At 63.1% G+C, this 45,497-nt stretch carries 43 protein-coding genes and 2 pseudogenes; 23 read left to right on the top strand and 22 right to left on the bottom strand.

Features of this window, described 5'->3' with window-relative positions:
• A pseudogene (locus tag CP49_RS46490) lies at positions 1-816 on the top strand (caspase family protein); the annotation flags it as partial.
• A 61-nt stretch (positions 817-877) separates the two neighbouring features.
• On the opposite strand, the gene CP49_RS36530 reads toward CP49_RS46490, so the two are convergent.
• Together CP49_RS36530 and CP49_RS36525 are read right to left on the bottom strand one after the other, a co-directional pair.
• Positions 878-1,558, bottom strand: a complete 681-nt coding sequence (locus CP49_RS36530; protein WP_057854948.1) for a DUF1345 domain-containing protein — start codon at positions 1,556-1,558, stop codon at positions 878-880.
• Positions 1,559-1,578: 20 nt separating this feature from the next.
• Entirely contained in the window at positions 1,579-2,499 is a 921-nt protein-coding gene (locus CP49_RS36525; RefSeq protein ID WP_057854947.1) for a polyprenyl synthetase family protein, read from the bottom strand.
• Between the two features lie 185 nt (positions 2,500-2,684).
• On the opposite strand from CP49_RS36525, the gene mtgA reads away from it, so the two are divergent.
• The 3 genes from mtgA (at position 2,685) to CP49_RS36510 (ending at position 4,609) form a co-directional block, all read left to right on the top strand.
• Entirely contained in the window at positions 2,685-3,356 is a 672-nt protein-coding gene (gene mtgA, locus CP49_RS36520) for a monofunctional biosynthetic peptidoglycan transglycosylase (protein WP_057854946.1), read from the top strand.
• A 153-nt stretch (positions 3,357-3,509) separates the two neighbouring features.
• Positions 3,510-3,692 (top strand): 50S ribosomal protein L32, encoded by a 183-nt coding sequence (rpmF, locus tag CP49_RS36515; protein WP_028347701.1) that lies wholly within the window; start codon positions 3,510-3,512, stop codon positions 3,690-3,692.
• A 134-nt stretch (positions 3,693-3,826) separates the two neighbouring features.
• The gene (locus CP49_RS36510) at positions 3,827-4,609 is read left to right on the top strand and encodes a hypothetical protein (protein ID WP_057854945.1); all 783 of its coding nucleotides are present in this window, start codon (positions 3,827-3,829) and stop codon (positions 4,607-4,609) included.
• 1 nt (position 4,610) lies between these two features.
• Here the strand turns inward: CP49_RS36510 and CP49_RS36505 are convergent, their stop codons facing one another.
• Positions 4,611-4,895 (bottom strand): hypothetical protein, encoded by a 285-nt coding sequence (locus CP49_RS36505; RefSeq protein WP_057854944.1) that lies wholly within the window; start codon positions 4,893-4,895, stop codon positions 4,611-4,613.
• 239 nt (positions 4,896-5,134) lie between these two features.
• Here CP49_RS36505 and CP49_RS36500 point away from each other — a divergent pair, with 239 nt between their 5' ends.
• Positions 5,135-6,826 (top strand): putative bifunctional diguanylate cyclase/phosphodiesterase, encoded by a 1,692-nt coding sequence (locus CP49_RS36500; RefSeq protein ID WP_057854943.1) that lies wholly within the window; start codon positions 5,135-5,137, stop codon positions 6,824-6,826.
• Between the two features lie 164 nt (positions 6,827-6,990).
• On the opposite strand, the gene phaR is transcribed toward CP49_RS36500, so the two are convergent.
• Positions 6,991-7,590, bottom strand: coding sequence for a polyhydroxyalkanoate synthesis repressor PhaR (phaR, locus tag CP49_RS36495; RefSeq protein ID WP_057854942.1), 600 nt, complete (start codon positions 7,588-7,590; stop codon positions 6,991-6,993).
• 318 nt (positions 7,591-7,908) lie between these two features.
• On the opposite strand from phaR, the gene CP49_RS36490 reads away from it, so the two are divergent.
• The 3 genes from CP49_RS36490 (at position 7,909) to yddG (ending at position 11,065) form a co-directional block, all read left to right on the top strand.
• Positions 7,909-9,087, top strand: a complete 1,179-nt coding sequence (locus CP49_RS36490) for an acetyl-CoA C-acetyltransferase (protein WP_057854941.1) — start codon at positions 7,909-7,911, stop codon at positions 9,085-9,087.
• Between the two features lie 206 nt (positions 9,088-9,293).
• On the top strand, positions 9,294-10,019 hold the full coding sequence (phbB, locus tag CP49_RS36485; RefSeq protein ID WP_057854953.1) for an acetoacetyl-CoA reductase: 726 nt from the start codon (positions 9,294-9,296) through the stop codon (positions 10,017-10,019).
• A 173-nt stretch (positions 10,020-10,192) separates the two neighbouring features.
• On the top strand, positions 10,193-11,065 hold the full coding sequence (gene yddG / locus CP49_RS36480; RefSeq protein WP_057854940.1) for an aromatic amino acid exporter YddG: 873 nt from the start codon (positions 10,193-10,195) through the stop codon (positions 11,063-11,065).
• A gap of 76 nt (positions 11,066-11,141) precedes the next feature.
• Here the strand turns inward: yddG and CP49_RS36475 are convergent, their stop codons facing one another.
• Positions 11,142-11,576 (bottom strand): cupin domain-containing protein, encoded by a 435-nt coding sequence (locus CP49_RS36475; RefSeq protein ID WP_057854939.1) that lies wholly within the window; start codon positions 11,574-11,576, stop codon positions 11,142-11,144.
• The gene (gene gloB, locus CP49_RS36470) at positions 11,576-12,343 is read right to left on the bottom strand and encodes a hydroxyacylglutathione hydrolase (protein ID WP_057854938.1); all 768 of its coding nucleotides are present in this window, start codon (positions 12,341-12,343) and stop codon (positions 11,576-11,578) included. Before gloB ends, CP49_RS36475 begins: the two co-directional genes overlap by 1 nt.
• 120 nt (positions 12,344-12,463) lie before the next feature.
• Between gloB and CP49_RS36465 the strand changes: the two genes are divergently transcribed.
• Positions 12,464-13,210, top strand: a complete 747-nt coding sequence (locus CP49_RS36465; protein WP_156438858.1) for a methyltransferase domain-containing protein — start codon at positions 12,464-12,466, stop codon at positions 13,208-13,210.
• 146 nt (positions 13,211-13,356) lie between these two features.
• Here CP49_RS36465 and CP49_RS36460 read toward each other — a convergent pair whose 3' ends face one another.
• The 5 genes from CP49_RS36460 to CP49_RS36440 form a co-directional block, all read right to left on the bottom strand.
• Entirely contained in the window at positions 13,357-14,106 is a 750-nt protein-coding gene (locus tag CP49_RS36460; protein ID WP_057854937.1) for a DUF4167 domain-containing protein, read from the bottom strand.
• A gap of 487 nt (positions 14,107-14,593) precedes the next feature.
• Positions 14,594-15,478, bottom strand: coding sequence for a peptide chain release factor N(5)-glutamine methyltransferase (prmC, locus tag CP49_RS36455; protein ID WP_057854936.1), 885 nt, complete (start codon positions 15,476-15,478; stop codon positions 14,594-14,596).
• 202 nt (positions 15,479-15,680) lie between these two features.
• Positions 15,681-16,760 carry a peptide chain release factor 1 gene (gene prfA, locus CP49_RS36450; RefSeq protein ID WP_057854935.1) on the bottom strand — a complete coding sequence of 360 codons (1,080 nt, stop codon included), beginning with the start codon at positions 16,758-16,760 and terminating at the stop codon, positions 15,681-15,683.
• A gap of 55 nt (positions 16,761-16,815) precedes the next feature.
• Positions 16,816-19,083 carry a phosphoenolpyruvate--protein phosphotransferase gene (ptsP, locus tag CP49_RS36445; protein WP_057854951.1) on the bottom strand — a complete coding sequence of 756 codons (2,268 nt, stop codon included), beginning with the start codon at positions 19,081-19,083 and terminating at the stop codon, positions 16,816-16,818.
• 326 nt (positions 19,084-19,409) lie between these two features.
• Positions 19,410-20,663: an aspartate kinase gene (locus CP49_RS36440; RefSeq protein ID WP_057854934.1), complete on the bottom strand. Its 1,254-nt coding sequence runs from the start codon at positions 20,661-20,663 to the stop codon at positions 19,410-19,412.
• Positions 20,664-20,836: 173 nt separating this feature from the next.
• Here CP49_RS36440 and CP49_RS36435 point away from each other — a divergent pair, with 173 nt between their 5' ends.
• From CP49_RS36435 to CP49_RS36425, 3 genes are all read left to right on the top strand, one after another.
• Positions 20,837-21,316 carry a PH domain-containing protein gene (locus CP49_RS36435; protein ID WP_057854933.1) on the top strand — a complete coding sequence of 160 codons (480 nt, stop codon included), beginning with the start codon at positions 20,837-20,839 and terminating at the stop codon, positions 21,314-21,316.
• A 3-nt stretch (positions 21,317-21,319) separates the two neighbouring features.
• Positions 21,320-22,087, top strand: coding sequence for a bifunctional 2-polyprenyl-6-hydroxyphenol methylase/3-demethylubiquinol 3-O-methyltransferase UbiG (ubiG, locus tag CP49_RS36430; protein WP_057854932.1), 768 nt, complete (start codon positions 21,320-21,322; stop codon positions 22,085-22,087).
• A 252-nt stretch (positions 22,088-22,339) separates the two neighbouring features.
• Positions 22,340-23,239 carry a DMT family transporter gene (locus tag CP49_RS36425; RefSeq protein ID WP_057854931.1) on the top strand — a complete coding sequence of 300 codons (900 nt, stop codon included), beginning with the start codon at positions 22,340-22,342 and terminating at the stop codon, positions 23,237-23,239.
• A 334-nt stretch (positions 23,240-23,573) separates the two neighbouring features.
• Here the strand turns inward: CP49_RS36425 and CP49_RS36420 are convergent, their stop codons facing one another.
• Genes CP49_RS36420 through CP49_RS36405 form a run of 4 tightly spaced genes read right to left on the bottom strand, consistent with a single transcriptional unit; the run spans position 23,574 to position 26,042 of the window.
• Positions 23,574-24,044, bottom strand: a complete 471-nt coding sequence (locus CP49_RS36420) for a DUF1178 family protein (RefSeq protein ID WP_057854930.1) — start codon at positions 24,042-24,044, stop codon at positions 23,574-23,576.
• Positions 24,041-24,919 (bottom strand): carbon-nitrogen hydrolase family protein, encoded by an 879-nt coding sequence (locus tag CP49_RS36415; RefSeq protein WP_057854929.1) that lies wholly within the window; start codon positions 24,917-24,919, stop codon positions 24,041-24,043. Before CP49_RS36415 ends, CP49_RS36420 begins: the two co-directional genes overlap by 4 nt.
• Positions 24,916-25,188 (bottom strand): glutaredoxin 3, encoded by a 273-nt coding sequence (gene grxC / locus CP49_RS36410; RefSeq protein ID WP_057854928.1) that lies wholly within the window; start codon positions 25,186-25,188, stop codon positions 24,916-24,918. Before grxC ends, CP49_RS36415 begins: the two co-directional genes overlap by 4 nt.
• Before the next feature lie 44 nt (positions 25,189-25,232).
• Positions 25,233-26,042 carry a ComF family protein gene (locus tag CP49_RS36405; RefSeq protein ID WP_057854927.1) on the bottom strand — a complete coding sequence of 270 codons (810 nt, stop codon included), beginning with the start codon at positions 26,040-26,042 and terminating at the stop codon, positions 25,233-25,235.
• A gap of 78 nt (positions 26,043-26,120) precedes the next feature.
• Between CP49_RS36405 and CP49_RS36400 the strand changes: the two genes are divergently transcribed.
• Positions 26,121-26,966 carry a methyltransferase domain-containing protein gene (locus tag CP49_RS36400; RefSeq protein ID WP_057854926.1) on the top strand — a complete coding sequence of 282 codons (846 nt, stop codon included), beginning with the start codon at positions 26,121-26,123 and terminating at the stop codon, positions 26,964-26,966.
• A gap of 169 nt (positions 26,967-27,135) precedes the next feature.
• Here CP49_RS36400 and CP49_RS36395 read toward each other — a convergent pair whose 3' ends face one another.
• Positions 27,136-27,819, bottom strand: a complete 684-nt coding sequence (locus CP49_RS36395) for a hypothetical protein (RefSeq protein WP_057854925.1) — start codon at positions 27,817-27,819, stop codon at positions 27,136-27,138.
• 333 nt (positions 27,820-28,152) lie between these two features.
• Here CP49_RS36395 and CP49_RS43910 point away from each other — a divergent pair.
• Positions 28,153-28,263, top strand: a pseudogene (locus tag CP49_RS43910) (IS5/IS1182 family transposase); the annotation flags it as partial.
• A gap of 242 nt (positions 28,264-28,505) precedes the next feature.
• Positions 28,506-29,303: a helix-turn-helix transcriptional regulator gene (locus CP49_RS36390; protein ID WP_057854924.1), complete on the top strand. Its 798-nt coding sequence runs from the start codon at positions 28,506-28,508 to the stop codon at positions 29,301-29,303.
• Positions 29,304-29,451: 148 nt separating this feature from the next.
• Here CP49_RS36390 and CP49_RS36385 read toward each other — a convergent pair whose 3' ends face one another.
• The 5 genes from CP49_RS36385 to CP49_RS36365 form a co-directional block, all read right to left on the bottom strand.
• Positions 29,452-29,940, bottom strand: a complete 489-nt coding sequence (locus tag CP49_RS36385; protein WP_338060450.1) for a DUF6647 family protein — start codon at positions 29,938-29,940, stop codon at positions 29,452-29,454.
• Between the two features lie 201 nt (positions 29,941-30,141).
• Positions 30,142-30,534 (bottom strand): hypothetical protein, encoded by a 393-nt coding sequence (locus tag CP49_RS36380; RefSeq protein WP_057854922.1) that lies wholly within the window; start codon positions 30,532-30,534, stop codon positions 30,142-30,144.
• Positions 30,535-31,381: 847 nt separating this feature from the next.
• Positions 31,382-31,792, bottom strand: coding sequence for a (deoxy)nucleoside triphosphate pyrophosphohydrolase (locus CP49_RS36375; RefSeq protein ID WP_057854921.1), 411 nt, complete (start codon positions 31,790-31,792; stop codon positions 31,382-31,384).
• A gap of 15 nt (positions 31,793-31,807) precedes the next feature.
• Positions 31,808-33,049 (bottom strand): bifunctional glutamate N-acetyltransferase/amino-acid acetyltransferase ArgJ, encoded by a 1,242-nt coding sequence (gene argJ / locus CP49_RS36370; RefSeq protein ID WP_057854920.1) that lies wholly within the window; start codon positions 33,047-33,049, stop codon positions 31,808-31,810.
• 162 nt (positions 33,050-33,211) lie between these two features.
• Complete coding sequence (locus CP49_RS36365) at positions 33,212-34,132, bottom strand: peptidylprolyl isomerase (RefSeq protein WP_057854919.1); 921 nt, start codon at positions 34,130-34,132, stop codon at positions 33,212-33,214.
• Between the two features lie 349 nt (positions 34,133-34,481).
• Here CP49_RS36365 and secA point away from each other — a divergent pair, with 349 nt between their 5' ends.
• The gene (gene secA, locus CP49_RS36360; RefSeq protein WP_057854918.1) at positions 34,482-37,319 is read left to right on the top strand and encodes a preprotein translocase subunit SecA; all 2,838 of its coding nucleotides are present in this window, start codon (positions 34,482-34,484) and stop codon (positions 37,317-37,319) included.
• Positions 37,320-37,409: 90 nt separating this feature from the next.
• On the opposite strand, the gene CP49_RS36355 is transcribed toward secA, so the two are convergent.
• Entirely contained in the window at positions 37,410-37,853 is a 444-nt protein-coding gene (locus tag CP49_RS36355) for a MarR family winged helix-turn-helix transcriptional regulator (protein WP_057854950.1), read from the bottom strand.
• Between the two features lie 178 nt (positions 37,854-38,031).
• On the opposite strand from CP49_RS36355, the gene CP49_RS36350 reads away from it, so the two are divergent.
• From CP49_RS36350 to CP49_RS36320, 7 genes are all read left to right on the top strand, one after another.
• Positions 38,032-39,216 (top strand): substrate-binding domain-containing protein, encoded by a 1,185-nt coding sequence (locus tag CP49_RS36350; RefSeq protein ID WP_057854917.1) that lies wholly within the window; start codon positions 38,032-38,034, stop codon positions 39,214-39,216.
• A gap of 148 nt (positions 39,217-39,364) precedes the next feature.
• Complete coding sequence (locus CP49_RS36345) at positions 39,365-40,879, top strand: amidase (protein ID WP_057854949.1); 1,515 nt, start codon at positions 39,365-39,367, stop codon at positions 40,877-40,879.
• A 36-nt stretch (positions 40,880-40,915) separates the two neighbouring features.
• Complete coding sequence (locus CP49_RS36340; RefSeq protein WP_057854916.1) at positions 40,916-41,773, top strand: branched-chain amino acid ABC transporter permease; 858 nt, start codon at positions 40,916-40,918, stop codon at positions 41,771-41,773.
• Between the two features lie 4 nt (positions 41,774-41,777).
• Positions 41,778-42,998: a substrate-binding protein gene (locus CP49_RS36335; RefSeq protein WP_057854915.1), complete on the top strand. Its 1,221-nt coding sequence runs from the start codon at positions 41,778-41,780 to the stop codon at positions 42,996-42,998.
• A gap of 64 nt (positions 42,999-43,062) precedes the next feature.
• A complete protein-coding gene (locus tag CP49_RS36330) occupies positions 43,063-44,103 on the top strand; it encodes a branched-chain amino acid ABC transporter permease (RefSeq protein ID WP_245311055.1) in 1,041 nt (346 codons plus the stop codon).
• Positions 44,090-44,824 carry an ABC transporter ATP-binding protein gene (locus tag CP49_RS36325; RefSeq protein ID WP_057854913.1) on the top strand — a complete coding sequence of 245 codons (735 nt, stop codon included), beginning with the start codon at positions 44,090-44,092 and terminating at the stop codon, positions 44,822-44,824. Before CP49_RS36330 ends, CP49_RS36325 begins: the two co-directional genes overlap by 14 nt.
• The coding region (locus tag CP49_RS36320) for a branched-chain amino acid ABC transporter ATP-binding protein (protein ID WP_057854912.1) at positions 44,817-45,497 on the top strand (681 nt) is incomplete at its 3' end. The genes CP49_RS36325 and CP49_RS36320, both read left to right, overlap by 8 nt.

Genomic DNA, 45,497 nt, shown 5'->3' with positions numbered 1-45,497 from the left:
GAGGAAGCGCGCGTCGCCGCGACCGAGAAAGCGCGGCTGGCCGAGCAGGAGCGGGCACGGCTCGCCGCCGAGGGCGCCCAGAAGTCGCAGCAGGCAAAGGCCGAAGCGGAAGCCAAAGCCGCCGAGCAGGCGCGCATCGCGGCTGAAAAGGCCAAGCAGGTGGCGCAGGACCAAGCGGCCGCGGCCGAGCAGAAGCGCGTCGCCGCCGAAAGCGCCGCCGGCGACAAGGCGTCCGTTCCGGCACCCGCTGACAAGGACAAACCGGTCAACCTTGCGGCCCTCACCGCGGGACCGCCCCAAGCCGAAATCACCAAGTCGGTGCAGGCCGAATTGCGCCGGGTCGGCTGTCTGACTGGCAACGCCGATGGCAACTGGAATAGCGCCTCGCAGCGGTCGCTGACGTTGTTCAACCGTTATGCCGGAACCAAGCTCGACACCAAGGTCGCCAGCGTCGATACGCTCGATACGATCAAGCTGAAGTCATCGCGGGTGTGCCCGCTGGTCTGCGAACACGGCTTCAAGGCCGAGGGCGAGCGCTGCACCAAGGTCACCTGTGCGGAGGGCTCGTTCCTCAACGACGACAACGAATGCGAGAAGCGTAGCGCCAGGAAGCCGGTCGCCAAGCGCGGGAAGCCCGAACCGCGGCAGGCGCTGGAAGCCAGGCCGTATCAGGTGCCGCGGGGCAGGCAGGCCACCGCCGGGCGTTATCAGGGACGGGATCCGAGCATCGGCGCCAATGGCCGCCCGCTCACCGGCCTCGAACGCCAGCAAGGCTGCAATAGCTACCAGGCCATCATGTCGGGCGTGTGCCCGTAACGGCGGCCGGCATCAGATCAAGTCCACATTGGCGCCGCGACAGCGGGGTCAATGTGGCTTTTCAAATCGCGCTCGCCGCGATGTTCACCATCAATGCCAGCAGCGCGGTGTTGAACACGAACGAGACGATGCCGTGCACGGTCGCGGTGCGGCGGATGATCCTGTCGGTGATGCCGACGTCGGAAACCTGCGCGGTCATGCCGATCACGAACGAGAAGTAGACGAAGTCCCAATAGTCCGCATCCTCGTGCGCGCCGCCGCTCGGAAACTGCAGGCCACCGGCGTTGCTGCCGCGGTAGAAATCATGCGCGTAGTGCAGCGCAAAGGCGGTATGCACCAGCGCCCATGACAACACGATCGTCACCGTCGCCAGGATCAGCCCGGCCGGATTGCCTTTCGAAGCGCCGAGCTCGAGCACGATCGCGCCAAGGCTCGCGAGGGCGCCGAATGCGGTCAACAACAGAATCAGGAAGCGCCCGTCATCCTGCAACACTGCGCTGCGGCGGATATGGGCGACGTCGCAGCGCAGCATCATGATGTAGGCAAGTGCGAGATACAGTGCGGCGAAGACGTTCCAGCCGACGACTAGCCGCGTTGGCAGCCGCAGCGTGCCGGGCAGCAGCCAGTACGCGATGACGCCTACCGCGAGCGCGATGAAGGTTCGCGGCCTGCCGTAGACCACGCGGACCGGCAGCGGCAGGTTCCGGAACCGAACAAGGTGCTCTTCGAATTCCTTGCTCATCCGCCGCCTTTAAATGCTCGCTAGCTCTTGCGCTCCGCGACGAAGCGCGCGGCTGCCCGCAATACGTCGCCCTTTGTTCCGAAGATCGAAAGCGCTGAATCGGCGCGCGCCAGCAGGTCGCGCACGCGCTGCTTGGCGCCCTCGATGCCGAGCTGGGTGACGAAGGTGGTCTTGCCGAGCGCTGCATCCTGCCCGGTTTGCTTGCCCAGCGCCGCCGCGTCGCCTTCGACGTCGAGCAGGTCGTCGGCGATCTGGAACGCCTCGCCGAGCGCGCGGCCGTAATCGTCGAGCGCCTGGTACTCCTTCTGCGTGGACTGGCCGAGGATCGCGCCGGCGATACAGCCATAGCGGAGCAGCGCGCCGGTCTTCATCTGCTGCAGCCGCGCCACGTCGACCGGTTCGCGGTCGCCGAACCGTCCCTCGCCGGCAAGGTCGAGGATCTGGCCGCCGACCATGCCGCCAATGCCGGAGGCGCGGGCCAGGGCGCGCGTCAAGAGCAGGCGCACATTAGCGTCCTTGTGGATCTCGTCGCGGGTGACGATGTCGAACGCCAGCGTCAACAGCCCGTCGCCGGCGAGGATCGCGGTGGCGTCGTCGGTCTCCTTGTGCAGCGTGGGCCGGCCACGACGGAGGTCGCTGTTGTCCATCGCCGGCAGATCGTCATGGATCAGGGAATAGCAATGGATGCATTCCAGCGCCGCGCCGACCAGCAGGGCAGCTTCGCGCGGAACTCCGAACACCGCCGAACTTTCGGCCACCAGAAAGGGCCGCAGCCGCTTTCCGCCGCCGAGGCTGGAATAGCGCATCGCGTCCATCAGCCGTTTCGGCCGCGCGATCTCTTCGGGCAGCAGCGTATCGGACAACAGTTTCGCCAGCAGGGCTTCGGTGTCCTCCGCGGTCTGGTCCAGTCGTTTGGCGAAATCGGCAGTGGCGGTCGTCATTAAGAATAGCTCCAGATCAATTTGGCCGGACAATGTTTGATGGCGGGCGCTTCGTCAATTCCATGACGAGGATCACACCGCCTTAAAATGGGCTGGAAAAACCACGAAATATCATGGAGATGTCACTTGGATGGGGCCTATTGATAGGTCCCTGGCCGGCTTGGGCAGAACCGGAAGCATCGAATTTGCGGATTGTCCGAATTTTACTGCTGATCCTGCTGGCGGTGGTGCTGCTGCCCTATCTGGTGACGCCGTTCTATCGTACCGGACATCCGGTCTCGACGCTGATGGCCTGGCGCTGGCTCAAGGGCACGCCGGTATCGCGTCAGTGGATCGATTTCAACGCGATGTCGCCCTACCTGCCGCGCTCGGTGGTGGGGTCCGAGGACGCCAAATTCTGCGGCCATCGCGGCATCGATTGGGGCGCCTTGCAGGATGCGATCGACGATGCCGAGGACGGCGAGCCGGCCCGCGGCGGCTCGACCATCACCCAGCAGGTCGCCAAGAACCTGTTCCTGTGGCCCGGCCGCAGCGTGGTCCGCAAGGCGCTGGAACTGCCGCTCGCGATGTGGATCGATCTGGTGCTGCCCAAACAGCGGATCCTGGAAATCTATCTCAACATCGCCGAACTCGGGCCTTCCGGACAGTTCGGGGCGGAAGCCGGTTCCCTTTACGCTTTCGGCCGCCCGGCCGCTTCGCTTTCGGCGCGCGAGGCCGCGTTGCTGGCGGCGATCCTGCCCAATCCTGTCAGGCGAAGCGCCCGCAATCCCGGCCCCGGGGTGCGCCGTCTGGCCGGCACCTATATGGCGCGGGCGGGCGCAGTACAGCGCTGCTGGAGCGAAAATCGTGCTTTTTGAGCCAATTTTCGGCCGCTTTAACCGCAAGCTGGCCTAGCTTTACGCCATGCCATCCTCTATAAGCGCGGCCTTATCGGCATCGCAGCTCGTGCGCGAAGCGCTGGGCCGTCCGGTTTCGGACGATGCCTCCGACAACACCCCTAGAGGATCGTTATGGCCGTTCCCAGAAGAAAAACATCGCCCTCGCGGCGTGGCATGCGCCGCTCGGCGGACGCGCTGAAGAAGCCGACCTATGCTGAGGACAAGGATTCCGGCGAACTGCGCCGTCCGCACCATCTCGACCTGAAGACCGGCATGTACAAGGGCCGGCAGGTGCTGAAGAAGAAGGAATCCTGATCGGGTTCGGGGATAAGACGCTGCTTCTGGCGGCGTCTGCCCGAATTTGGCCAACGAGTGGGCCAACGGTTCCATAAGGTGAAGCGTTTGCTTCGCCGGGGACATTCCGGTTTTCCTAGGAAGGCGCGATACCCATGGTCGGTTTTCCGCTGCTTCTGATTCCGCTCGCGATCTACAACATCATCGTCTTCCTGATGCCCACCGTTGCCTTCACCGATCCGCTGGTGAAGCTGACGTTGATGTCGGGCGCGGAATGGACGGTGACGCTGAGCGACGTGCTGCTTACGCTCGCCATCCTGCTGCTGCTCGCCGAGGTCATCAAGGGCGCGCGGCCCGGTGCGAAGTACCTGACCGACCATCTGCTGTCGCTGATCGTGTTCGGCGCAGCCGCGGCCGAATTCGTGCTGTGGCCGAAATTCGGCACTTCGACCTATTTCCTGCTGACGGCGCTGTCGCTGGTGGATTTCCTCTCTGGTCTCGCATTACGCACGCGGCGCCGTGCGGTTGCCGTAGCGGCGGCGCCAGCGCCAGCGCCCGCGCCTCCGGCAAAAGAAGCCGAAGCCGAAAAAGTCGAGAAAGTCGAGGCAGCGCCTGCGGCCGAGCCCAAGCCCGCGCCGGCACCGGCAGCTTCGCCTGCGCCTGCCGCGCCATCTGCACCGGCGGCAGCCTCTGTTGCCGAATCCGTGCTGCAGGATCACCCCGAACCGAAACCGGGGCGGCCTGCCGTCGAACCGAAACCGGCGCAGCCTGCTGTCGCGTCCGAGGCGGCCTCGGTCGTACCCGAGGCGCCCTCGCCGAAAACGCCTTCATCGGAAGTCCCGTCGCCCGAAGTCCCGTCGCCCGGCATACAGCCGGGCTCTCCGCCATCACCGGACAAGCCGGACAAGCCGGACCAGCCGGAGACACCTCAGCGCTGATCTAGATGGTTTGCCGCGTCCGGAAGCCGGTGCCGCAGCGCCGGATCTGGCTGGCGCCATAGGCCGTCTGCGCATCCGCCAGCGAGGCCCGCCTCAGGCCGCGGGTTTGCGGTGCCTGGTCGGCGGTAGCGATCAACTGCGCGAGGAAGGTCGGATCGGGCCGCGGCGTGGCCGCGCTCTGTGACCAGTGCACGGACTGGGTCACCGGCACCAGCTCCACGCAGGCCGGCTCGACGTTGACGAAGTCGCCGTCCAACACTTCCTCTGATCGATCGATATCCAGCATCGCACACCGCAACCGGCTAATCTGTCACGTTTTGGGACGTTCCGCCCCCACCTGCGATCTGACCTCGCAAGGCCTATGCCGCTCCCTTCCGATCCGTTCCCCGCTGGCGCGGGAAGTCTGTGAAACATGGTTTCCGGATTATTTATGAACTTAGCCTAGCCTCTCGTTCCGAACAGCCACTATCCTCAAGGCTTAAGGGAATCGAATCACCCGGCGGTGTCCCGAATCGAGGCGTCCTGATGCTCCCTGTCCCGCAAGCCTCCAGCATCCTTGCCTCGCTAGGCCAGGCGGCCTTCGTCTGGGACCTGACCGCGGACACCATCGCCTGGAGCGACAATGTAGGCTCGGTCTTCACTGACGTCCCGGCAGGTGCGCTGGCCAGCGGCGCCGGGTTTGCCAAGCTGATCGAGCCGTCCCGTTCGGTCCGCACGGACGCGCTCGCGCAATCAGCGCCGGCGCGGGGCGGCGAAGGCGTCGCCTACCGGATCGAATATGGCGTGCGCGCTTCCGCCTCGGTGCCCGTGCTCTGGATCGAGGAAACCGGTTGCTGGTTTGCAGGGCCCGACGGCAAGCCGGTGCGCGCGCAAGGCATCGTCCGTATCAACAATGAGCGCCACGCCCGCGACGAGCAGTTAATGCGGCTGTCGCGGCACGATCCGCTGACCGGTGAACTCAATCGCACGCATCTCATTGCCTCGCTGGCGGAATCGATCGAAGAAACCATGCGTTTCCGATCGTCCTCCGCCTTCATGCTGATCGGTATCGATCATCTGGCGCGCGTCAACGATGCCTTTGGCTTCGACGTAGCGGACGCCGTGATCGCCGAAGTCGCAAAGCGCATCCGCGCCAAGCTGCGCGCCGGCGACGTGCTCGGGCGGTTCTCCGGCAACAAGTTCGGGCTGATCTTGAGGAACTGCACCGTCGACGACACCAATATCGCGGCCGAGCGCTTCCTGGCCGGGATCCGCGACGAGGTGATCCCGACCAAATCCGGCCCGGTCTCGGTGACGGCCTCGATCGGCGCGATCACCATCCCGCGCTACGCCCGCAACGCCGATGAGGCGATCAATCGCGCCCAGGAAACGCTCGACGGCGCCAAGCGCCGCCGCGCCGGATCGTTCTCGCTGTGGCGGCCGAATGTCGAACGCGACGCCCAGCGCCGCGTCAACATCCGCGTCACCGACGAGATCGTCACTGCGCTCAACGAGCGCCGCATCGTCACGGCGTTCGAGCCGGTGGTCGAAGCGCGCTCGCGGCAACCGGCGTTCTACGAGTGCCTGGTGCGAATGGAGCAGGCGGACGGCCAGGCGCTGCTGGCGCCTGACATCGTTCCGGTCGCCGAGCGATTGGGCCTGATCCGGCTGGTCGACCACCGCGTGCTCGAGCTCGCGATCGCCGAACTTGCGGCGTCGCCGAACGTGCGGCTCAGCCTCAATATCTCGCCCGACACCACGATGGATCCGGATTGGTGGACCGGAATCGAATCGCTGATGCGTGCCCATCCCGGCGCCGGCGAGCGGCTGATCGTCGAAATCACCGAAACGGTGGCGATCCAGGACATCGACGACGTCCGCGGTTTCGTGACCCGCTTGAAGAATTTCGGCAGCCAGATTGCGATCGACGATTTCGGCGCCGGCTACACCTCATTCCGAAACCTGCGCAAACTCGGCGTCGACATCGTGAAGATCGACGGCGCCTTCGTGCAGAACATCGCACGCTCCGCAGACGATCGCGCCTTCGTGCATACGCTGATCGATCTGGCGAACCGCCTGCAGATCAAGACTGTCGCGGAATGGGTGCAGGACGAAGAAGCCGCCGTGATGCTGCGCGAATGGGGCTGCGATTACATCCAGGGCCGCTTGATCGGGCTGGCCTCGCCGGAACGGCCGTGGGCCATGGCGGGAGATGCGGCGCTGCCGGCGGCGGGCTGATCGTCTTCTCGCGTTGAAAAAATCTCTCCGTCGTCCCCGCGAACCCGGGAACTCATACGCTGCGGCCTATCGGTGAGGCGATGGACGTAGAGATCTTCAGTTACAACAAAAGCCGGTGGCTATGGGTCCCTGCGTTCGCAGGGACGACGAGGGAGCGAACCCTATCACTCTTCCTTCTTCGGCTCTTTCGACATGCGCTCGAGGCGTTCCTGCATGTCTTTCATCTGGCGGCGAAGGTCGTCGATATTATCTTCGTCGGGCGCCGGCTCCGGCGCCTTCTCCGGCTCGGACGAAGTCGATCCGGGGCGCGGCGGCACGAACGGCTTGAACATCGAAAACGTCTGCTGAAACAATTCCATGTTGCGGCGGACATGTTCTTCCAGCGGGGCAAACGGCGTTCCGCTGAACGTGTTGGTAAGCTGCTTGCGGAATTTTTCCTGCTCGCGCGTCAGCGTGTCGATCGACTGCTCCAGATATTTCGGCACCACCATCTGCATGCTGTCGCCGTAGAAGCGGATCAACTGCCGCAGGAAAGTGGTGGGCAGCAGATTTTGTCCGGCCTTGTTTTCCTGCTCGAAGATGATCTGCGCCAGCACCTGACGGGTGATGTCGTCGCCGGTCTTGGCGTCATAGACGAGAAAATCCTCGCCTTCCTTCACCATCGCTGCGAGATCCTCGAGCGTCACATAGGTGCTTGTGCCGGTATTATAGAGCCGCCGGTTAGCGTATTTCTTGATGGTCGTGGGTTGGTCTGACTTTGCCATAAGCTCACACATCGACACCGAGAGCGGGGAACCCGACGGCATCGCCGACGGGCAGACGAGCAACGCAACGCAGCAAAGTAAGCATTTTCAATGCGGTTCGGCTACCGTTTTGTGCGGCACGGTTAATTCCAAGGCATGGACGCTGCTATGGAAACTCTCACGGGGATCAATTTGAATGCGCCGCGGCAGGAATTTGGGCCGTGGCCGATTGACATGGGTGGGCGAGGTTAACAGGATAAGGTGAGAGACAGGCCCGGCATCCGGCCCGCCCGCCGTCGAAGAAACCTCAAGCCCAAGAAACCCCATAAGGAGATGTCCATGTCAGACGATGTCGTCATCGTCAGCGCCGCTCGCACCCCGGTCGGCAGCTTCAACGGCGCGTTCGCCACCACCCCGGCCCATGATCTCGGGGCCGTCGCTATCAAGGCCGCGCTGGAGCGCGCGGGTGTCGAGCCGGGCCAGGTCTCCGAAGTCATCATGGGCCAGATCCTCACCGCGGCGCAGGGCCAGAACCCAGCCCGCCAGGCTTCCATCAACGCCGGTATTCCAGTGGAGAGCCCGGCCTGGGGCGTCAACCAGCTCTGCGGCAGCGGCCTGCGCTCGGTCGCGCTCGGCTATCAGGCCCTGCTCAACGGCGATTCCTCTGTCGTCGTCGCCGGCGGCCAGGAATCCATGAGCATGGCCCCGCATGCGCAATACCTGCGTGGCGGCGTCAAGATGGGCGGCCTCGAGCTGGTCGACACCATGATCAAGGACGGCCTGTGGGACGCCTTCAACGGCTATCACATGGGCAACACCGCCGAGAACGTCGCCAAGCAGTGGCAGATCACCCGCGCCCAGCAGGACGAGTTCGCCGTCAACTCGCAGCAGAAGGCCGAGGCCGCGCAGAAGGCCGGCAAGTTCAAGGACGAGATCGTCGCCGTCACCATCAAGACCCGCAAGGGCGACGTGGTGGTCGACACCGACGAATATCCCCGCCACGGCGCGACGCTGGAATCGATGGCCAAGCTGAAGCCGGCCTTCGAGAAGGACGGCACCGTGACCGCCGGCAGCGCCTCGGGCATCAATGACGGCGCGGCCGCCGTCGTGCTGATGACCGCCAAGGAAGCGGCCAAGCAGGGCAAGAAGCCGCTCGCCCGCATCGTGTCGTGGGGTCAGGCTGGCGTCGATCCCAAGATCATGGGCTCCGGTCCGATCCCGGCCTCGCGCGCCGCCCTGAAGCGGGCCGGCTGGAGCGTCGGCGACCTCGACCTGATCGAGGCCAACGAGGCGTTTGCGGCGCAAGCCTGCGCGGTCAACAAGGACCTCGGCTGGGATACCGGCAAGGTCAACGTCAACGGCGGCGCGATCGCGATCGGTCACCCGATCGGTGCGTCGGGCGCGCGCGTGCTGGTGACACTGCTGCACGAGATGCAGAAGCGTGACGCCAAGAAAGGCCTCGCCACGCTCTGCATCGGCGGCGGCATGGGCATCGCGATGTGCATTGCACGCGACTGAACTAAAGGCAGAGTGAGCGGTTGAATGATGAAAAGATCATCTCGTAACCGACGCTCGAATTGGTAAAGATGAAATGCCCGGTCTCGCGCCGGGCATTTTCATCTTACGCAAGCGTTTTCAACAACGCTTCAAGCCAAAGGCTGCGCTTCGTCAAAAGACCGGGACAATTCCGGCATAGAAAGAAGACCACCAAGGAGGACTACGACATGGCACGTGTTGCATTGGTTACGGGGGGTACGAGGGGCATTGGCGCGGCGATCAGCAAGGCGCTGAAAGCTGCAGGCTACAAGGTCGCGGCGAGCTACGCCGGCAACGATGCCGCCGCCGAGAAATTCAAATCCGAAACCGGCATCCCCGTCTATAAATGGGACGTCTCTTCGTTCGATGCCTGCGCCGAAGGCGCTAAGAAGGTCGAGGCCGATCTCGGACCCGTGGACGTGCTCGTCAACAATGCCGGCATCACCAAGGACGGCGCCTTCCACAAGATGACGCTCGATCAATGGAACGCGGTTATCAATACCAATCTCGGCTCGCTGTTCAACATGACGCGCCCGGTGATCGAGGGCATGCGCGCCCGCAAGTTCGGCCGCATCATCAACATCTCCTCGATCAACGGGCAGAAGGGCCAGTTCGGCCAGGTCAACTATTCCGCGGCCAAGGCCGGCGACATCGGCTTCACCAAGGCGCTGGCGCTGGAGAACGCCAAGGGCGGCGTCACCGTGAACGCGATCTGCCCCGGCTACATCAACACCGAGATGGTGCAGGCGGTGCCGAAGGAGGTGCTGGAGAAGAGCATTCTGCCGTTGATCCCGGTCAACCGCCTCGGCGAGCCCGAGGAAATCGCCCGCGCCGTGGTGTTCCTCGCCGCCGATGAGGCGAGCGGCATCACCGGCTCGACCATGACGATCAACGGCGGGCAGTACATGGTGTGATGGCGCGCTCGTCATTGCGACGAGGCGTTGTGTGAAAAAGTCGTCATGCCCGGGCAGAAGCGCGAAGCGCGTCTTCGCGCTAGATGTCCCGGGCATCCACGTCTTTACAACCAGCGACAAGAAAAGACGTGGATGGCCGGGACAAGCCCGGCCATGACGAGAGAACTCTGCCTATGGCTATCCGCACCGCTACGCTGATCGGACTGACCGCGATCCTGATGTGGTCGCTGCTGTCGGTGTTGACCGTTGCGACCGGAAAAATTCCGGCGTTTCAGCTCGCCGCCATGACGTTTGCGATCGGCGCTTTGGTCGCCTTCGCAAGTTTCCTGTTCAGGCCGTCTGCTTTTGGCGCCTTGAAGCAGCCGCCGGTCGCCTGGGTCGTCGGCGTCGGGGGATTGTTCGGCTATCACGCGCTGTATTTCCTCGCGCTGCGCTACGCGCCGCCGGCCGAAGCCGGCCTTTTGAATTATCTCTGGCCGCTGCTGATCGTGCTGTTCTCGTCGCTGCTGCCGGGCGAACGGCTGGCGCCGCATCACATCGTCGGTGCCTTGCTCGGGCTTGTCGGCACGGTGCTGCTGTTCGTCGGTAATACCGGCGCCTTCGCACCGGGTCAGATACCAGGGCTGGCCGCAGCTTTCGTTGCCGCCTTTGTGTGGGCGGCCTATTCGGTGATGTCACGCAAGCTCAAGGCGGTGCCGACCGATGCGGTGGCAGGCTTCTGTCTTGCGACCGCGCTGCTGGCCGCGCTCGTTCACGGCATGGTCGAGACCACGGTCTGGCCGGAGACGGTCGGGCAATGGCTGGCGATCATTGCGCTCGGCGTCGGTCCTGTCGGTGCCGCGTTCTTTGTCTGGGATATCGGCATGAAACGCGGTGACATCCGCGTGTTGGGTGCGGCTTCCTACGCGACGCCATTGCTGTCAACATTGTTCTTGATCCTGGCCGGCTTTGCGCAAGCCACCGCCACGATCGCCGTCGCGGCGATCCTGATCGCCGGCGGCGGCCTGATCGCGGCAAAGGATATGGTGTTGAGAAAAAGACTGTAGGATGGGTGGAGCGAAGCGATACCCATCATCTCACCGCACCGATGCAATTGATGGGTATCGCTTCGCTCCACCCATCCTACGAAGAGGGCTCCCATCCCTTCGGCGCCATCTCGAATTTCGCAAATTCGAATCCCGGCGCAACGGTGCAGCCGACCAGCGTCCAGTCGCCGGTGCTCTGCGCGGCCTGCCAGGCCTGCGGTGGAACGATCGCCTGCGGCTCTTCGCCAGCGGCGAGATCCGCGCCGAGCTTCACGCTACGTCGGCCTTTGCCGTCGGCGATCTGCAGCGTCAGCGCGGCGCCCGCATAATAATGCCAGGTCTCCACCGCATCGATGCGATGCCAATGCGAGCGCTCGCCGCGCGCCAGCAGGAAATAGATTGCGGTCGATCGTGAACGCCCATCGGCATCCACGCTTTCGTCGCGGAACGTCTCGCGATAATGGCCGCCTTCGGGATGCGGCTTCAGGTCGAGCCGCGCGATGATCTCGGCGGCTTCTTTCGAGAGCGCCATCAGGACTTGTTCTTGCGTTCGCGGAGTTCGCCGAACACTTCGGCTGCGCTCGCGCCTTTCATGTGCAGCTTGGCTGCCACCGACGGCTCGTCGGCGCGCAGGAAGACGTTGGATTTTTTCTCGTCTCCCAAGAGCACGGGGATCGTCGGCTTGTTCTCCGCACAAAGCCGCGTCACTTCCTCGGCGCGCGCCTTGAGTGCGGGGTTGTCGCCGTCGACGGTGAGTGCGAATTTGACGTTGGAGGCGGTATATTCATGGCCGCAATAGAGTTTGAAATCGTCGGGCAGCGCGCGCAGCTTCAACAGCGAATCCCACATCATCGGATAGGTGCCCTCGAATACCCGGCCGCAGCCGATCGAGAACAACGTGTCGGCGGCAAATACCGCCTTTTCGGTATCGAACACGTAGGAGATATGATCGAGCGTATGGCCGGGCGTTTCCAGCACACGCGCCAACAGGCTACCCACCTTGATCACATCGCCATGGGCCGCGCGCAGGTCGACATTGGCGATCTTGGTGGACTTGTCGTTGGGGGCGACAACCCGGCAATTATATTTCTGCTTCAGTTCGGCGACGCCGCCGACATGGTCGTGATGGTGGTGGGTGACGAGAATATCCGTCAGCGTCCAGCCTTCGCGCTCCAGCGCCTTGATGATCGGGGCGGCTTCCGGCGCGTCGATCGATGCGGTTGCCTTGGTCGCGGGATCGTGGATCAAATAGCCGAAATTGTCGCTGAGGCAGGTGAAAGTGCGAATTTCTGCGGCCATGATTGCTCCGTGAGTAAGGCTTTCAGCCCCATTAATTCCCCAGAAATATGGCGTTAACGCTGGCGCGGCAATGCCATTTTCGGCGCGCCGTAACGAAACACGGTGTGGTAGATTGCGCTCATGACCATCGACGTCATCGATCTCCGCGACTTCTATTCGCAGCGCCTCGGCGTCGTCGCGCGACAGTTGATCAACCGCGGCATCCGGGCGCGCTGGCCTGATGCGGCAGGGCAGCGTGTGCTTGGGCTCGGCTATCCGACGCCCTATCTCGGCCTGTTTCGCGAGGATTCCGAGCGCTGCATCGCCTTCATGCCGGCGGCGCAGGGCGTCTTGAAATGGCCGACGGGGCGGCCTGCGCTGGCTTCCCTGATCGATGAATTTTCGATGCCGCTGCCGGACGCCGCGGTGGATCGGATCCTGCTGGTCCACGCGCTGGAAATGTCCGACGATCCGGAGCGCTTGCTGCGCGAGGTGTGGCGCGTGCTGGCGCCGTCTGGCCGCCTGATCGCGGTGATCCCGAACAGGCGTGGCGTGTGGACGCGCACCGACAATACGCCGTTCGGTCACGGCCGGCCCTATTCGCGGGCGCAGATCACGCAGTTGCTGCGGCAAACCTGGTTCACGCCGGCGGCGTGGGGCGAAGCGCTGTTCCTGCCGCCGGTCGGCAATAGCTGGTTTTTGCGCTCGGCCATGGCATGGGAGCGTGTCGGCGCCGCGCTGTCGCTGCCGTTCGCAGGCGTCCATGTCGTGGAAGCGACCAAGCAGGTCTATCGTGCGATTCCCGTGGGCCGCGAACGCGCGCGGCTGATTCCCTCGCTGGAGCCGGCGCTGGTGCCGTCGTCGACGGCGACAAGGGATAAGGCGTAGTCTCAGTCGTCCCTGCGAAAGCAGGGACCCATAACCACCGGCGGTATTTGTTTAAGAGATCGTCGACCCGCGCGCCTCAAATGACGGCCGCGGCGTATGGGTCCCCGCGTTCGCGGGGACGACGAGATGGCGAGAGTTACCGCTACCTACTCATTCCCCGGATTGAAATCTTCGCTCGGGGCGGCTGGCGCGGCGATGCTGTCGGGACGCGGGCCATGCGGCCGGCGGCGCCGGCGTGGGAAACGCTCGCCGCCACGGCCCTCTTCATACCCACCGGGCGTGCCATTCACCTGCGGCTGCGGGCCGGTGATGAAGGAGGGCAGGCGATCGACGCCGCCGGTATCGGCAATCACCGGCTGCGGCTGGGGTTGCGGCTGATATTGCGGCTGCGGACGGTGCTCGCGTTCACGGTCCCGCTCGCGATGTTCGCGCGGCTGCTGGTCGCGTTGGTAGGGCTGGCCATCGCCGCGCTGTTCACGCGGATTGTTGTCGCGGACGTAGGGCTGCGGCTGCTGGGGGACGAAGCCCGGCTCCTGGCCGAAATGCGAGAAGCTCTCGCCATCGTCGTCACCGTCTTCCGTCGGCGGCGTCTCGGCGTCGAGGCGCGGCTGCGGCTGGTTCTGGCGGAACTGCTCCTGTGCGGCGGCGATCAGGCGGAAATAGTGTTCGGCATGCTGGTAGTAATTCTCCGCCGCGACCGGGTCGCCGGAAGAGCGCGCGTCGCGCGCCAATTGAACGTATTTTTCGGCGACGTGCGAGGCCGTGCCGCGGATTTTGATATCGGGCCCGTTCGATTCGAACACCCGGGTCATCGGGTTTTGACCACGCCGGTTATTATTGTTGTTATTGTTGTTATTCCGGTTACGCATCCGCTTGTTGTTTTGACCGTTTCTCATGTCTCGCCTTTATTCCAGCCCTGAAGTTATGCAGTTGCCGTTGTAACCTGATCCGACCCGGCGCGCTCTGGCGCACCGAATCACGGTGCCGTTCAGTTTCATGTCGTCGATGTCGCCAACCATCGCGTTCAGCAAAGACGCGTTCCCCACCCGGCGGCGTTCATACGCGCGCCGGACCAAATCATTCAGCCTGCCAAAACCAGCCTAATCGTCTTGCGTGACGGCTTCGCGTGACCGGCTGTTGCGTAAGTCTTCAACCGCAATATCAGGCTTTCGTTCGCTTTGCGGTCGAGAGCAGCACAGCTCCAGCTATTGCGCTCGATTCGACCTGCGTTTTGGAACCTTTCACCCGGCGGGCTCTCATTCGAGAACTCTGGCCTCACCCGCGTAACCTTACGGGGCCAGCAACCCTGGACCGATGTTGTGGGCGGAACGTAGTCGCTCCCGGGGAATATTCCAAGGGGTTTTTTTGCGTTCGAAAAGGACTTTATCGGGCCATTTTGTGACCTGCGACGGCCCTCGGAATGCCCGCCAGATCGGCTTTGGGGGCGGGCGCAGCCTTTAACCCGGCGGCCTTCATCAGGGCCTGGATTGGGCCGCTTTGACCCTCACCGGCCTCCACGATCAGGGCGGCGCCCGGCGCCAGAAGGCCGGCCGCCTGCGGGATCAGCGTGCGGTAGGCATCCAGCCCGTCTGCGCCGCCATCGAGTGCGGCGCGCGGATCATGATCCCTCACCTCCGCCGCCAGACCGCCGATATCGGCCGAGCGGATATAGGGCGGATTCGAGACGATCAGATCAAACGGACCGGACAGTCCGCACGCATAATTGCAGGCGATGAAGGCCGCGCGCTCCGACAACCCGGCGCGGGCCGCATTGGCCGCCGCGATTCGCAGTGCGGCTTCGGAGATGTCGGTTCCGAATCCCTTTGCTGCCGGCAACTCGGACAACAGCGCGAGAAAAATTGCGCCGGAGCCGGTGCCGAGATCGGCGATGCGCAGGGGGCGATTGAGATCGCCGCCCGCGCGCAACAGCTCCAGCGCCAGTTCGACCACCGTTTCGGTATCGGGCCGCGGCACCAGCGTCGCGGACGAAAGCTGCAGCGGCAGGCCCCAAAACTCCCTCTCGCCGAGAATGCGTGCGACCGGCTCACCCGCGAGACGGCGCCGGACGAATTCTTCGAGACGCGTCGATTCGTCCGGCGTTAGTCGGCGTTGCGCGGCCGCGATCAAGCCGGTCAGGTCGAGGCCCAGTGCATGGCCTATCAGAATCCGCGCGTCGAGCTCGGCGGAATCGATGGCGGCGGTTTTGAGTCTCGCGGTGAGCGCGCGCCGTGCCGCTTCGACGGTTTGGTTGGTGAAGGCGCCGGTCACGTGGAGTCCTCGCCCAAATCCCTCCACACGTCGTCCCTGCGAAAGCAGGGACCCATACGCCGCGGCCCTTCAATTAAGGCGACGTGGGTTGATATCTCTGGTAGCAGCGAACGCCTGGGGTTATGGGTCCCTGCTTTCGCAGGGACGACATCGAAACTGTTGATGGGTCCCCGCGTTCGCGGGGACGACACGCGGATGGTGCTCACGCCGCCGCGCCTTGCGCGGCAAGCTGCGCGGCCTGATGCTCGGTGGTCAGCGCTTCGATCAGTTCGCCCAGCGCTTCGCCCGCAATCACCTGCGGCAGCTTGTAGAGCGTCAGGTTGATGCGGTGGTCGGTGACGCGGCCTTGCGGGAAATTATAGGTGCGGATGCGCTCGGAACGATCTCCGGAGCCGACCTTCTCCTTGCGCTCGGCGGAGCGCGCGGCATCGACGCGCTGGCGCTCGGCGTCGTAGATGCGCGAGCGCAGGATGTTCATCGCAGAAGCCCGATTCTTGTGCTGCGAGCGGCTGTCCTGCATCATGACGACGATGCCGGTCGGAATATGGGTGATGCGGATCGCCGATTCGGTCTTGTTGACGTGCTGACCGCCGGCCCCTTGCGCGCGCATGGTCTCGATCCTCAAGTCATCGTTTTTGATGTCGACATCGACATCCTCAACTTCGGGCAGCACTGCCACCGTTGCTGCGGAGGTGTGAATGCGGCCCTGCGTTTCGGTGTCGGGCACGCGCTGCACGCGGTGCACGCCGGATTCGAATTTCAGCTTGGCGAATGCACCGCGGCCCTGCACCTCGGCGATGATTTCCTTGAAGCCGCCCATGGTGCCTTCGGAGGCCGAGATCACCTCGACCTTCCAGCCCTGCAGGCTGGCAAACCGCTCATACATCCGGAACAGGTCGCCGGCGAACAGCGAGGCCTCGTCGCCGCCGGTGCCGGCACGGATTTCCAGCATCACGTTGCGGTCGTCCATGGCGTCCTTGGGCAGCAGCGCCACGCGAATCTTCTGCTCCAGTTCGGCGACGCGCGCCTGCAGCGTTTCGAGCTCGGCTTCGGCCATGCTGCGCATCTCGGGGTCGGTGGCGGCGTCAGCCAGCAGCGATTCGGCGCCCGAAATCTCCGCCCGTGCCACGCGATAGGCCTTTACGGCGTCGATCAGCGGATTGAGCTCGGCGAGCTCGCGCGTGATCTGAACGTACTTCTCGGAATTCACCTGGCCCAGCAGCTCGGCCTCCAACGAGGCGTGGTGGGCGAGCAGGATATCGAGTTTGGCTTCGGGTAGCATGGCGTTGTTCTCAAGGAGCGGATGCGGGCGGCAGCGTTGTCGGGACTGAGCCTCGCTACAACGACAGCCCCTCTGCTTCTGCGAATTCCGTCAGCTTCTGCCGGATCGAGACGCTGCCGGCCGGCGCGTCGAGCAGCGGCATCATGACAGCTTCGGCCTTTTTGGCGTCGAGGTCGAGGATCATCGCCTTCACCGGACCATGGGCGGTGGCCGATATCGACAGCGAGCGGTAGCCAAGCGCGATCAGCGCCAGCGCACCGAGCGGCTTTGAGGCCATCTCGCCGCACAGCGATGCCATCTTCTTCGCCGCCCGCGCCTTGCGCACGATGTCGCGCAGCGCACGCATGATCGGCGCCGACATGGTGTCGAACCGCTCGGAAACCTTGGCGTTGCCGCGGTCGACCGCGAACATGAACTGGAACAAATCGTTCGACCCGACCGAAACGAAATCGACCTTCTTCAGGAGCTCGTCGAGCTGATAAAGCAGTGCCGGCACTTCCACCATGGTACCGACGTCGATGCGTTCTGGCAGCGCATGGCCGTGCTGGCGCAGATAGGTCAGTTCGCGCTCAACGATCGCTTTGGCGGAATCGAACTCGGCGACGTCAGAAACCATCGGAAACATGATCTTCAGCGCGCGGCCGCCACCGGCCCGCAGCAGCGCGCGGATCTGGCCGCGTAGCAATCCGGGCCGGTCGAGCCCGAGCCGGATCGCGCGCCAGCCGAGCGCAGGATTTTCCTCGATCACGGTCTCCATATAGGGCAACGCCTTGTCGCCGCCAATATCGAGGGTGCGGAACGTGACCGGTTTGGAGCCTGCGGCGTCCAGCACTGTACGGTAGAGCGCAAGCTGGTCGGAGCTGCGGGGTAGGCTCTGGCCGACCATGAACTGCAACTCGGTACGGAACAGACCGATGCCGGCGCTGCCGGTGTCGTCGATATGCGGCAGGTCGATCGCAAGGCCCGCGTTGATCATCAGCTCGACCGGTTGGCCGTCCTTGGTGACGCAGGGCTTGTCGCGCAGCGCGGCATACTGCGCCTGACGGCGAGCGCGGAACCGCACCCGCTCGGCGTAGGCCGATTCGATCTCGGCTGAGGGGCGGACATAGATCGAGCCCGAGGTGCCGTCGACGATGATGGGATCGCCAGGGTCGGCAATGCCGGGCGCGTTCGGGACTTCGCCGACCGCAGGGATTCCGAGCGCGCGCGCCACGATCGAGACGTGGGAATTCGCGGTGCCTTCCTCCAGCACCAGGCCGCGCAGCCGCTTGCGATCGTAGTCGAGCAGCGCCGCCGGTCCCATCGCGCGCGCGATCAGAATGGCGTTCTCGGGGAGCTGTTCGCGCGACGGCGCGTGATCCTGTCCGACCAGTTGCCGCATCAGGCGATGGCCGAGGTCTTCCAGGTCGTGCAGGCGGTCACGCAGATAGGGATCGGTCGAGCGCAGCATGCGCGCGCGGGTATCGGATTGCACGCGTTCGACGGCGGCTTCCGCAGTGAGGCCGGTGGCGACCGCCTCATGCAATTTGTGCGACCAGCCGTGGTCGTTGGCGAACATCCGGTAGGCTTCCAGCACGTCGCGGTGCTCGCCGCTGTCGGCGACGTCGCCGCGCTCCAGCATGCGGTCGAGGTCGGCGCGCAGCTTGGCGAGCGCCGCGTCGAGCTTCTTTATTTCCTTCGGCAGGTCTTCGGCGATGTAGTTGGTGATGACGACGCGCGGCTCGTGCAGCACGACATGGCCGAGCGCGATGCCGTCGGAAAGGATCGCGCCGGTCTTGTGCAGGGAATGCCGCGCCGCTGGTTCTGCGCCGGGTTGTGCCAGCGCCGCCAGTTCGCCGGAGGCGATCATCTCCGCCAGCACCATGGCGGTGGTCTGCAGCGCCTCGACCTCTTCCTCGACATAGGTGCGCTTGGCGCGGTTCTGCACCACGAGCACGCCGAGCGTGTTGCCGGCGCGCAGGATCGGCACGCCGAGGAACGAATGGTAGATTTCTTCGCCGGTTTCCGGGCGGAACGAGAATGCCGGATGGCTTTGTGCGTCGGAGAGGTTGAGCGGGCTCGCCTCGCTGGCGACGAGGCCGACGAGGCCCTCATGCGCGTTCAGCACCGTCCGGTGCACCGCGTCGCGGTTCAGACCTTCGGTGGCATAAAGTTCGAGCGTGTTATCGATGCGCAGCACGTAACAGGAGCAGACCTCGGCCACCATGTTGGCCGCGATCAGCACCACGATCTTGTCCAGACGCTCCTGCGCCGAGACCTTCTCCGCCATGGTTTCGCGGAGCCGTCTCAACAAGACGCGGGGACCTCCCGACGCGCTCCGCATGTGCTGGTATCCTCCCCCGCAAGGCCAGCCCGCCGGGTGGCCGGTAGCTGGCGTGAAACGCACGAAAAACAACAAATTTAATTCATTCGGCGCCGCCGCAGGCACCTGATCCCGGCCGAATCGGATCGCCAAAACCATGGCACAAGTTTGCGGCGCCCACCTCACAGGCCGTATAGCCAATCGAGGCTTGCTTTGCCAAGCAAAACGCCTGCCAGAAGCAATAACGTATGTGTCAGGGCAGCGATGCTGCGCCAGCGAAGCGCATGATCTGCCAAACCACAGCCGTTGGCGATCAGACCATGCGCTAAATTTGAGAGAAAATCGTTCTAAGTCTGATCGAGCCCGTAGAGCGTGTGCAGGGTGCGCACCGCGAGTTCGGTATAGGCCGCATCGATCAGCACCGAAAACTTGATCTCGGAGGTGGTAATGGCGCGGATGTTGATATTGCGCCCGGCCAGCGCGGTGAACGCCTGCGCCGCGACACCGGCATGGCTGCGCATGCCGCTGCCGATCACGGAAACCTTCGCCACGTCGGTGGCGCTGTCGAGCCGGGCATAGCCGATCTTGGCCTTGGCCGAGCTGATCGTGTCGCGGGCGCGGGCATAATCGGAGGCCGGAACGGTGAAGGTGAGGTCGGTGGTCTTGCCGTCCTCGGAGACGTTCTGGACGATCATGTCGACATTGATGTTGGCTTCAGCCAGCGGCCCGAAGATTGCGGCGGCAACGCCCGGCTTGTCCTCGATCTGGCGTACGGAAATCTGGGCTTCGTCCTTGGAGAAGGCGATGCCGGTGACGACGTGGCTTTCCATGATTTCCTCCTCGCTGCAGATCAGCGTGCCCGGCGGCGTGCCGTGCGGGTCGATATCCTCTGGCTTGTCGAAGCTGGAACGGACGAACACAGGCATGTTGTGTACCATGCCGAGTTCCACCGAGCGCACCTGCAGGACCTTGGCACCCTGCGAAGCCAGTTCCAGCATGTCCTCGAACGCGATCTTGTCGAGCCGCCGCGCCTTTGGAACCACGCGGGGATCGGTGGTGTAGACGCCATCGACATCGGTATAGATGTCGCAACGGTCGGCGCGGATCGCGGCAGCAATAGCCACCGCCGAAGTATCCGAACCGCCGCGCCCCAGCGTGGTGACCCGGTTGGTCTGCGGGTTGATGCCCTGGAAGCCGGCAATGACGGCGACTTCCTGGCGGTCCTTGAAACGGTGGATGATCTCTGCGCCGTCGATCTCGAGAATCCGCGCCGAGGCATGGGCGTCGGAAGTCCGGATCGGGATCTGCCAGCCCTGCCACGAGCGCGCCTGGATGCCCATGCCTTGAAGCACGATCGAGAGCAACCCTGACGTGACCTGCTCGCCGGATGCCACGATGGCGTCATATTCGCGCGCGTCATGCATCGGCGAGGCGTCGCGGCACCATTCCACCAGCTCGTTGGTCTTGCCGGCCATGGCCGACACGACAACGGCGACATCATGCCCGGCATCGACTTCGCGCTTGACGTGACGCGCGACGTTGCGGATTCGGTCGATATTGGCGACGGACGTACCGCCGAATTTCATCACGAGGCGGCCCATGACGACGCGTGCATTCCCTGTGAGGATAAGTTAGATGACCCGCACGGAAATTGGAGCGCCCGGGCCGAAAGCGGCGTATACATAGCGGCGCGGTCCGGAGCAAGCAACCAGCTTCGTTTTCGGCCCGAAATGGCGCAAATTGCTGTGGTAGCGGGTTAAGTCAGGGCAGGCGTATGGGCCGTTATATCGATGATATCCTGCAGCCCGACGAGAAGGTGCTGTATTCGACCAACGCGCACTGGATGTTCTATCTGCCGGCCATCGGGGCGTGGACTGTGACGATCGTATTTCTGGTGCTGTCGCGGATGGTCACTGCCGACGCGCTGATGTTGCTTTGCCTGGCGCTGGCGGCCGTCGCCGGACTTGCGGCGCTATATTGGACAGCGACGGCCTGGTTCCATCGCTGGACCACCGAGACCGACGTCACCAATATGCGGGTCGTCCACAAGACGGGCTTCATCAAGCGGCGGACCTTCGAGATGAGCCTCGACAAGGTCGAGAGCGTCGACGTCAACCAGAGCATCCTCGGCCGCATCATGAACTACGGCGACGTCACCATTCAGGGCGTCGGCGAGGGCACCCAAACCATTTCCACCATTTCGCGCCCACTGGCGTTTCGTACCGCCATCACCACCCGACCGGCCGGCACCTAAATCATGGTTACGCAGCAAAATTCATCCGCCGGCTTTTCCGCGATGGGCGGCAGCGTTGACCCCGCCGAAGTCGCCAAGTTTTCAAAACTGTCCGACGAATGGTGGGACCCTAGGGGCAAGATGGCCCCGCTGCACAAGATCAATCCGCTGCGGCTCGCCTATATCCGCGATGCCGCCTGCCGCAAGTTCGATCGCAATGCGCGGAGCCTGAGCTGCCTCTCGGGCCTGCGCATCCTCGATATCGGCTGCGGCGCCGGGCTGTTGTGCGAGCCGTTTACGAGGCTGGACGCACAGGTGATCGGGATCGATCCTTCTCCCACCAACATCGCCGCCGCCAAGCTGCATGCCGACAAGGGGCATTTGTCGATCGACTACCGCTGCACCACCGTCGAGGCGATGGATGTGCGTGAGCGCTTCGACATCGTGCTGGCGATGGAGGTGATCGAGCATGTCACCGACGTCGGCGCGTTCCTTGCGCGCTGTGCGGCGATGGTCAAGCCGGGCGGCATGATGGTGGTCTCGACACTGAACCGCAACTGGAAGAGTTTTGCGCTCGCGATCGTCGGCGCGGAATATGTGCTGCGCTGGTTGCCGCGTGGCACCCATCAATGGGACAAATTCGTCACCCCGGACGAACTCGCGCAGCATCTCGCCCACAACCGCCTCACCATCACCGAACAGGCCGGCGTGATCTACAACCCGCTTACCGACAGATGGAGCATCTCGTCCGACATGGACGTGAACTACATGGTGGTGGCAGAGGGGATGTGAGTTTGATGCCTGCACTTTAGCCGCATAACTGCTGTCGTCCCTGCGAACGCAGGGACCCATACCCCGCGGCGCTGTTTGGGTTACGAGATGTCTACCATGCGTGCTCACATGAGAGAGCACGGCGTATGGGTCCCTGCTTTCGCAGGGACGACACTACGTTTCGGACCACGTGCAATCCTGTCATGACGCCGGTCCTGTTGACCGCATCCGTCCCGACCGGCACGGTGCGACAGCCTTCCGCCGGTATTTCCCATGCTCTCCGTCGCCTCCCTCTGGATTCCCTTCACCATCATCGCTGCGCTCGGCCAGGTCGCGCGCAATGCGATGCAGCGGTCACTGACAGCGCCGCTCGGGACCTGGGGCGCGACCAATATCCGCTTCCTGTTCGGCTTCCCGTTCTCGCTGGTCTTCTTTGCCGTGGTGGTTGCCTTCACTGGCGACAACGTGCCGTGGCCAGTAGCAATGTTCTGGCCGTGGCTGCTGCTGGGCGCGCTCAGTCAGATCGTCGCCACCGGTCTGATGCTGCTCGCGATGAACGACCGCTCGTTCGTCGTGACCACGGCCTATCTGAAGACCGAGGCGATCCAGACCGCGATCTTCGGATTCATTTTCCTCGGCGATCACCTGACGTTGTTGAAAGTGGTCGCGATCATGATTGCGACCATCGGCGTGGTCATCACCGCGCTGCGGCCAGGCGGGGGAAAGGGCTTTGCGGAGTTGAAGCCGACCATCATCGGCCTGGTCGCCGCCGGTTGCTTCGCGCTCTCGGCGATCGGCTTTCGCGGCGCTATCATCACAGTGCCCGGCGTCTCCTTTGTGACGGCGGCGTCGTTCACGCTGGTGTTCGGGCTGTTCGTGCAGACGTTGGTGCTGACGGTCTATCTCTTGGTCCGCGCGCCCGACGTGCTCAAGAAAATCCTGGGGCTATGGAAACCCTCAATGCTTGCGGGCTTCATGGGCGCGTTCGCCTCGCAATTCTGGTTCCTGGCGTTTGCGCTGACGGCGGCCGCCAATGTGCGCACGTTGGCGCTGGTCGAGGTGCTGTTCGCGCAGGCGGTGTCGTACTACTCGTTCAAGCAGCCATTATCGGCGCGTGAACTATCCGGCATCGTGCTGATCGTGGCCGGCGTAGCGCTGCTGGTGGCGGTTTGATGGTTGCTACAGCACTGCCAGACCTCATCCTGAGGAGCGCGTCTTCGCGCGTCTCGAAGGATGAAGGCCCGGATGGGGCCGCATGGTTCGAGACGGCGCTAACGCGCCTCCTCACCATGAGGGTCTAATGGTTGCTACGAAAATTGGTAGCTGCTTAAAGACTGCGCCCTTAGCCATCATTGCGAGCCAACGGGTCGCGCGAATGCGCGCCCGATGACAGGCTCCGCGAAGCAATCCATGGCTCAGCAAGCAGGAAGATGGATTGCTTCGTCGCTTCGCTCCCTTGCGCAAACGCTTCGCGTTTGTCGCAGGCAATGACAAGGGGTGTGAAACGTCAATTCCGATCGTCCGGCAGCACCGGCAGTGGGGAGACCTCGACGCCTTCTTCAATCAACGCGCGCGCTTCATCTGGCGAGGCCTCGCCGTAGATCGGGCGATGTTCGATATCGCCGTAGTGCATCTTGCGCGCTTCGTTGGGGAAGCGCTCGCCGACATTGTCGGCGTTCTTGACGATGTGATCGCGCAATTCCTTCAGCTTGGCGCGCAGCTCGCGCTCCTGCGCCATCAGGAGCGGCGTCGATTCCGATGCCGGCGCATCCGCGGGCGCGGCCGGCGCGGGCACGGCCGCCTCGCGACCTTTCCGGGTGACGATCTGCGGAGCCATGATGGCGCGCTCGACCTTCACCGAGCCACAGGCCGGGCAGCTCACCAGCTTGCGCTTTTCCTGGGTCTCGTAGGCCGCCGAGCTTTGAAACCAGCTTTCGAAAGCATGGCCCCGCTCGCAGCGAAGGTTGTAGCGGATCATGCCGAACCCCGGACGAGGTGCAGATGCTCCGGGCCGGCCTTGGGGTCGGCAATGCCGAAGCGCCTGCCATGCTGCAGCGACGGCACGGCTCTCCGCGCCGTCTCGACCTTGGATGTATCGATCTCGGCGAGGAACACGCCGGGCTCGACGCCGCCCTCGGCGAGAATTTCGCCCCAGGGGGCGATGATCAGCGAATGGCCGTAGGTCTCGCGCTTGTTTTCGTGCATGCCGGCCTGCGCTGCGGCGAACACGAAGCAACCGTTCTCGATGGCGCGGGCGCGGAGCAGCGTGTGCCAATGCGCCTCGCCGGTCTTCCTGGTGAAGGCGGACGGCACCGTGAGGAACGACGCACCGGCTTCGGCAAGCGCGCGATAGAGCGCCGGAAAGCGCACGTCGTAACAGATCGTCAGGCCGATCCGACCCCACGGCAGATCCGAGATCACCGCCGTCTCGCCCGGCTGGTAATTGGCGGATTCGCGATAGCTCTCGCCGCCGGGCAGGTCGATGTCGAACATATGGATCTTGTCGTAGCTGGCGAGCAAATTGCCGTCAGGCCCGATCAGGAACGAGCGGTTGACGGCGCGCTCCGGCGAGAAGCGCAGCGCCAGCGAGCCGATATGGAGATGGATCTTCAGTTCCGCGGCCAGCGCGCGATAGGCTTTCAGCGAGAGGTCGTCTTGCTCCGCGGCGAGATGCTCGAACAGCGCCTTGCGGTTCAGTTGCATCATGTTGCTCACCTCGGGGGTGAGCACGTAGTCGGCGCCTTGTGCGGCGGCCTCACGGATCAACCCGATGCCCTGCTCGAGGCTCGGCTCGGGCAACAGCCCGGTGCGCATCTGCACCATGGCAGCGGTAAAGGTCGAGCCAGCGTTCATGAGGGGGCCTTTTCTCCCGCCAGCAAGCCATCCAGCTTGCCCGCGCGGTCCAGCGCATAAAGCTCGTCACAGCCGCCGACATGGGTTGTGCCGATGAAAATCTGCGGAAAGGTCGAACCATCGCCGGCGCGGTCGTACATCTGCGCGCGATAGGCGGGGTCGGTTGCTACGCTCAATTCGGTGAACGCGGCATTCTTGCGCGTCAGCAGCGATTTGGCGGCGGTGCAATAGCCGCAGCCCGGGCGGGTGTAGATTTCAATGGCAGTCATGGCGCGCCCTGATTTGGCAAGTTCTTGAATTACAAGTCTTTGAATTATATGGGAGCCCGGTGGCTGTCCACAACCCGCGCGAATACCAGCACGTCGACCTGCGCGGCCTTGGCGCGCAGCAGCGCCCGGGCGCAAGCGTCGGTCGTGGCACCTGACGTCAGCACGTCGTCGATGAGGATGATGCGGCGGCCCTGGATATCGGCCATGCGGTCGGCTGCGACTTTGAAGGCGCCCTGCACATTGCTGGCGCGCTGCGGCCGGGACAGTCCGATCTGTTGCTCGGTCGCCCGGATGCGCCGAAGTGCCTCGGTGACCAGTTTCACGCCGCTTTGGCGCGAAATCACCCGCGCCAAAGCGCCGGACTGGTTGTAGCGGCGGCTCCAGCCGCGTCGCCAGTGCAGGGGAACCGGCACCAGCACGTCGGCGTCTGCGAGCAATTCCTGCCCCGCGCGGGCCATCCAGCGGCCCATCGCGGGCGCCAGATCCGTGCGGTCCTGATATTTCAGCGAATGCACCAGCGTGCGGGCGACGTCGTCATAGCGCACCGCGGCGCGGGCGCGCTGGTACGCCGGTGGGCTCGCGATCGCCTCCATCGACAACAATTCCGGACCGGGATCGTACACAAAGGGGATGCCGAGTCGCGGACAGAACGGCGGCGCGATGAACGACAGTTTCGCCCAGCACGCCGCGCAGACACCCTCGCCGTCGACCGGCTCGCGGCAGGAAACGCACAGCGTCGGCAGCGCGATGTCGAGCGCGAGCTTTGGAAGATGCGCGAATGCGTCGCGGCAGGCGCCGAGCGCGCCGCGCAGATGGCTGGAGATCGAGCGTGGTGGTGATGCCTCGGCGTCCATGGCACGAGGCTAGCGCCGTGCCGCGTACAGCTCAAGCGCGGCATTGCCAGATATGGGCGGCCAGCGTACCAACCGCGCATGGCTTCGAACCCGACCGCTGCGCCCATCCTGTTCGACCGTGCGCTGCTGCGCGCGCGACTTGATCGCGCGCGGCGGGGCGGGCCGGTGACGTTTTTGCTCGATCGTATCAGGGAGGATTTCGAAGAACGACTGCAGGCGGTGACGCGGAGGTTTGCCGACGTAGCCGAAATCTGGACGCCAGGCGAATTGCTGCAAAAGCCGCCGGCCGATCGTTTCCAGTCGATCGCGCGAATTGAATGGGGTCAGTCGGAAATCCTTCCGCTGCAACCGGAATCCCTCGATCTTGCCGTTTCCGCGCTCGCATTCCAGTTCGTCAATGATTTGCCGGGCGTGCTGGCGCAGATCCGCCGCGCGTTGAAGCCCGATGGCTTGTTGCTCGCGGCAATGCTCGGCGGCGATACGCTGACCGAGCTCCGGCAATCCTTTGCCGCAGCGGAGGCCGAATGCGAGGGCGGGGTGTCGCCGCGGGTCGCGCCGTTTGCGGACTTGCGCGATATTGGCGCGCTGCTGCAGCGCGCCGGCTTTGCGCTGCCGGTCACCGACGTCGACCGCGTCGTGGCGCGCTACGACAGCGCGTTCGCGCTGATGGCCGATCTCAGGCGGATGGGCGCGAGCAATGTTTTGATCGAGCGGCGGCGCACGCCGACCCGCCGTACCACCATGTTGCGGATGGCGCAGATTTACGGCGAACGCTTTTCCGATTCCGACGGCCGCATCCGCGCGACCTTCGATGTGATCTGGCTGTCCGGCTGGGCGCCGCATGAAAGCCAGCAAAAGCCGTTGCGGCCGGGATCGGCGAAAGCAAGCCTGGAAGCGGCCGTGAAGAAAACTGCTCCCAAATAGACAACCCAAAGCGGGATGAGATTAGGTTGGGCCGTGTACCCATAACCCGTCGGCGCGACGCGACGAAGACTATGTCCGCTTTGCCCAGTTTGCGACCAGGCTCGCGCCGCGGCGCAATATGTCGCGAAGGGCCAGAAGCGGAAATAGGGCTCTGCTCTTGCAAGCACACTTAGTTTTTGAGTGCCTCCTGATTGCACCGATCATTGCGCCCTTGGGGCCGAGTGGCCGATGGATCTGTTATGCCCCGTGTCGCCGTGCATTCGCGCTGCTCTGATGCAGGAATGAACACTAACTTCCTGTTCTTGAAATCGAACGCTCCGAAATAGGTCCAGGTATCGGAACGTGTTCCGTGCCAAAGGCCATCGATGGTGCGCCCTTTTGGGTCAACGACGTAGTCATCATAGGTTGGCCCCAATACGGCGACCCGTCCGTCACCGATGAGATAGATGCTCGTTCTGGGCCAGTGCGCCCAGTCAAAGGCGGACATGCCTTGTCGGATCACACCGGCAGCATTTCTTACGACGAGATAGCGCCCCGAGTCGTTGCTCCAGTCCAAGCCATAAAACTCAAGTCCAATAGTGGTTTCCAAATTAGGAAGCGCGACCTCCGCAGTTTCGGCGGGGACAAGCATCGATCTGACGACGTACCAGGATGCAGGAATACAGAGCGCCAAGATCGGCAGAGTGATCAGCACAAGAGTCATCAGCAATAGACGAACTTTCGTCCGCTGCACTCGGGCGAAGATCAGTATCCATAGAACTGCAACGCCAAGCGCGCAGACAATCATAATTGAGGTGTACGGTTCCCCAATGATTAAGGTCCCGCGCTCCCCAAGGTTGATCTGCAAACTCATTGCCTACACCGAAATGTCAGGGGTCACGCGCCCGGTTGCGTAAGCCTAATACATCAACCTTTCATGGCGTGAAATGCTCAACTTTGAATGATCGGGGCGAAGTCCGCTTTGGGTCATTTTCGACAGATTCGCCGGCGCGTGTGGACTAGTCGATGTCGGCTTTACCCCGAAAGCGCCGAAGCCGAGCCAGGACCAGACGCGTTGCGTTTTGGCCGGACGCCTGTGACCCAAACTCCGAAATGGGAGCTCTGATCATGCGCTATGAACTCGCCGATTGTGAATGGGTTGCCATAGCCGGTGCTGCCCAACAAGCCGCGTGAGCAATCTGCTGCAGCCCCTTATCTCTACCGCGTTCCTAACAGAGTCGAACTGTTCTTCAATCGGATCAAGCAATGTCGTCGGGTCGCGACACGCTACGACAAGTTCGCCGCCTCGTTGACAGCGAAAAAGCTGGGACGCCCTCGCCTCTCCGTCCGGCCGTCGCCGGGCCTCTCAAGCCCGCGCGCGCCCCTTGTTGTGCGCATCGTTGATCTCCCAATGTCGTCACGGTGGGAGGACCCGTCTTCCCAGCACCCGTGCTGAATATCGCGCCACGTGATGGGTCTGAAAACGACCTAGAAAGGTGGTTCGTTGTCGTTTATGCATGCCCGCGCAGGCCGGCGACCTGCACACGCTTTGGGAATGACATGCACCTCTCCACGGATCCCATCGATCCGCAAAACCAAGATGTCTATGCACTCTGGGATCGGCTGGCCGACTTCTCGGTCGCCGACGGCGACGCCGCGCTGACACACCTGCTGTCCGCACTGCGTACCATGTTGTCGGCACGCAATGTGCTATGGGGTGCGGTCGTGCGATTGCCTTCGCCGAAGCGGACCGATCCCTTGCTTGGCTGGCGTCCGCGCCTTGTCCGGGTGCTGGACCCGATACCGGCCGTGGCGGCATCTGTGCAGAAGCAGTACGATACGCTCTGGTCCAACAACGTCGACCTGTCTCAGATTCTTTCCGTGTCGGGAGATGAGCCGTTCCGTGTCCGCCGGCTGTTCGAAGCGCTGCCGCCGGAATGGTTCGAGGGCGAGCATTATCGTCGGCACTATTTGGACGTCGGATTCGCCGACAGCATTTCAGTGCGCGTTGCGCTCAATGACGACGTGAGGATCCACCTGTTCGTATTTCGCGATGCACAGGCACCTCGCTTCTCGGCGCACGACGGCCAGCGCCTGGGCTTCACGATGCGGGGGTTGAGATGGTTTCACCGTCGACAACTGCTCAGCCACGGCCTGCTCATCGCCGACGCGGCCCTGACACCAGCTGAGCGCAGGGTATTGCTCGCACTGCTCGACGGGCACGCGGAAAAGGAGATTGCGCAGAAGTTTGACCAAAGTCCGAACACCACGCACTTCCACGTCAAGTCGATCTACGCCAAGTTCGGCGTGCGCAACCGCGCGACGCTAGCCGCACTCTGGCTCGGCAAGCTGCGATAACGCATTGAGCCCGCAGTGCTGCTATAGACACCCTCAGTTTTTGGACCGTCTTTAGGGCTGAGATCCGTGGCCGCGGCTAGCTAGATAATCGATAGCATCGGACTACGAGGCGAAGTGATTGAGCCAGGTCCCTTGGCCCATTCGGCATTTATGACCCGTCACGGCATACGCTAACCATGTAGATGCCCAGCTCGTTGGTTTTGATAAGTTCGTACGGATCGGTCACCCCTTCTTCCCGCAGCCATTTGATCTGCAATTCGTATGCTTGGCGTTCGTAAGCAGCAATACAGGGGAGGACGATGTTGTTTGATCTCTGCACGTGGTGCACCAGTTCATGCACCAGAGTGCTTTTCTGTCGCAGATCATCGGGTCGCCAGCCCTGAGGCAGGTAAATTGACCCCTCGTCGCGATTGTAGAGCGCCTGCAACTCCAGCCCGCTATTTTCCGGCGAGCCGTGTCGCATTGCCATTTCCGCCGGTGTCACGAAGTGGATCGGCGGATGATCGGGAGCCGACAAACCGGTCTGGGCAACGATCCATGCGATGTAGATTGCGATCAGGCTATCCAAGGAAACGACCTCCTGCAGCAAGACCGCAGCGCGGCCGGCTGCTGACGAGCATTTCCCGAGTTTCGGAATCCTGGCTAGATTGGCGCGGAGCGGATTGCTCGGAAGGCGCGATCAAGTGTTCGTATTGACGCAGGATTCGACCTGCCTGAAGGCGCCGTGAGCTGTGCAGCGCCGACATGATAAAAGCGAAGAAGCTTTGCCTTTCCTTTTCGACGTGAAACGGAGCGAGAGGCGGCGGTACGGCCGAAGGGTGCGAAGTGTTTTTCATTATCAGGACACCACGGCAGATTGATGATTTAATGCGTTGTCAGCACAATATCTGGAACCGACGGCCTCGACGGCTGACCGCGCGATGGCGGCAGTTGCAGGGGCATAATCCAGGATTGGCAGGCGCTTCAGCGTGATCGGTTGCCAGAAAAAGCGGCACGCTTCAGCATGCGCTTCAAGCACGTCGATGCCGACATCGCGTAGAAAATCAGATCTGTCCCTGATATCCTCGCGCAGCTTTGACCGGAAGCAGGCGCGCTCCCACCATGTCAAAGGCAGCCGCGCAATGGCATGGTCGGCGTGACCAAGTTTATTTCTGTAAATTTGCAAGAAAAGCTCCTGAGGCAGTTTGGTCCGCGATGATTGTTTTGAAAAAGAAGGCGCTTGGATATTCACCGCTCAATATCGATTGCCGCTCCGGGTGTGAGTATTGAGAAGAAAGGCAACACCCGCGTCTCGGAGGCGCTAGATCGTGCGATCAATCGCACTGGAAATACGAAGGTCATGTCGTAAAAATTCTCCACCGGGAGATCTTTGATCTCTCGATGTCTCTCGGGGACGTCGATGCTCCCGCTTTTGCAACCGGAGCAGCGGTGCTGAATATCGCGCCGCGTGATGCGTCTGAAAACTACCTAGAAAGGTGGTTCGTTGTCGTTTATGCATGCCCGCGCGACGCTAGCCGCACTCTGGCTCGGCAACCTGCGATAACGAACTGAAGCCGCAGTCAACACGGGATGACGCAAATCGCTGGGGGCGGTTCTAAAGCGCGGACGGCGGGCCGATGCACCCATGAACGATGGAGAGATCGTTCGATGGGAGCTGTAACCGAAGCCCTTGGGTCTGTGGCGCGACCCGCAAGTCAAAGAACCGCTGCGCAAACCTGACCTCAACCAAGTTCGCCCGCGCGTTATGAGTCCACACCGTAGGTTGGGCCGTGACGACGGGCCATTTTTCTTCTCGTGCCCCGGACGCAAGCAGCACGAGTGCGGCGAGCCGGCCCCATTCTACTTTGCATGGGGTTGTTTTCGCGTTTTTTGCGTCTGGGCTCTGCGTGCCGCGGAAGAGGCGCTGCGGCCGGGCTCGGCGAAAGCGAGTTTGGAGGGGCGGTGTGAAGGGGAAGAAGAGTTAAGTCTCCGCTTCGTCATGCCCGGGCTCGTCCCGGGCATCCACGTCTTTCCTTTGGATGGTGATCAAGACGTGGATGGCCGGGACAAGCCCGGCCATGACGGCGACTTTCGGAATCTCACATCAACAAATCGATCAGATGCGGGATCAGCGGAATGTCCGCCGGCGGCATCGGGTAGTCGCGCAGCTTGTTGGCGCGGACCCACGCCAGTTGCTGGCCCTCGCGGGCGATCACCATGCCTTCCCAGCGCCGGCAGATGTAGAGCGGCATCAGCAAATGGAAGCTATCATAGGCGTGGCTCGCAAAGGTCAGCGGCGCCAGGCATGGCTCGCTGACGTCGATGCCGATCTCTTCATGCAGTTCGCGGATCAATGTCTGCTCCGGCCGTTCGCCGGGCTCGACCTTGCCGCCGGGAAATTCCCACAGGCCGGCGAGCGCCTTGCCTTCCGGGCGCTGCGCGATCAGCACGCGCTTGTCGGCATCGACCAGGGCGCAGGCGACCACGAGAGTGAGCTTGATGTCAGCCATGCGCCGCTGTCTCGCTCATGACCGGTAGTCGCCGTTGATTGCGACATATTCCTTGGTGAGGTCGCAGGTCAGCACGCGGTCGCGGCCCTTGCCGAGGCCAAGCGCGACTTTGATCTGGATCTTCGGATTTTTCATCGCCTCGGAAACCTCAGCCTCGTTGTAGGACGGATCGCGCGCGCCGCTTTTTGCGACGCGAATGCCGTTGAACGAGATCGAAAGCTTGTCGCGGTTGGCGGGCTCGCCGGCCTTGCCGACTGCCATCACCACGCGTCCCCAATTGGCGTCTTCGCCGGCGATCGCCGTCTTCACCAGCGGCGAATTCGCGATCGACATCGCGATTTTGCGCGCCGAGTTCTTGGTGGTCGCGCCTTCGACGATCACTTCGACCAGCTTGCGCGCGCCTTCGCCGTCGCGGGCCACCTGTTCGGCAAGGTTGGCGAGCACGCCGTGGAAAGCCTTGGCGAACGCCTTCAGCCGCGGGTCGCTGGCGCGGCTGATCTTCGGCGCACCGCCGGCTGCGGCTGTGCCGGTGGCGAAGGCCAGCAGCGTATCCGATGTCGAGGTGTCGCTGTCGATCGTGATGGCGTTGAAGGTGTCCTCGACGCCGCTCTTGAGCAGCGACTGCAGCACGGCGGACGACAGCGGCGCGTCGGTGAACACGAACGACAGCATGGTCGCCATATCGGGCATGATCATGCCGGCACCCTTGGCCATGCCGTTGATGGTCACCTTGGCCTTGCCGAGCTTCACCGTGGCGGTTGCGACCTTCGGGAAGGTATCGGTGGTCATGATGGCCTTGGCAGCGTCCGTCCAGTGGTCGGGCGTCGCAGCTTCGGCCAGCGTCGCCAGCACACCGTCGAATTTGGTGGCGTCGAGCGGTTCGCCGATCACTCCGGTGGAGGCGAGGAACACGTCGCCGGTGCTGCAGCCAACCGCCTTCGCGGCGGTTTGCGCGGTCAGCGCCGTCGACTGCTTGCCGGTCTTGCCGGTGAATGCGTTGGCATTGCCGGAATTCACCACCAGCGCGCGGGCTTGTCCCCGGCTGAGCTTGGCGCGGCACCATTCAACTGGAGCGGACGGGCATTTCGATTTGGTGAACACGCCGGCGACCGTGGTGCCCTTGTCCATGACGGCGAGCAGCACGTCGGTTCGCCCCTTGTAGCGGATGCCGGCCGCGGCGGTGGCGAGCTTCACACCCGCAATCGCGGGCATCTCTGGGACATCGGTCGGGGCGAGGGGGGAGACGGAAGCGGACATGCGAGCACCTTCTTCGGGCCAGATCAACCATCGCCGGACCTGCGCCGGCATCGACGTCTTCAGGGCCTGACAACCGGTCCCCGGACATGGAACGGCCGGGCGCTTCGGCCCGGCCACGACGATGGTAGATACTATCGGTCTCGAAGAAGTGACAGCGATTTTTTACTTCTTCGGCGGCGCCATCTTGGAGTCCGCGGGCTTGGCGGCATCCGGCTTGGCGGCCTCGGCCGGCTTGTCCATGCGCTCGACCTTGGCGGCTTCGCGCAGCTTGGCGACGTATTCGGCCTGCGCCTTGCGCGTCACATAGGTCTCGATCTGGGCCTTGACCTGCTCGAAGTCGGGCGCCTTGCGGGCGCGCTTTTCCTCGACCTTGATGAGGTGCCAGCCGAACTGCGACTTGACGGGATCGGAGATCTTGCCGGGTTCGAGCGTGAACGCGACGGCGGAGAACTCCGGCACCATCTGTTCCTTGGTGAAGAAGCCGAGATCGCCGCCATCGGAGGCGCCGGGGTCCTTGGACTTCTTCTTCGCCAGTTCGGCGAAGTCGCCGCCCTTCTTCAGCTCTTCCGCGATCGCCTTGGCCTCGTCCTCGGTCTCGACCAGGATATGGCGGGCGTGGACTTCCATTTCGCCGGTGATCTGCTTGGCGGCCTCCTCATAGACCTTCTTCATGGCCTCGTCGGTGGTCGCGGCTTTGCCCTCGGTGGCCAGCAGGTTGTCCATCAAAAGGCGGCTGCGCGTGAACGCCAGGCGCTTCTTGAAGTCTTCGGAATTCTCGACCTTCTTGTCCTCGGCGGCCTTGGCGACGATTTTCAGGTCAATCAGGAAGGCCAGCACATTGTCCTTCTTGGTCGCCGGGTCCATTTGCGCGAGGCTGGGGCCGAGTTCCTCTTCCGCGAGCGCCACGTCGCTCTGGCGGATCTCCGCACCGTTAACCTTGGCGAGAACGGGGTTGTCCTGGGCGCGAACCGGCAGGCCGGCGGCCAGAACCGCGGCCAAGCAGGCCATTACGGCCAAAGAACCCCGTGAGCAGGCCACGCCGAAGCGTAGGCCGGTTTTCGTTTCCGGGAACGAGGTGGTCATGGAAAATCCTTGTCTTGAAGAAGGGGGCGGCAAAGGCGGCGGGACACTCGCCCAATCATGCGGCCTTGGCAACGCGAAAAGTCTGTCAAAATGATGAATTCCTTGACAGATGGACCCACGTTGACAAGGTCCCAACCCAGCCATATCTGTGCCGGATCGTACGGCGGCGATAGCGCTTATTTTACTGCGCTTTTTGCCGTTGAACCTTGGATTGCTTAATTCCCACTCATTAGGCGGATGTGGCCCCGGAACGGGGTATTTGCCGCGACGCGTCACGGTGAGTTGATAGGCAACTTGGTGGACCACGTCACGGCTTGCAACGCAAGTAACGGCAAAGGCAGGAATTGGCATGATCGGCGCGCTCGCCCGCAAGTTTTTCGGCTCCGCCAACGACCGGCGGGTGAAGGGATATCAGTCCCGCGTCAACGCCATCAACGCGCTTGAGCCCGAGCTCGCCGCCCTCTCCGACGAGGCGCTGAAGGCCCGCACCGCCGAGTTCCGCCAGCAGCTCGCCGACGGCAAGACGCTCGACGATATCCTGGTTCCGGCCTTCGCCACCGTGCGCGAGGCCGCCAAGCGCACCCTCGGCCAGCGCCATTTCGACGTCCAGTTGATCGGCGGCATGGTGCTGCATGAGGGCGACATCGCCGAGATGAAGACCGGCGAAGGCAAGACGCTGGTGGCTACCCTTGCGGTCTATCTCAACGCGCTGGCCGGCAAGGGCGTCCATGTCGTCACCGTCAACGACTACCTCGCCCGCCGCGATAGCGAATGGATGGGCCAGATCTATAATTTCCTCGGGCTGACCGTCGGCGTCATCGTGCACGGCCTCGACGATGCCGAGCGCAAGGAAGCCTATTCGCGCGACATCACCTACGGGACCAACAACGAATACGGCTTCGACTATCTGCGCGACAACATGAAGTACCGGCTGGAGGACATGGTCCAGCGCGGCCATTCCTACGCCATCGTCGACGAAGTCGACTCGATCCTGATCGACGAGGCGCGCACGCCGCTGATCATCTCCGGTCCGCTCGACGATCGCTCGGAATTCTACAACACCATCGATACCTTCTTCCCCCAGCTCGACAAGACCGATTACGAGGTCGACGAGAAGCAGCGCACGGTGACGCTGACCGAAGCCGGCATGGAGAAGATCGAGACGCTGCTGCGTGATGCCGGCCAGCTCAAGGGCGAGTCGCTCTACGACGTCGAGAACGTCTCGGTCGTTCACCACATCAACCAGGCGCTGCGGGCGCATTCGCTGTTCACCCGCGACAAGGACTACATCGTCCGCGACGGCGAAGTCATCATCATCGATGAATTCACCGGCCGCATGATGCAGGGCCGGCGCTATTCCGAAGGCCTGCACCAGGCGCTGGAAGCCAAGGAGCACGTCCAGGTCCAGCCGGAAAACCAGACGCTGGCCTCGATCACGTTCCAGAACTATTTCCGGATGTACGCAAAGCTCGCGGGCATGACCGGTACGGCGCTGACCGAAGCCGACGAACTGTTCGACATCTACAAGCTCGAGGTCGTCGAAATCCCGACCAACGTGCCGGTCGCGCGTCTCGACGAGGACGATGAAGTCTACCGCACCCAGAACGAGAAATATGCCGCGATCCTGGCCGAGATCGAACGCGCCAACAAGCGGCTGCAGCCTGTGCTGGTCGGCACCGCCTCGATCGAAAAGTCGGAAGTGTTGGCCGAATATCTGAAGAAGCACGGCTACAAGCAGATCGATTTCGGTTCGCAATCCAGCATGGAGAAGCTCTACGCCGCGGCGCGTGCCGGCAAGCCTGCAAAGCTGTTTGCGGTCTTGAACGCACGCTTCCACGAGCAGGAAGCCTATATCGTTGCCGAAGCCGGCGTCCCTGGCGCGATCACGATCGCGACCAACATGGCCGGTCGCGGTACCGACATCAAGCTCGGCGGCTCGCTCGAGATGCGGATCCAGCAGGAGACCGCTGACATTACCGACGAGGCCGAGAAGGCCAAAAAGATCGAACAGATCAAGGCCGACATCGAACGCTTCCGCGAGATCGTGCTGAAAGCCGAGGAAGTGGCGGAGCTCGAGCCTGCCAAGGGCTCAAAGCCGGCCAAGACCGCGACCAAGCCCGGCGGGCTCTACATCATGGGCTCGGAGCGGCATGAATCCCGCCGCATCGACAACCAGCTCCGCGGCCGTTCCGGTCGCCAGGGCGACCCCGGCCGCTCGAAGTTCTTCCTGTCGCTGGAAGACGATCTGATGCGGATCTTCGGGTCCGACCGGCTCGACACCATGCTGCAGCGGCTCGGCCTGAAAGAGGGCGAGGCCATCATCCATCCCTGGATCAACAAGGCTCTGGAGAAAGCGCAGCAGAAGGTCGAGGCCCGCAACTTCGATATCCGCAAGAATCTGCTCAAATTCGACAACGTCCAGAACGACCAGCGCAAGGTCATCTTCGACCAGCGCGTCGAGCTGATGAAGAGCGACAGCGTGGCCGAAATGGTTGCGGACATGCGTCATGACTTCATCGACGACATCGTCGTCAAGCATGTGCCGGAACACGCCTATGCCGAGCAGTGGGATGTCGCGGGCCTCAAGGAAGAACTGAAGCGCGTGCTCGACGTCGACCTGCCGGTCGACGAATGGGCCAAGGAAGAGGGCATTGCCGACGAGGAGCTGCTGACAAGGATCGAGCAGCGCGTCGACGAGCACATGGCGGCCAAGGTCGCGCAATGGGGTCCCGACGTGATGCGCTACGTCGAGAAGACCATCCTGCTGCAGACGCTGGATCACCTCTGGCGCGAGCACCTGATCATGCTCGATCATCTGCGCCAGGTGATCGGCCTGCGCGGCTACGGTCAGCGCGATCCGTTGCAGGAATACAAGTCGGAAGCCTTCGGGCTGTATGAGGCGATGACCGCGCATCTGCGCGAGGCGGTGACGGCGCAACTGATGCGTGTCGAGATCGTGCCGCCGGAAGAGCAGCAGCCCGTGCTGCCGGCGATGGAAGCGCACAAGTTCGATCCGAATACCGGCGAAGACGAGATGGCCTTTGCCAACGTCTCGCTGGTGCCCGAGGCCATTGCCGCCGATCGCGATCCGAAAAACCCCGCAAGCTGGGGCAAGGTCGGCCGCAACGAGGATTGTCCCTGCGGAAGCGGCAAGAAGTACAAGCACTGCCACGGCAAGTACGGCTGAGCGCCAACGCGGGCGGCGACTGTTCCGCCGGCGCCGCCAATTCCAGTATCGCCCGGCGTAAACCGGAACCCTACCGCGAAAACGTGTAGCTCAGTTCGAGCTGTCGATCAGGCTTTCCAGGAGCCGCTTGAGCTCGTTGGTCGATTTGTCGCCGTAGTTCTCGACGATGTGCTCCTCCTGGCTCACCGCCAGCGAGTTCAGCCGTTTGCTCAGCGCCTTGCCGCGGTCGGACACGAACATCAGGACTTTGCGGCGGTCCTTGGGATCCTGAACACGGTAGACCAGCGCGTCCGATACCATGCGGTCGACCATCTTGGTCAGCGTCGGATGGTTGAGCAGCACGGCGTCCGCGAGTTCGCCCATGGAATGGCCGTTGCCATCGGACAGAACTTTAAGGATGCGCCACTGCTCGACAGGTACGCCTTCCTTGCTCAGTCGCATCTCCAACTGCCGGTTGATCTCCCGGTTGGCTTGCGCAAGCAAATAAGCGAGGTGTTCGGTGATGGGGGAGTTCGCTTTTGGCGGTTTGGCCACGGCTGAGACTTCGTCTTGATCCAATTGAATGAATGTCCGGCAACGGGTGCCGTTTCTATATGCACTTCAATTGTTGAATATTCAATATTTTCCAATAAGATATTTCTCCAACGAGGAAGGGCGGATGCCGCGGCCGCCCGCTGGGTGCGTTTTGGTCTGGTGACAGACAGGAGTTGGCGTGCGCTCGACGGTAAACTTCCCGGCTCCCGGCGGTTCTGCGATTCCGCCTGCGCTGTTGTTTCGAAACCTGTCGTCGGCGACGGACGATCTCGACCTGTCCACGATCAAGCCCGGATCATCGAGGCGCCGAGGCGCCCACAGCAAGCTGCGGGTGGGCAATTTTCTTACCTTCTCGGGGTCGCCTGGAATCTGGGGCCCGAGCGCCACCAATAGCGTCCTGCTGGCGATCTCCGAGATTAATAAACGCGGCGGCATTCTCGGACGCGAGATTGAGCTGTCGGTCTACGATTCCGGTGGGCCAATCGAGGAGGTGGTGCGCCGCGCTGAACGCGCTCTGGCCTTCGACGAAGTCGACCTGATCATGGGTTCGCACATCAGCGCGGTCCGTGTCGCACTGCGCAAGGTCACTCGCAACCGCATTCCCTATATCTATACCCCCGTCTACGAGGGTGGCGAGCGCACGCCGGGCGTGATGGCGATCGGCGAGACGCCGCGTTGGCAGAGCCGGCCGTCTATCCATTGGCTGTCCGACGTCAAGAAGGCGTCGCGCTGGTATCTGATCGGCAGCGATTATGTGTGGCCATGGCAGTCGCATCGCGCGGTCAAGCGATACATCGCCGAAGCGGGCGGGCAGGTCGTCGGCGAAGAGTTCGTTCCGGTCGGGGAAGACAACCACGAGGCGCATCTGGCGCGCATTCGTGCCGCAAAGCCCGATGCGGTGCTGATTTCGCTGATCGGCACGGACAGCATCACGTTCAATCGCGCCTTCGCCCAATGTGGCCTCGCCGCCACCACGCTGCGCTTCGCCGGCGCGATGGACGAGACAGTCCTGCTCGGCATCGGGGCCGAGAATACCGAGAACCTGTTCTGCGCATCCGGCTACTTCAATTGCGTCGGCTCGCGCGCCAACGACGAATTCCTCTCCCGCTATCGGGCGATGTTCGGTCCGCACGCGCCGCCGATCGGATCCGTCAGCCAATCCAACTATGAGGGGTTGCGCTTCCTCGAAGCGGCAGCCAACCGAGCCGGATCGTTGTCGATGGGGCCGTTGCTCGCGGCCGCGCGTAATGTGGTGTATGCGGGCGCCCGAGGCCCCATCACCATCCGCGGTGGCCGTGCCGAGATGCCGATGTATCTTGCCGAGGCCAGTGGCCTCGACTTCAAGGTGATCAAGACGATCTAGAAAAACAATGCACGGCCTGTCGGCGCCGAACTTCGAAATAATACTTGAAAAGGAAAATATTTCCGTTTTGAATACCAAAGTGGGAGCCGGCGCGCCGCAAGGCGGGCAGCGGCACCGCGCCGGGAACTCAAAGCTTCAGGAGAGCGTCGTGTCAGTCGTCCTACCAACCCCAACCCAACTTCGTGCGGTCGCGGAGCAATGCGGCCTCTCGCTGACCGAGGAAGATGTAGCCTCGTTCCGCGGCCTGATGCAGGGCTCGATCGATGCCTACAATCTCGTAGCCGCAATGCCGGACGAGGTGCCGCAGGTGAAATACCCGCGCACGCCGGGCCATCGGCCCTCGCCGGAAGAAAATCCGCGCAACGCCTGGTACCGCAAGTCGACGGTGAAAGGGGCGGCGGCCGGCAAGCTCAAGGGCAAGACGGTTGCGCTGAAGGACAACATCATGCTGGCCGGCGTGCCGATGATGAACGGATCGGCTACGCTGGAAGGCTATGTGCCCGATTTCGACGCCACCATCGTCACCCGCATGCTGGACGCGGGCGCCGAGATCGCCGGCAAGGTGCACTGCGAATCCTTTTGCATGTCTGGCGGCAGCCACACCGGTGCGGTGGGGGCCGTGCACAATCCGCACAAGATGGGCTATTCGGCCGGCGGTTCGTCGTCAGGCTCCGGCGTCGTCGTCGCGCTAGGCGAGGTCGACATGGCGATCGGCGGCGACCAGGGCGGCTCGATCCGCATGCCGTCCTCGTTTTGCGGCACCTACGGGATGAAGCCGACCTGGGGGCTTGTGCCCTATACCGGCATCATGCCGATCGAGATCTTCGTCGACCACACCGGGCCGATGACGGCGACGGTGGCCGACAACGCGCTGCTGCTCGAGGTGATCGCCGGCGACGACGGTTACGATCCGCGCATCAAGGCGCCGAAGGTCGATGAGTACACCAAGGCGCTTGGCGCCGGCGTCAAGGGGATGAAGATCGGCATTCTGAAGGAAGGCTTCGAACAGCCGAATGCGGAGGCTGCGGTCAATGAGAGCGTACGCGAGGCGGCGATACGCTTCCGCGATCTCGGCGCCACCGTTGAGCAGGTCTCGGTTCCGATGCACCTGACCGGGCCCGCGATCTGGACGCCGATCGGCACCGAGGGCATGACCCAGACCATGATGTATGGCGACGGCTACGGCCTCAGCCGGGCGGATCTCTACTCGACTTCGCTGATGGATTTCCACCGCGGCTGGCGGCGGCAGGCCGACTCGCTGTCGGAAACCACCAAGCTGTTCCTGCTGCTCGGCACCTACATCAACAACAATTTCGGCCCGCGCTACTACGGCAAGGCGCTCAACATCTCGCGGAGGCTGACCGCCGCCTATGACAAGGCGTTCAAGGACTATGATCTCCTGCTGCTGCCGACGACGCCGATGAAGGCGACGCCGCTGCCGCCGGCCAATGCGAGCCGTGAAGACTATGTCGCCCGAGCGCTGGAGATGATCGCGAACACGGCGCCGTTCGACATCACCCATCACCCCGCAATGTCGCTGCCTTGCGGCATGGTCGACGGCCTGCCCGTCGGGCTGATGCTGGTCGGCCGGATGTTCGAGGAAACGACGATCTATCGCGCGGCCCACGCCTTCGAGCAGATCGGCGACTGGAAAAAGATGTGAGGGGGCATTCGTTGCAGGCCGATCGGATGGCAGGGCATGGCTAGCACCTTCGTCGCGGCGTTCGAGATCCTGAGCTTTGGCGCGATCATCGTACTGGTCGTGCTGGGGCTCGGAATCATCGCCAGCATGATGGGGATCTTCAACTTCGCGCAGGGCGAGTTCGTTTTACTCGGCGCCTACATCACCTATCTGGCCTTCAGCCGCGGGGTTCCGATCTGGGCCGGCATGGTCGCCGCCCCCTTCATCGTCGGTGGGCTCGGCTTCGTGCTCGAAGCATTGATCATTCGCCGTTTCTATGCCGCGCCGATCGTGGCGATGCTCGGCACCTACGCGCTCGGGCTGATCATCCGCGAGAGCGTGCGCGGCCTGATCGGCGGCTTCTATCTGACCGTGCCGGAGCCGATCGGCGGATCGATCGATCTCGGCAACATGCACATCTCGGCCTGGCGCTTCACCATCATCGTGATCACGCTGCTGGTGATGGCGGGGTGCTATCTCCTGCTGTCGCGGACCAGCTTCGGTCTGCGCGTGCGCGCCACGCTGGAGAATCCGGCGCTGGCGCGGGCGTCGGGTATCTCGACGCCCCTGATCTACGGTACCACCTTTGCGTTCGGCGCTGCGCTGGCCGGACTTGCTGGCGCGCTGATCGTGCCCGTCTTCAGCCTGTTCGCCGATCTCGGCATCCGCTTCCTGATCCAGGGCTTCGTCGCGGTCATGGTCGGCGGAGTCGGATCCTTCATTGGACCGGTGGCCGGCGCCGGCCTGATTGGAACGCTCAGCGCCGCGCTGCCCTGGGTCATGTCGCCGGTGGTCGCCGATGTGCTCGTGTTCGTACTGGCCATCGCCTTCATCAAATTCCGGCCGCAAGGTCTCATATCGGGGAGAGGGGTTTAGTCACATGTTCGCGGATCGAATGAGTCTCACACGCCGTCGTTTTCTCAGCAATTTCGCCTTTGCGAGCGGAGCGATCGCAACCGGCGTCGGCAGTTGGGTGGTGAGGCCCGACTGGGCCAACGCCGCCGAAGGTGCGATCAAGATCGGCATCGCCACCGACCTGACCGGCCCGATCGCCTACGCCGGCAACGCCGACGCCAATGTCGCCAGGATGGTCATCAAGCAAATCAACGATGCCGGCGGCCTGCTCGGCCGGCCGCTCGAGCTCTATATCGAGGACACCGCTTCCAACGAATCGGTCGCTGTCGGCAATGTCCGCAAGCTGATCCAGCGCGACAAGGTCGACATGGTGCTCGGCGGCATCACATCTTCGATGCGCAACGCGATCAAGGATCCGATCGTGGCGCGCGGCAAGACACTCTACATCTATCCGCAGCTCTACGAGGGCAAGGAGTGCACGCCCAACCTGTTCTGCACCGGACCGACCCCGGCGCAGCAATGCGATGAGTTCATTCCCTGGCTGATCAAGAACGGCGGCAAGAAGTTCGCGCTGCCGAGCGCCAACTATGTCTGGCCGCACACGCTCAATGTCTATGCCCGCAAGGTGATCGAATCCAACGGGGGCGAGGTCGTGTTCGAAGAGTACTACCCGCTCGACCAGGTCGATTTCTCGGCTACCGTGAACCGCATCATCTCCAACAAGGTCGACGTCGTCTTCAACACGGTGATCCCGCCGGGCGTCGGTCCGTTCTTCAAACAGCTCTACGAGGCCGGCTTCCTGAAGAATGGCGGGCGGCTCGCCTGCGTCTACTACGACGAGAACACGCTCAACATCAATCAGGCCAGCGAGATCGAGGGCCTTGCGAGCTGCCTCGACTACTTCAAGGCGCTCACCAAGGAGGATCCGGTCAGCGCCAAGATCCAGGCTGCCTACGAGAAGGATTTCCCGGGCAATTTCCTGTTCGCCGCCGGCAGCGCGGCGACCGGCACCTATCGCGGGCTTAAGCTGTGGGAAGCGGCGGTCAAGGAGGCCGGCAAGATCGACCGTGATGCGGTGGCAGCGGCGCTCGATCATGCCAAGATCGCGGAGGGCCCGGGCGGACCGGCCGAGATGGTGCCGGGCAAGCGGCACTGCAAGATGAAGATGTACACCGCCGTCGCCAAGGGCGGCAATTACGAGATCGTGGGACGCAGCGATGGGCTCGTCGATCCCAAGGAATGCTGAGTGATCGATGGGCGCGGTAAAGCAGGCCCTTCGCGTGAAGCTGGGCGAAGGGCCGGAAGTTTCGATGGCTGAGAACAGATTTGATGGCGCATCGCCGGCGCGGCAGGTAGTCGCGCGACTAAAAGTGCTGCCGATCGTCGAAGGGCTGGTGCTGATCGCAGCGCTGGTCCTGCCTTTGTTCCTGCAGGATTATCTCACCGTGTTCGCCACCCGTGTCATCATCCTCGCATTGTTCGCGCTCTCGTTCGATCTGGTGTGGGGATATGCCGGCATCATGAGCTTTGGCCAGGCCCTGTTTTTTGGCTCGGCCGGCTATGGCGTTGCATTGATGGCGCGCGACCTCGGCATCACCTCGATCTTTCTGGTGTTGCCTGCGGGAACTCTGATCGGGCTTGCCGCCTCGCTTCTGCTCGGTGGCTTTCTGCTGCTCGGCCGGCATCGCTCCAGCGTGATCTTCGTTGCGCTCGGCACCCTGACCGGGTCCTATGCCGCCGACCGTCTGGCGCGGGGCTGGTACTATCTCGGCGGACAGAACGGCATCCCCTCGATTCCGTCGATGTCGCTCGGCAGCTACGACATCACCGAGGGACCGGTCTACTACTATCTGGCGCTTGGCATTCTCGCCGTCGTCTATCTGTTGTGCCGCTTTCTGGTGCGTTCGCAATTCGGCTTGGCGTTGGCCGGACTTCGCGAGAACGAGCAGCGCATCGCCTTCTTCGGCTACAAGGTGCAACACCTGAAGGCGATCGTGTTCGCCGTCGGTGGCACCGTCGCAGGCCTTGCCGGCAGCCTCTACGCATTTCACGAGGGGTTCGTCTGGCCCAATCTGGTCGGCGTGGTGATCTCCACCCAGGTGGTGCTCTACGTTCTGTTTGGCGGATCGGGTACATTGATCGGCGCGGTGATCGGCGCCGTCATCATCGAGGGCGTCAGCTTCTGGCTCTCGGACAATTATCGCGAAATCTGGCCGATCATTCTCGGCGTGCTGCTGTTGCTGGTGATTCTGTTCCGTCCGCTCGGGCTGATCAGTTTCGTGCTCGGCGAACGCGAGCGCGTCGGCAGTTTCGGGGCCAGGCCGGAGGAGAAGCGCAATGCCGCTCCTTGAGGCCGCCGGTATCGTCAAGGTGTTCGGCAAGCTCACCGCGCTCGATGGCGCGGCGATGACGGTGGAGGAGAACGAGTTTCACGGGCTGATCGGGCCGAACGGCTCCGGAAAGAGCACGCTGATGAAATGCATCGCCGGCGCGGAAGTGCCGACCCAGGGCAAGATCAGCTTCGTGAACCGTGACATCACCGCTCTGCCGCCGACCGAGCGCGCCCGGGCCGGGATGAGCCTGAAGTTCCAGATCACCAGCGTACTGCCGACGTTGACGCTCTACGACAACATCCTGCTGGCCCTGCAGGCGCAGTCGTCGCTGTTGGATCTGGTGTTCTCGCGCACGCGCGGTGTGCTGCACGATCAGGTGATGATGATGCTGAGCCAGTTTCGCCTCGCCGATCGCGCGCATGACGCCGCGTCGGCGCTGTCGCATGGGCAGCAGCAATGGCTGGAAATCGCCATGGCGCTCGCCGGCAAGCCGCGGTTACTGCTGCTGGACGAGCCGACCGGCGGCATGAGCCTGGAGGAGCGCCGCGTCACTGGCGAACTCCTGCAGCCGATCAAACAGCACTGCTCGCTTGTGATCGTCGAGCACGACCTGGATTTCATCCGCGATATCTGCGATCGCCTGACCGTGCTCGATCAGGGGCATGTGCTTGCGTGCGGAACGGTCGCCGAGATCCAGGCCAACAAGAGCGTCCAGGAGATTTATCTGCGTCGTGCCTGAACCAACATTTCTCGACATACGGCATCTCGATGCCGGTTATGGCCGCAGCCAGGTGCTGTTCGATGTCAACATCGGCATCCCCTGGCGCGGCGGCGTCGCGGTGCTCGGCCGTAACGGAGCCGGCAAGACCACACTGATGAAGACGATCGTCGGCGAGCTTGCGAGCTCGAAGGGCGAATTGTTTTTCGACGGCCGTGACATCACCCGGCGCCGTACCGAGGAGCGGGTTCGTTCGGGCATCGGCTATGTGCCGCAGGAACATTCGGTGTTCGCCCGTCTGTCGGTGCGCGACAATCTCGCGGTCGGTTCGCTGTTCAATACCGATCCGGCGGCGGTTGATCGGGTTCTTGCCATCTTCCCGAAACTCGGGCAGCGGCTCGAGCAGCCGGCGGGCACGCTGTCGGGCGGCGAACGCAAGATGCTGGCGATCGGGCGTGCGATGCTGGGCGATCCCAAATTGCTGTTGCTCGACGAGCCGACCGAAGGCGTGTGGATCGGCGTGATCGAGGAGATCACCGAGCGGCTGATTGAACTGGCCAAGCAGATCGCGGTCGTCATTGTCGAGCAGCATCTCGACCTCGCCTTGCGCGTAGCCGACTACGCCTATGTGCTGGATCGCGGCCGGGTGGCGTTGCAAGGCGCTGCAGCCGAGGTGCGGAACGATCCGGAACTG

The organism is Bradyrhizobium valentinum (genome assembly GCF_001440405.1).
Classification (GTDB): Bacteria; Pseudomonadota; Alphaproteobacteria; order Rhizobiales; family Xanthobacteraceae; genus Bradyrhizobium; species Bradyrhizobium valentinum.
Note: the sequence above shows the minus strand (reverse complement) of the source record. Positions and strands in the feature narration are given on the sequence as shown.

Excerpts from the sequence above, each read along its gene's own strand:
- yddG (WP_057854940.1), top strand. The coding sequence starts at position 10,193 with ATGGCTATCCGCACCGCTACGCTGATCGGACTGACCGCGATCCTGATG.
- rpmF (WP_028347701.1), top strand. The coding sequence starts at position 3,510 with ATGGCCGTTCCCAGAAGAAAAACATCGCCCTCGCGGCGTGGCATGCGC.
- phbB (WP_057854953.1), top strand. The coding sequence starts at position 9,294 with ATGGCACGTGTTGCATTGGTTACGGGGGGTACGAGGGGCATTGGCGCG.
- CP49_RS36440 (WP_057854934.1), bottom strand. The coding sequence starts at position 20,663 with ATGGGCCGCCTCGTGATGAAATTCGGCGGTACGTCCGTCGCCAATATC.
- CP49_RS36490 (WP_057854941.1), top strand. The coding sequence starts at position 7,909 with ATGTCAGACGATGTCGTCATCGTCAGCGCCGCTCGCACCCCGGTCGGC.
- secA (WP_057854918.1), top strand. The coding sequence starts at position 34,482 with ATGATCGGCGCGCTCGCCCGCAAGTTTTTCGGCTCCGCCAACGACCGG.
- CP49_RS36420 (WP_057854930.1), bottom strand. The coding sequence starts at position 24,044 with ATGATCCGCTACAACCTTCGCTGCGAGCGGGGCCATGCTTTCGAAAGC.
- CP49_RS36405 (WP_057854927.1), bottom strand. The coding sequence starts at position 26,042 with ATGGACGCCGAGGCATCACCACCACGCTCGATCTCCAGCCATCTGCGC.
- CP49_RS36340 (WP_057854916.1), top strand. The coding sequence starts at position 40,916 with ATGGCTAGCACCTTCGTCGCGGCGTTCGAGATCCTGAGCTTTGGCGCG.
- CP49_RS36530 (WP_057854948.1), bottom strand. The coding sequence starts at position 1,558 with ATGAGCAAGGAATTCGAAGAGCACCTTGTTCGGTTCCGGAACCTGCCG.
- argJ (WP_057854920.1), bottom strand. The coding sequence starts at position 33,049 with ATGTCCGCTTCCGTCTCCCCCCTCGCCCCGACCGATGTCCCAGAGATG.
- CP49_RS36335 (WP_057854915.1), top strand. The coding sequence starts at position 41,778 with ATGTTCGCGGATCGAATGAGTCTCACACGCCGTCGTTTTCTCAGCAAT.
- CP49_RS36365 (WP_057854919.1), bottom strand. The coding sequence starts at position 34,132 with ATGACCACCTCGTTCCCGGAAACGAAAACCGGCCTACGCTTCGGCGTG.
- CP49_RS36330 (WP_245311055.1), top strand. The coding sequence starts at position 43,063 with ATGGCTGAGAACAGATTTGATGGCGCATCGCCGGCGCGGCAGGTAGTC.
- CP49_RS36510 (WP_057854945.1), top strand. The coding sequence starts at position 3,827 with ATGGTCGGTTTTCCGCTGCTTCTGATTCCGCTCGCGATCTACAACATC.
- gloB (WP_057854938.1), bottom strand. The coding sequence starts at position 12,343 with ATGGCCGCAGAAATTCGCACTTTCACCTGCCTCAGCGACAATTTCGGC.
- CP49_RS36390 (WP_057854924.1), top strand. The coding sequence starts at position 28,506 with ATGCACCTCTCCACGGATCCCATCGATCCGCAAAACCAAGATGTCTAT.
- CP49_RS36525 (WP_057854947.1), bottom strand. The coding sequence starts at position 2,499 with ATGACGACCGCCACTGCCGATTTCGCCAAACGACTGGACCAGACCGCG.
- CP49_RS36475 (WP_057854939.1), bottom strand. The coding sequence starts at position 11,576 with ATGGCGCTCTCGAAAGAAGCCGCCGAGATCATCGCGCGGCTCGACCTG.
- CP49_RS36505 (WP_057854944.1), bottom strand. The coding sequence starts at position 4,895 with ATGCTGGATATCGATCGATCAGAGGAAGTGTTGGACGGCGACTTCGTC.
- CP49_RS36325 (WP_057854913.1), top strand. The coding sequence starts at position 44,090 with ATGCCGCTCCTTGAGGCCGCCGGTATCGTCAAGGTGTTCGGCAAGCTC.
- CP49_RS36425 (WP_057854931.1), top strand. The coding sequence starts at position 22,340 with ATGCTCTCCGTCGCCTCCCTCTGGATTCCCTTCACCATCATCGCTGCG.
- CP49_RS36465 (WP_156438858.1), top strand. The coding sequence starts at position 12,464 with ATGACCATCGACGTCATCGATCTCCGCGACTTCTATTCGCAGCGCCTC.
- CP49_RS36435 (WP_057854933.1), top strand. The coding sequence starts at position 20,837 with ATGGGCCGTTATATCGATGATATCCTGCAGCCCGACGAGAAGGTGCTG.
- CP49_RS36395 (WP_057854925.1), bottom strand. The coding sequence starts at position 27,819 with ATGAGTTTGCAGATCAACCTTGGGGAGCGCGGGACCTTAATCATTGGG.
- CP49_RS36500 (WP_057854943.1), top strand. The coding sequence starts at position 5,135 with ATGCTCCCTGTCCCGCAAGCCTCCAGCATCCTTGCCTCGCTAGGCCAG.
- grxC (WP_057854928.1), bottom strand. The coding sequence starts at position 25,188 with ATGACTGCCATTGAAATCTACACCCGCCCGGGCTGCGGCTATTGCACC.
- phaR (WP_057854942.1), bottom strand. The coding sequence starts at position 7,590 with ATGGCAAAGTCAGACCAACCCACGACCATCAAGAAATACGCTAACCGG.
- prfA (WP_057854935.1), bottom strand. The coding sequence starts at position 16,760 with ATGCTACCCGAAGCCAAACTCGATATCCTGCTCGCCCACCACGCCTCG.
- CP49_RS36460 (WP_057854937.1), bottom strand. The coding sequence starts at position 14,106 with ATGAGAAACGGTCAAAACAACAAGCGGATGCGTAACCGGAATAACAAC.
- CP49_RS36375 (WP_057854921.1), bottom strand. The coding sequence starts at position 31,792 with ATGGCTGACATCAAGCTCACTCTCGTGGTCGCCTGCGCCCTGGTCGAT.
- ubiG (WP_057854932.1), top strand. The coding sequence starts at position 21,320 with ATGGTTACGCAGCAAAATTCATCCGCCGGCTTTTCCGCGATGGGCGGC.
- CP49_RS36400 (WP_057854926.1), top strand. The coding sequence starts at position 26,121 with ATGGCTTCGAACCCGACCGCTGCGCCCATCCTGTTCGACCGTGCGCTG.
- CP49_RS36415 (WP_057854929.1), bottom strand. The coding sequence starts at position 24,919 with ATGAACGCTGGCTCGACCTTTACCGCTGCCATGGTGCAGATGCGCACC.
- ptsP (WP_057854951.1), bottom strand. The coding sequence starts at position 19,083 with ATGCGGAGCGCGTCGGGAGGTCCCCGCGTCTTGTTGAGACGGCTCCGC.